The sequence below is a fragment of the Streptomyces longisporus genome (assembly GCF_039532765.1).
Taxonomy (GTDB): Bacteria; Actinomycetota; Actinomycetes; order Streptomycetales; family Streptomycetaceae; genus Streptomyces; species Streptomyces longisporus.
The window spans coordinates 1-57,671 of the sequence record NZ_BAAASG010000025.1 but is presented as its reverse complement, the minus strand read 5'-3'; the positions used below and the strand labels follow the sequence as shown (position 1 = coordinate 57,671).

Annotated in this window: 44 protein-coding genes, 2 tRNA genes and 1 pseudogene; 29 read left to right on the top strand and 18 right to left on the bottom strand. The window is 70.5% G+C overall.

Features of this window, described 5'->3' with window-relative positions; genetic code table 11:
• Positions 1 to 3 precede the first annotated feature (3 nt).
• The 3 genes from ABD355_RS39440 to ABD355_RS39430 form a co-directional block, all read right to left on the bottom strand.
• A tRNA-Pro gene (locus tag ABD355_RS39440) sits at positions 4 to 77 on the bottom strand.
• A gap of 42 nt (positions 78 to 119) precedes the next feature.
• Complete coding sequence (locus ABD355_RS39435) at positions 120 to 905, bottom strand: Pr6Pr family membrane protein (RefSeq protein ID WP_344405958.1); 786 nt, start codon at positions 903 to 905, stop codon at positions 120 to 122.
• Positions 906 to 959: 54 nt separating this feature from the next.
• Positions 960 to 1,886: a metallophosphoesterase gene (locus ABD355_RS39430; protein WP_344405957.1), complete on the bottom strand. Its 927-nt coding sequence runs from the start codon at positions 1,884 to 1,886 to the stop codon at positions 960 to 962.
• Positions 1,887 to 2,005: 119 nt separating this feature from the next.
• Between ABD355_RS39430 and ABD355_RS39425 the strand changes: the two genes are divergently transcribed.
• On the top strand, positions 2,006 to 2,473 hold the full coding sequence (locus ABD355_RS39425; RefSeq protein ID WP_344405956.1) for a GatB/YqeY domain-containing protein: 468 nt from the start codon (positions 2,006 to 2,008) through the stop codon (positions 2,471 to 2,473).
• Positions 2,474 to 2,752: 279 nt separating this feature from the next.
• Here the strand turns inward: ABD355_RS39425 and ABD355_RS39420 are convergent, their stop codons facing one another.
• Positions 2,753 to 5,029, bottom strand: a complete 2,277-nt coding sequence (locus ABD355_RS39420) for a transglycosylase domain-containing protein (protein ID WP_344405955.1) — start codon at positions 5,027 to 5,029, stop codon at positions 2,753 to 2,755.
• A 408-nt stretch (positions 5,030 to 5,437) separates the two neighbouring features.
• Between ABD355_RS39420 and wblA the strand changes: the two genes are divergently transcribed.
• A complete protein-coding gene (gene wblA / locus ABD355_RS39415; protein ID WP_185124443.1) occupies positions 5,438 to 5,776 on the top strand; it encodes a transcriptional regulator WblA in 339 nt (112 codons plus the stop codon).
• Positions 5,777 to 5,790: 14 nt separating this feature from the next.
• Here the strand turns inward: wblA and bagB are convergent, their stop codons facing one another.
• Positions 5,791 to 7,158: an ATPase BagB gene (bagB, locus tag ABD355_RS39410; protein ID WP_344405953.1), complete on the bottom strand. Its 1,368-nt coding sequence runs from the start codon at positions 7,156 to 7,158 to the stop codon at positions 5,791 to 5,793.
• A gap of 55 nt (positions 7,159 to 7,213) precedes the next feature.
• Entirely contained in the window at positions 7,214 to 8,191 is a 978-nt protein-coding gene (bagA, locus tag ABD355_RS39405; protein ID WP_344405952.1) for an ATPase BagA, read from the bottom strand.
• Between the two features lie 95 nt (positions 8,192 to 8,286).
• On the opposite strand from bagA, the gene sp36 reads away from it, so the two are divergent.
• From sp36 to ABD355_RS39385, 4 genes are all read left to right on the top strand, one after another.
• A complete protein-coding gene (gene sp36, locus ABD355_RS39400) occupies positions 8,287 to 8,445 on the top strand; it encodes a Sp36 family protein (protein WP_003967454.1) in 159 nt (52 codons plus the stop codon).
• The gene (locus ABD355_RS39395; protein ID WP_115906770.1) at positions 8,442 to 8,906 is read left to right on the top strand and encodes an Atu1372/SO_1960 family protein; all 465 of its coding nucleotides are present in this window, start codon (positions 8,442 to 8,444) and stop codon (positions 8,904 to 8,906) included. The genes sp36 and ABD355_RS39395 overlap by 4 nt, the downstream gene beginning before the upstream one ends.
• A gap of 59 nt (positions 8,907 to 8,965) precedes the next feature.
• Positions 8,966 to 9,859 carry an NUDIX hydrolase gene (locus tag ABD355_RS39390; RefSeq protein WP_344405950.1) on the top strand — a complete coding sequence of 298 codons (894 nt, stop codon included), beginning with the start codon at positions 8,966 to 8,968 and terminating at the stop codon, positions 9,857 to 9,859.
• Between the two features lie 100 nt (positions 9,860 to 9,959).
• The gene (locus ABD355_RS39385; protein ID WP_344405948.1) at positions 9,960 to 10,790 is read left to right on the top strand and encodes an MBL fold metallo-hydrolase; all 831 of its coding nucleotides are present in this window, start codon (positions 9,960 to 9,962) and stop codon (positions 10,788 to 10,790) included.
• Positions 10,791 to 10,904: 114 nt separating this feature from the next.
• On the opposite strand, the gene ABD355_RS39380 is transcribed toward ABD355_RS39385, so the two are convergent.
• On the bottom strand, positions 10,905 to 11,579 hold the full coding sequence (locus ABD355_RS39380; protein WP_115906767.1) for a Crp/Fnr family transcriptional regulator: 675 nt from the start codon (positions 11,577 to 11,579) through the stop codon (positions 10,905 to 10,907).
• A gap of 318 nt (positions 11,580 to 11,897) precedes the next feature.
• Here ABD355_RS39380 and nth point away from each other — a divergent pair, with 318 nt between their 5' ends.
• The 3 genes from nth (at position 11,898) to ABD355_RS39365 (ending at position 15,026) form a co-directional block, all read left to right on the top strand.
• Positions 11,898 to 12,839 (top strand): endonuclease III, encoded by a 942-nt coding sequence (gene nth / locus ABD355_RS39375; protein ID WP_344405947.1) that lies wholly within the window; start codon positions 11,898 to 11,900, stop codon positions 12,837 to 12,839.
• Positions 12,840 to 13,044: 205 nt separating this feature from the next.
• Positions 13,045 to 13,707 carry an NUDIX hydrolase gene (locus tag ABD355_RS39370; RefSeq protein ID WP_344405946.1) on the top strand — a complete coding sequence of 221 codons (663 nt, stop codon included), beginning with the start codon at positions 13,045 to 13,047 and terminating at the stop codon, positions 13,705 to 13,707.
• 119 nt (positions 13,708 to 13,826) lie between these two features.
• A complete protein-coding gene (locus tag ABD355_RS39365) occupies positions 13,827 to 15,026 on the top strand; it encodes a MarP family serine protease (protein WP_344405944.1) in 1,200 nt (399 codons plus the stop codon).
• Between the two features lie 27 nt (positions 15,027 to 15,053).
• Here ABD355_RS39365 and ABD355_RS39360 read toward each other — a convergent pair whose 3' ends face one another.
• The 6 genes from ABD355_RS39360 to ABD355_RS39335 form a co-directional block, all read right to left on the bottom strand.
• On the bottom strand, positions 15,054 to 15,236 hold the full coding sequence (locus ABD355_RS39360; RefSeq protein WP_232649421.1) for a hypothetical protein: 183 nt from the start codon (positions 15,234 to 15,236) through the stop codon (positions 15,054 to 15,056).
• A gap of 127 nt (positions 15,237 to 15,363) precedes the next feature.
• Complete coding sequence (locus tag ABD355_RS39355) at positions 15,364 to 16,332, bottom strand: alpha/beta fold hydrolase (RefSeq protein ID WP_344405941.1); 969 nt, start codon at positions 16,330 to 16,332, stop codon at positions 15,364 to 15,366.
• Positions 16,329 to 16,832 carry a phage holin family protein gene (locus tag ABD355_RS39350; protein WP_344405939.1) on the bottom strand — a complete coding sequence of 168 codons (504 nt, stop codon included), beginning with the start codon at positions 16,830 to 16,832 and terminating at the stop codon, positions 16,329 to 16,331. The genes ABD355_RS39355 and ABD355_RS39350 overlap by 4 nt, the downstream gene beginning before the upstream one ends.
• 40 nt (positions 16,833 to 16,872) lie before the next feature.
• Positions 16,873 to 18,309: a Na+/H+ antiporter NhaA gene (gene nhaA / locus ABD355_RS39345; RefSeq protein WP_344405938.1), complete on the bottom strand. Its 1,437-nt coding sequence runs from the start codon at positions 18,307 to 18,309 to the stop codon at positions 16,873 to 16,875.
• Positions 18,310 to 18,458: 149 nt separating this feature from the next.
• Entirely contained in the window at positions 18,459 to 20,459 is a 2,001-nt protein-coding gene (acs, locus tag ABD355_RS39340) for an acetate--CoA ligase (RefSeq protein WP_344405936.1), read from the bottom strand.
• Positions 20,460 to 20,673: 214 nt separating this feature from the next.
• Complete coding sequence (locus ABD355_RS39335) at positions 20,674 to 23,073, bottom strand: bifunctional SulP family inorganic anion transporter/carbonic anhydrase (RefSeq protein ID WP_344405935.1); 2,400 nt, start codon at positions 23,071 to 23,073, stop codon at positions 20,674 to 20,676.
• 336 nt (positions 23,074 to 23,409) lie between these two features.
• Here ABD355_RS39335 and ABD355_RS39330 point away from each other — a divergent pair, with 336 nt between their 5' ends.
• Entirely contained in the window at positions 23,410 to 24,681 is a 1,272-nt protein-coding gene (locus tag ABD355_RS39330; protein ID WP_344405933.1) for a polysaccharide deacetylase family protein, read from the top strand.
• 3 nt (positions 24,682 to 24,684) lie between these two features.
• Here ABD355_RS39330 and ABD355_RS39325 read toward each other — a convergent pair whose 3' ends face one another.
• The gene (locus tag ABD355_RS39325; protein WP_344405932.1) at positions 24,685 to 25,665 is read right to left on the bottom strand and encodes an ATP-binding protein; all 981 of its coding nucleotides are present in this window, start codon (positions 25,663 to 25,665) and stop codon (positions 24,685 to 24,687) included.
• A 101-nt stretch (positions 25,666 to 25,766) separates the two neighbouring features.
• On the opposite strand from ABD355_RS39325, the gene ABD355_RS39320 reads away from it, so the two are divergent.
• On the top strand, positions 25,767 to 26,591 hold the full coding sequence (locus ABD355_RS39320) for a Fic family protein (RefSeq protein ID WP_344405931.1): 825 nt from the start codon (positions 25,767 to 25,769) through the stop codon (positions 26,589 to 26,591).
• Positions 26,592 to 26,971: 380 nt separating this feature from the next.
• Here ABD355_RS39320 and ABD355_RS39315 read toward each other — a convergent pair whose 3' ends face one another.
• On the bottom strand, positions 26,972 to 27,817 hold the full coding sequence (locus ABD355_RS39315) for an HAD family hydrolase (RefSeq protein ID WP_344405930.1): 846 nt from the start codon (positions 27,815 to 27,817) through the stop codon (positions 26,972 to 26,974).
• 582 nt (positions 27,818 to 28,399) lie between these two features.
• Between ABD355_RS39315 and ssd the strand changes: the two genes are divergently transcribed.
• The 7 genes and pseudogenes from ssd to ABD355_RS39280 form a co-directional block, all read left to right on the top strand.
• Complete coding sequence (gene ssd / locus ABD355_RS39310; protein WP_344405929.1) at positions 28,400 to 29,503, top strand: septum site-determining protein Ssd; 1,104 nt, start codon at positions 28,400 to 28,402, stop codon at positions 29,501 to 29,503.
• Positions 29,504 to 29,808: 305 nt separating this feature from the next.
• Positions 29,809 to 31,005 (top strand): TadA family conjugal transfer-associated ATPase, encoded by a 1,197-nt coding sequence (locus tag ABD355_RS39305; RefSeq protein ID WP_344405928.1) that lies wholly within the window; start codon positions 29,809 to 29,811, stop codon positions 31,003 to 31,005.
• On the top strand, positions 30,998 to 31,858 hold the full coding sequence (locus ABD355_RS39300; protein WP_344405927.1) for a type II secretion system F family protein: 861 nt from the start codon (positions 30,998 to 31,000) through the stop codon (positions 31,856 to 31,858). The genes ABD355_RS39305 and ABD355_RS39300 overlap by 8 nt, the downstream gene beginning before the upstream one ends.
• Positions 31,855 to 32,643: a type II secretion system F family protein gene (locus ABD355_RS39295; RefSeq protein WP_344405926.1), complete on the top strand. Its 789-nt coding sequence runs from the start codon at positions 31,855 to 31,857 to the stop codon at positions 32,641 to 32,643. Before ABD355_RS39300 ends, ABD355_RS39295 begins: the two co-directional genes overlap by 4 nt.
• Positions 32,644 to 32,720: 77 nt before the next feature.
• Positions 32,721 to 32,930, top strand: a complete 210-nt coding sequence (locus ABD355_RS39290; RefSeq protein ID WP_344405925.1) for a DUF4244 domain-containing protein — start codon at positions 32,721 to 32,723, stop codon at positions 32,928 to 32,930.
• Positions 32,917 to 33,282 carry a TadE family type IV pilus minor pilin gene (locus ABD355_RS39285; protein ID WP_344405923.1) on the top strand — a complete coding sequence of 122 codons (366 nt, stop codon included), beginning with the start codon at positions 32,917 to 32,919 and terminating at the stop codon, positions 33,280 to 33,282. The genes ABD355_RS39290 and ABD355_RS39285 overlap by 14 nt, the downstream gene beginning before the upstream one ends.
• Positions 33,279 to 33,578, top strand: a pseudogene (locus tag ABD355_RS39280) (Rv3654c family TadE-like protein); the annotation flags it as partial. The gene ABD355_RS39285 and the pseudogene ABD355_RS39280, both read left to right, overlap by 4 nt.
• Positions 33,579 to 33,618: 40 nt before the next feature.
• Here ABD355_RS39280 and ABD355_RS39275 read toward each other — a convergent pair.
• Complete coding sequence (locus ABD355_RS39275) at positions 33,619 to 36,159, bottom strand: DEAD/DEAH box helicase (RefSeq protein WP_344405922.1); 2,541 nt, start codon at positions 36,157 to 36,159, stop codon at positions 33,619 to 33,621.
• Between the two features lie 81 nt (positions 36,160 to 36,240).
• Between ABD355_RS39275 and bldG the strand changes: the two genes are divergently transcribed.
• The 11 genes from bldG to ABD355_RS39220 all read left to right on the top strand — a co-directional run bounded on the left by bldG (position 36,241) and on the right by ABD355_RS39220 (position 52,630).
• The gene (gene bldG, locus ABD355_RS39270; RefSeq protein ID WP_003975386.1) at positions 36,241 to 36,582 is read left to right on the top strand and encodes an anti-sigma factor antagonist BldG; all 342 of its coding nucleotides are present in this window, start codon (positions 36,241 to 36,243) and stop codon (positions 36,580 to 36,582) included.
• A gap of 118 nt (positions 36,583 to 36,700) precedes the next feature.
• Complete coding sequence (locus ABD355_RS39265) at positions 36,701 to 37,135, top strand: ATP-binding protein (protein ID WP_344405921.1); 435 nt, start codon at positions 36,701 to 36,703, stop codon at positions 37,133 to 37,135.
• A gap of 294 nt (positions 37,136 to 37,429) precedes the next feature.
• Complete coding sequence (locus ABD355_RS39260; protein WP_344405920.1) at positions 37,430 to 39,835, top strand: sodium-translocating pyrophosphatase; 2,406 nt, start codon at positions 37,430 to 37,432, stop codon at positions 39,833 to 39,835.
• A 192-nt stretch (positions 39,836 to 40,027) separates the two neighbouring features.
• Positions 40,028 to 40,624 carry a small secreted protein gene (locus ABD355_RS39255; RefSeq protein ID WP_344405919.1) on the top strand — a complete coding sequence of 199 codons (597 nt, stop codon included), beginning with the start codon at positions 40,028 to 40,030 and terminating at the stop codon, positions 40,622 to 40,624.
• Positions 40,625 to 40,669: 45 nt separating this feature from the next.
• Positions 40,670 to 42,196, top strand: a complete 1,527-nt coding sequence (locus ABD355_RS39250) for a DUF7059 domain-containing protein (protein WP_344405918.1) — start codon at positions 40,670 to 40,672, stop codon at positions 42,194 to 42,196.
• 376 nt (positions 42,197 to 42,572) lie between these two features.
• Positions 42,573 to 42,770 (top strand): hypothetical protein, encoded by a 198-nt coding sequence (locus ABD355_RS39245; RefSeq protein ID WP_344405917.1) that lies wholly within the window; start codon positions 42,573 to 42,575, stop codon positions 42,768 to 42,770.
• A 249-nt stretch (positions 42,771 to 43,019) separates the two neighbouring features.
• The gene (gene topA / locus ABD355_RS39240) at positions 43,020 to 45,854 is read left to right on the top strand and encodes a type I DNA topoisomerase (protein WP_344405916.1); all 2,835 of its coding nucleotides are present in this window, start codon (positions 43,020 to 43,022) and stop codon (positions 45,852 to 45,854) included.
• 151 nt (positions 45,855 to 46,005) lie between these two features.
• Complete coding sequence (gene tmk, locus ABD355_RS39235; protein WP_344405915.1) at positions 46,006 to 49,221, top strand: dTMP kinase; 3,216 nt, start codon at positions 46,006 to 46,008, stop codon at positions 49,219 to 49,221.
• A 332-nt stretch (positions 49,222 to 49,553) separates the two neighbouring features.
• Complete coding sequence (locus ABD355_RS39230) at positions 49,554 to 50,759, top strand: DNA polymerase III subunit delta' (protein ID WP_344405914.1); 1,206 nt, start codon at positions 49,554 to 49,556, stop codon at positions 50,757 to 50,759.
• A 106-nt stretch (positions 50,760 to 50,865) separates the two neighbouring features.
• Positions 50,866 to 52,449 carry an alpha/beta hydrolase gene (locus tag ABD355_RS39225; protein ID WP_344405913.1) on the top strand — a complete coding sequence of 528 codons (1,584 nt, stop codon included), beginning with the start codon at positions 50,866 to 50,868 and terminating at the stop codon, positions 52,447 to 52,449.
• Positions 52,450 to 52,556: 107 nt separating this feature from the next.
• Positions 52,557 to 52,630 (top strand) — tRNA-Thr (locus ABD355_RS39220).
• An 850-nt stretch (positions 52,631 to 53,480) separates the two neighbouring features.
• Here the strand turns inward: ABD355_RS39220 and ABD355_RS39215 are convergent.
• Positions 53,481 to 53,786, bottom strand: coding sequence for a hypothetical protein (locus ABD355_RS39215; protein ID WP_344405912.1), 306 nt, complete (start codon positions 53,784 to 53,786; stop codon positions 53,481 to 53,483).
• A gap of 1 nt (position 53,787) precedes the next feature.
• On the bottom strand, positions 53,788 to 57,671 hold a 3,884-nt coding region (locus ABD355_RS39210; RefSeq protein WP_344405910.1), incomplete at its 5' end, for an RHS repeat-associated core domain-containing protein.

Here is a 57,671-nt window from a genome sequence, read left to right as displayed (position 1 = left end):
CTGTCGGGGTGGCGGGATTTGAACCCACGACCTCTTCGTCCCGAACGAAGCGCGCTGCCAAGCTGCGCTACACCCCGATGTCGTCGCATGTCCTGCTTGTCGCGGCGACGTCGTTTACTTTAGCCCACTGGTGGCTGGAGACGAAATCCGGTTTTCGCGCGGCGGCGGACGGGGTTCGGGCGGATGTGGTCGAGGGCGACCATGAGGACGGCGAGGCCGTAGAAGGCGAGGCCGAGGAGGAGGGCGTTGCCGAGGACGCTCTTGTAGCCGTGCAGGCCGACGTCCAGGAACGGGTAGAGATAGCGGCCCGGCGTGCCGGGAATGATCAGTTCGCCCCGGCCGAGGGAGAACGCCAGGTAGGCCAGGGGGTAGAGCAGCCACGTCGGCGCCTGGCGGAGGTGGAGGCGGCCGCGGGCCGTCAGGAGCAGCCAGTCCAGCAGCGCGGCGGCGGGGACGGCCGTGTGCAGGATCTGGTTGCTGATCCACTGCAAGCCGCCCCGGGGTGCGGTGCCGCCCGTCATGGAGAACGGGGGCGAGGCCCCTTTGAGCAGCAGGTGGTACACCAGCCCCGTGATGGTGATGTACAGCAGCGTCGCACCCGTCAGGGCGGAGGGGAGCGGGCGGCGGGCCGTCCAGGCGCGGCGGGCTGCGAGCGTGAAGACCAGGGCCAGCAGGATGTTGCTCTGGATGGCGAAGTAGCTCAGGACGTGGACCGGGCTGCCGAGGAGCAGTTCGATCGTCACGGCCGCCGCTGCCGCCAGGGCGACCAGCAGGCGGTACACGGCGGCGAGAGGGCGGTGCACGGGCGCCAGCACCGCGGAGGCGGGGACGTAGGAGGGCGCGAACAGGGACCCACCGGGCAGCGCCGGGAGGTCCGGTATGTCCCTGGGTATGGGGGCGGTCATGCCCCCAAGCTAGGCAAAGGGGGCATACGCGGCGATGTGGGTGAGGCGACCGGGTTACGCCTTGGGCGCCAGCGTGAGCAGAGTGGCCTCCGGCGGGCATGCGAACCGTACCGGCGTGTAACGGTTGGTGCCGCAGCCCGCCGAGACGTGCAGATACGACGTACGGCCTTCCGCCGTGTGCCGGGACAGGCCCTTCACTCGCGCCGGGTCCAGGTCGCAGTTGGTGACCAGGGCGCCGTAGAAGGGGATGCAGAGCTGGCCGCCGTGGGTGTGGCCGGCCAGGATCAGGGGATAGTCGTCCGCCGTGAAGGCGTCCAGCACCCGCAGGTACGGGGCGTGCACGACGCCCATCGAGAAGTCCGCGCCGGCCGACGGGCCGCCGGAGACCTGCGGGTAGCGGTCGCGCTTGATGTGCGGGTCGTCCAGGCCCGTCAGCTCCAGGGTGACGCCCTCGATCTTCAGGGTGCCGCGGGTGTTCGTGAGATTCAGCCAGCCCGCCGCGTCGAAGCCGTCCCGCAGGTCCTCCCACGGGTTGTGGATCGCGCCGACCACCGGAGGGTTTCCGTTCAGGCCGTGCCGGCCCTGGACCTTCTCCAGCAGGTAGCGGGCGGGGTTGCGGGGCCTGGGGCCGTAGTAGTCGTTGGAGCCGAAGACGTACGCGCCCGGGAAGTCCATCAGGGGGCCGAGGGCGTCCAGGACCTCGGGTACGCCCTCCGGGTCGGAGAGATTGTCGCCCGTGTTGATCACGAGGTCGGGGCGCAGCCCGGCCAGCGACCGCAGCCAGCGCTGCTTCTTGCGCTGGCCGCCGACCATGTGGATGTCGGAGACCTGGAGGATTCTCAGGGGACGCATGCCGGCGGGCAGGACGGGAACGGTCACCCGTCGCAGCCGGAAGGAGCGGGCCTCGAATCCCGCCGCGTACACCACACCGGCGGCACCGGCCGCCGCGATCCCCAGAGGTACTCCGTATCGAGCGCGCATACATCCATCGTGTCAGACCCGCAGGACCTCCTGAGCCGCGCTGCCCCTTGCCGGCCCGGGTCTCACCGCCCTTTAAATGGACGGGCGTCGGACGTTCCGCACCTGCGACAATCAAATCCATGACCACCACGCTCAAGTCGAAGCTGCAGGAAGACCTCAACGCCGCGATCAAGGAGCGCAACGAGCTCCGCTCCTCGACGCTCCGGCTGACGCTCGCCGCGATCACCAAGGAGGAGGTCGCGGGCAAGGAGAAGCGCGAGCTCTCCGACGACGAGGTGCTGAAGGTGATCACCAAGGAGGCGAAGAAGCGCCGGGAGGCGGCCGATGCCTTCGCGCAGGGTGGTCGCGCCGAGAGCGCCGAGCGGGAGAAGGCGGAGGGTGAGGTGCTCGCCGAGTACCTGCCCAAGCAGCTCAGCGACGAGGAGCTGGACGAGATCGTCGCCCAGGCCGTGGGCGAGGCCAAGGCCGCCGGTGCCGAGGGTCCGCGTGCCATGGGTGCCGTCATGAAGATCGTGAACCCGAAGGTCGCGGGCCTGGCCGAGGGCGGCCGGGTCGCGGCGGCGGTGAAGAAGCTGCTGGCCGGCTGAGACTCCCTGGCGCGTGAGCAGAGCCGCACCGAGGGCCGCCGCCCACGGTGCGGGTCCCTGCCTGTTGCCCAACTCCGTTGCCGGTGTGGCGGGCGGCCGTGATCGGCGCGACGCTGACCTTCTCGGAAGGGTCGATCATCTGCAACGACCGGACCTATCTACAACGACCGGACCGTCGCCTACGACTCCAGCAGCTGGGACCGCTGCGGCTGAACCGGACGGCCCCCGTCCCGGTGAGTCGGTGGGACAGGGGCCGTCGGCCGTTTCCGGAGCGTGGCGTCAGCCGCGCCGCCCCCCGTTCCCGTTGCCGTTGCTCGTGCCCTGGAACAGGTTGTCCGGGAAGGAGAAGGTGGGCGTCGGGAAGGTGGTGCCCCCGTTCGTGCCCCCGTCCGTGCCGCCGGTGGTCAGGCCGCCGATGAGGCCGCCGGCTGCGTTGCCGCGGTTGTCACCGTTGTGGCCGTCGTCGTTGCCCTTGCCCTTGTTGCCGTCGGGGATGTCGACGAGGTTGAAGTTCTCGACGGGCTTGCCGTCCAGGGCGCCCGTCATGGCGTCCTTCCAGATCGGGCCCGGCGTGTCGGCGCCGTAGACGAGGTCGTGGTAGACGCCGCCGATGGTGATCTGCTTCATCTGGCGCTTGTGGGTCGGGTCGCCGACCCACACCGCGCCGGCCATGTTCGGCGTGAAGCCCACGAACCAGGCCGCGTAGCGGTTGTCCGTGGTACCCGTCTTACCGGCGCTCGGGCGGTCGCTGAGACCCGCCTGCTGACCCGTGCCGTCCTCGACCACGCCCTTGAGCAGCGTCGTCACGGTGTCGGCGGTCTTCTGCGACATCGCGCGCGTGCAGGTCGTCTTGGGCACCTGGAGCGACTTCGTCCTGTCGCCGATCCGCTGGCTGATGGATTCGATGGCGACCGGCGTGCAGTACATGCCGCGCGAGGCGAAGGTGGCGTACGCGTTCGCCATCGTCAGCGGCGACATCTCCTGGGTGCCGAGCGCGATCGAGGGGGCCTGCTGCAGCTTGCCGCCGTCCGCGCGCTCCACGCCCATCTTCTTGGCCATCTCGGTGACCGGGCAGATGCCGATGTCGCTGATCAGCTGCACGTAGTAGGTGTTGACCGACTTCGCGGTCGCCTGCTTCATGCTGTACGGGCCGTGCTCCGACTTGTTCTCGTTCGCCACCTTGCTCGGATTGTTCGGATCGTCACGCCACTGCCGGCCGTTGCAGATCGACACCGGGCTCGGATAGTCCATCTCGTAGGGCGAGGGGTACGACTGTGTCGCCGGCGTGCCGCCCTCTATGGCGGCCGCGGCCACGATCGGCTTGAACGTCGAACCGGGCTGGTAGCCGGCGCCGCCGCCCATGTCCTGGTTCACCGACAGGTCGATCTGCGTCTCGTGCTTGCCGAAGCCGTACGGACGGGACTGGCCCATGGCGAGGATCTTGCCGGTGCCGGGCTCCACGAGGGTGGCCGCGGTGGCCACGTCGTCGGTCTTGTAGACGTGGTCCTTGATGGACGACTGCACCGAGGTCTGGGCCTGCGGGTCGAGCGTCGTACGGATCGTCAGACCGCCCTGGTTCCAGACCTTCGCCCGGGCTTCCTTGGTCTTGCCGAACATCGGGTTGGTGAGGAACACCTCGCGCACGTAGTCGCAGAAGAAGCCGGCGCCCTTGACCGCGGTGATGCAGCCGTTCTTCGGCTGGCTCGGGTTGAGGCCCAGCGGCGTCTTCTTGGCCCTGTCGGCCTCCGCCTGCGAGATGTCACCCATGTCGGCCATGCGCTGTAGGACGACGTTGCGGCGCCTGGTGGCCTCCGTCGAGTCGTTGACCGGGTCGTACCGGCTGGGCGACTGGACGATGCCGGCCAGCAGGGCGGCCTCCTGCACGTTCAGGTCCTTGGCGTGCTTGGAGAAGTAGCGCTGGGACGCGGCCTCGACGCCGTAGGCCTGCTCGCCGAAGAACGTGATGTTCAGGTAGTTCTCGAGGATCTTCTTCTTGCCGAGCTCCTCCTCGAGCTGGATCGCGTACTTCAGCTCCCTTATCTTGCGGCCGAGTGTCTGCTGGGTGGCCTGCGCGACCTTCGTCGGGTCGTCGCCTGCCTCCTCGATGGCGACGTTCTTCACGAGCTGCTGGGTGAGCGTGGAGGCGCCCTGGGCCACCCCGCTGCTCTGCACGTTCTTGTTCAGCGCGCGCAGGATGCCCTTCAGGTCGACCGCGCCGTGCTGGTAGAAGCGCGAGTCCTCGATCGCGACGATCGCCTTCTGCATGTACGGGGACATGTCCTTGAGGGGGACCACCGTGCGGTCGCGCGAGTAGACCGTGGCGATCTGGCCGCCGTCGGCGTCGAGGATCGTGGTGCGCTGGCTCAGGGGCGGGGTCTTGAGGGTGGCGGGCAGCTCGTCGAAACTCTCCACCGAACCCTTGGCGGCAAGTCCCAGCGCGCCGAAGGCGGGCAGCGCGATACCGGCCATGACGGCCCCCGCGAGCACACTGACACCGAGGAACTTGGCGGCCTGCTGCGTTGGGGACAGGCCACCGCCCGAGCGCTTCTTTGGCATGAGGGCAGCCTACGTTCTCATTCGCCGGACACGCGTATATGCCTTGGCCTAAGCTGCTCTCAACTGTCACAGCAGTAGGGCCACGTATCAATACGTCCGGCGACCCCGAATCGTTCCGGAGGTTCCCCAACTTTTTTGATGGGGGCGTGTCCGAATCCGCCTTGTGTGTCACCTGGCGTCCGTTGTGACTCAACTGAACTGTCCCGTTTTGTCGGGAAGGTCACGTATGTCACCAGCTCACTCCCCCGGGTGATCTGCCGCTTACGCATAGTCCGTTCGGGCCATTCAAGATTGGGCCCGAAGGGGGTGTTGCGCTGTGCCCACCTTCCGTAACGTCCTCAACTGGCGGCGGTGAATATGCCGCTGCCGCCGTGGGGGAGCCTCGATTCGGGAGAGGACGGCGCCGGTATGGGCTGGGTAACCGACTGGAGTGCGCAGGCCGCCTGCCGCACTACCGATCCGGATGAACTGTTCGTTCAGGGAGCAGCGCAGAACAGGGCCAAGGCAGTGTGCACCGGATGTCCGGTACGCACGGAATGCCTGGCCGACGCGCTCGACAACCGTGTCGAGTTCGGCGTGTGGGGAGGCATGACGGAGCGGGAGCGCCGCGCACTGCTGCGCAGGCGACCCACCGTCACCTCCTGGCGTCGGCTCCTTGAGACGGCGCGTCTGGAGTACGAACGCGGCGTGGGGATCCTGCCGCTCGACGACGACGAGGTGTACGAGAACTACGCGGCGGTGAGCTGAGGGCACCCCTCGGCTCAGTCGACGGCAGCCTCGGGCAGCTCCGGCCGGTTGGCCGCGAGCCGGTCCCCGATGTCCCTGAGCCCTGCGAGGTCGTGCACATCGCCGGGCAGCGCGGCCACTTCGGCCACCGCCACCTCGGGGTGGAGCGCGGTGAAGCGGTCACGCGTGCGCTGCTCGCGGGAGAGCAGCTGCATACGTTCGGCGTGCAGCCGGAGCAGGCCTGCGGTGAGCCGCTCGACGCCCTGGGCGCCCTCGTCCTCCTGATCCGGACCGGGGGAGTGGTTCTCGGACGCGGGAGGCTCGGCGGCCCCGCCAGCAGGGGATTCGGAAGCGGGGGAGCCTGAACTGTCGTACGTGTCGGGAGAGTTACGAAGTCCAGCTTTCCCGCCGTCCTGATCGACAATGCGGGGCTCCACAAGATTTTCCGCGGCGGCGAGCGCACGCTCGGCCGACAGCCGGGCGGCGCCGCTGCCATGCACCCGGTTGAGTACCAGACCGGCCAGCGGCATGTCCTCGGCGGCCAGCCGCTCCACGAAGTACGCGGCCTCCCGCAGCGCATCCCGCTCCGGCGCCGCCACCACGAGGAACGCCGTCCCGGGCGCCTGCAGCAGCCGGTACGTCGCGTCCGCACGTGTGCGGAACCCGCCGAAGGTCGTGTCCATCGCGGCGACGAACGTCTGGACGTCCTTGAGGAGTTGCCCGCCGAGGAGCTTGCCGAGGGTGCCGGTCATCATCGACATGCCGACGTTCAGGAACTTCATGCCGGCCCGCCCGCCGAGCTTGGCCGGGGCGGTGAGCAGCCGGATCAGCCGGCCGTCGAGGAACGAGCCGAGCCGCTTGGGCGCGTCCAGGAAGTCGAGCGCCGAGCGGGACGGCGGGGTGTCGACGACGATCAGGTCCCACTCGTCCCGCGCGCGCAGCTGCCCGAGCTTCTCCATCGCCATGTACTCCTGCGTGCCCGCGAAGCCCGCGGAGAGCGACTGGTAGAACGGGTTGTTCAGGATGGCAGCGGCCCGCTCGCCGTCCGCGTGCGCCTCGACGATCTCGTCGAAGGTGCGCTTCATGTCGAGCATCATGGCGTGCAGCTCACCGTCGCCGTCGACGCCCTTCACCCGGCGCGGGGTGTTGTCCAGCGAGTCGATGCCCATGGACTGGGCGAGCCGGCGCGCCGGATCGATGGTCAGGACGACCACCTTGCGCCCGCGCTCGGCGGCCCTGAGGCCGAGAGCGGCCGCGGTCGTGGTCTTTCCCACCCCGCCCGAGCCGCAGCACACCACGATCCGTGTCTCGGGATCGTCGAGCAGCGGGTCGACGTCGAGCACACGCGCGGGGGTCAGATGGTGGCGGGCGGTGTCCTGTGTGTGGGCCGGCTCCGGACTCATGACATCCCCTGCTTCTGCTTCAGCTGCTGACGGCTCGTGCTCCGTGTGCCCCGGCTCATGACAGGCCCTGCTCCCGCAGCCCGCGGGCCAGCTCGTACAGCCCCGCCAGGTCCATGCCCTCGGCGAGCAGCGGCAGTTCGTGCAGCGGCAGGCCCTGCTCGGCCAGCACCGCCCGCTGTTCGTGCTCCAGCGCATACCGCTCGGCGTACTCGTCGGCCTGCTGCAGCAGTGGGTCCACCAGCTTCTCCGCGTTCCCACCGCGGCGCGCGCCGCCGAGTCCTGCCGCCGACAGCGACCTGGCAACAGAAGAACGCGGCACGCTGCGTACGAGTTCCAGATCCTCCGCGTCCAACACCTCGGGCCGCACCATGTTCACGATGATCCGGCCCACCGGCAGCTTCGCGGCGCGCAGTTCGGCGATCCCGTCCGCGGTCTCCTGGACGGGCATCTCCTCCAGCAGCGTCACCAGGTGCACGGCGGTCTCCGGCGACTTCAGCACCCGCATCACTGCCTGCGCCTGATTGTGTATCGGGCCGATCTTGGCGAGGCCCGCCACCTCGTCGTTCACGTTCAGGAAGCGGGTGATGCGGCCGGTGGGCGGCGCGTCCATGACGACGTAGTCGTACGCGAACCGCCCGGCCTTGTCCTTGCGCCGCACCGCCTCGCACGCCTTGCCGGTCAGGAGCACATCCCTGAGGCCCGGCGCGATGGTGGTGGCGAAGTCGATCGCGCCGAGCTTCTTCAGGGCTCTGCCGGCGCCCCCCAGCTTGTAGAACATCTGGAGGTAGTCCAAAAGGGCCAGTTCGGGGTCGATGGCGAGGGCGTACACCTCCCCGCCCCCTGGAGCGACGGCGATCTTCCGCTCCTCGTAGGGCAGCGCTTCCGTCTCGAAGAGCTGCGCGATGCCCTGGCGCCCCTCGACCTCGACGAGAAGCGTCCGCTTCCCCTCGGTCGCGAGGGCCAGCGCGAGAGCGGCGGCGACCGTGGTCTTTCCGGTCCCGCCCTTGCCGCTGACGACCTGGAGCCTGCTCACGTCTTCGAGCCTAACCAGTCTGTGTGCCGAGCACGCGACAGCCTGTGGACAACGCGGCAGCGGGCGGCGGGCGGGCAGCGGCTAAAGTCGGCCACATGACCAAGTGGGAATACGCGACTGTGCCACTGCTCGTCCACGCAACGAAGCAGATTCTGGACACCTGGGGCGAGGACGGCTGGGAGCTCGTCCAGGTCGTGCCCGGGCCGAACAACCCCGAGCAGCTGGTGGCCTACCTGAAGCGGGAGAAGGCATGAGCGCCGTAGAGGCGAAGCTGGCCGAGCTCGGCCTGACCCTGCCCGAGGTCGTACCGCCGCTGGCCGCCTACCAGCCGGCCGTGCAGTCCGGCTCCTACGTGTACACGTCCGGACAGCTCCCGATGGTGGAGGGCAAGCTGCCCGTCACCGGCAAGGTCGGCGCGGAGGTCACGCCGGAGGAGGCCAAGGAGCTCGCCCGCATCTGCGGGCTGAACGCCCTGGCGGCCGTGAAGTCCGTCACCGGTGACCTGGACCGCATCGCGCGCGTGGTGAAGGTCGTGGGCTTCGTCGCCTCGGCCTCGGACTTCACGGGTCAGCCCGGTGTGGTCAACGGCGCGAGCGAACTGCTCGGCGAGGTGCTCGGCGACAAGGGCGTGCACGCGCGCAGTGCGGTCGGTGTGGCGGTGCTGCCGCTGGACGCACCGGTGGAGGTCGAGATCCAGGTCGAGCTCGTCCCGTAGCGGCGCTCTGACCTCGGGGACCTCTCGAACATTCGCGCACCACGGGATAGCCTCCGCCCATGGCGAATGGGCAGTGGTTTCCGCAGGACTGGCCGGAACGCATCCGCGGGCTCGCGGACGGCACGCTCACCCCGGTCGTCCCGAAGCGCGCGGCCACCGTCATGCTCCTGAAGGACACCGACCGCGGTCCCGTGGTGCACATGCTGCGCAGACGCGCCTCCATGGCCTTCGCCGGAGGCGCGTACGCATATCCGGGCGGTGGCGTCGACCCCCGCGACGACGAGCAGCACGTCCGCTGGGCGGGCCCCACGCGCGCGTGGTGGGCCGAGCGGCTCGGCGTCGACGAACGGGCGGCCCAGGCGATCGTCTGCGCGGCCGTGCGCGAGACGTACGAGGAGGCGGGCGTCCTGCTCGCCGGGCCGTCCGCGGACTCCGTGGTCGGTGACACCACGGGTGAGGACTGGGAGGCCGACCGTGCGGCCGTGGCCGCCCGCGCGTACTCCTTCGCCGAGTTCCTCGACCGCCGCGGCCTGGTCCTGCGCTCGGATCTGCTCGGCGCCTGGACCCGCTGGATCACCCCGAAGTTCGAATCCCGGCGCTACGACACCTGGTTCTTCGTGGCCGCCCTCCCGCACGGCCAGCGCACCCGCAACGCCTCCACGGAGGCCGACCGCACGGTGTGGATCCGCCCCGGGGAGGCGGCAGCCTCGTACGACAAGGGCGAGCTGACGATGATGCCGCCCACCATCGCGACCCTGCGCCAGCTGGCCTCCTGTGCCACGGCCGCCGACGCGCTCGCCGCGGCCCCCGCCCGCGACCTCACGCCGGTGCTCGCCGAGGCCCGGCTGAAGGACGGCGAGATCGTGCTGTCCTGGCCGGGCCACGACGAGTTCACCAAGCACATCCCGACCGACCGTCCTACCGACCAACCTGCCGGTGGAGCCTCCGCATGAAGTACGCAGCAGCCCTTCAGGGCCGGGTACTGCCCAGCGCTGCGCCGGCCTCCGACCGACCAATCGACGGACCGACGACGCCGACGGAAGAGAACACCGCATGACCGACGCAGCAGCCCTTCCCGGCCAGCCGCGGGGCGGGGTGCTCACCGGCCCCGCCACCGCCCGGGCCGTCAACGTCCTGGCGCCCAATCCCTCGGCGATGACCCTCGACGGCACGAACACCTGGATCGTCTCCGAGCCCGACTCCGACCTGGCCGTCGTCGTCGACCCCGGTCCCCTGGACGAGGGTCACCTGCGCAACGTCGTGGACACCGCCGAGAAGGCCGGCAAGCGCATCGCGCTGACCCTGCTGACCCACGGCCACCCGGACCACGCGGAGGGCGCCGTCCGCTTCGCCGGGCTGACCGGCACGAAGGTGCGGGCCCTGGATCCGGCGCTGCGGCTGGGCGACGAGGGGCTCGGCGCCGGGGACGTCGTCACGGTCGGCGGTCTGGAGCTGAGGGTCGTGCCGACCCCCGGTCACACCTCGGACTCCCTCTGCTTCCATCTTCCGGCCGACCGGGCCGTCCTGACGGGCGACACCGTCCTGGGCCGCGGCACCACCGTCGTGGCGCACCCCGACGGCCGCCTGGGCGACTATCTGGACTCGCTGCGGCGGCTGCGGTCGCTGACGGTCGACGACGGCGTCCACACGGTCCTGCCGGGCCACGGCCCCGTCCTGGAGGACGCCCAGGGAGCCGTCGAGTTCTATCTCGCCCACCGCGCCCACCGCCTCGCGCAGGTCGAGACGGCGGTCGAGGACGGCTACCGCACACCGCCCGAGGTCGTCGCGCACGTGTACGCGGACGTGGACCGCTCCCTGTGGCCGGCGGCGGAACTGTCGGTGCGGGCGCAGCTGGACTATCTGGAGGAGCACGGCCTCATCTAGTGCACTTTTGCGCCATGGGGCCACCGAATCAGCCTGTCTGGCGATTGAGGACGAGGCCGTTCAGGCCGATCGGGGGTCCGGGGGCGGAGCCCCCAACACCGCCGGGACCAAGCGTCAGCGGGACCGCTTCGCCAGCCGCTCGACGTCGAGCAGGATCACGGCCCGTGCCTCCAGGCGCAGCCACCCACGCTGCGCGAAGTCGGCCAGCGCCTTGTTGACCGTCTCGCGCGAGGCACCGACCAGCTGGGCCAGCTCCTCCTGCGTCAGGTCGTGAACGACGTGGATGCCCTCCTCGGACTGCACGCCGAAGCGGCGCGAGAGGTCCAGCAGGGCGCGGGCGACACGGCCGGGGACGTCGGAGAAAACCAGGTCGGACATCGCGTCGTTGGTCTTGCGCAGCCGGCGGGCGACGGCGCGCAGCAGGGCGCCGGCCACCTCGGGGCGGGCGCTCAGCCAGGGCTGCAGATCGCCGTGGCCGAGACCGAGGAGCTTGACCTCGGTCAGGGCGGTGGCCGTGGCGGTGCGCGGACCCGGGTCGAAGAGCGACAGCTCGCCGATCAGCTCGCTGGGGCCGACGACGGCGAGCATGTTCTCGCGGCCGTCGGGGGAGGTGCGGTGGAGCTTCACCTTGCCCTCGGTGACGACGTAAAGCCGGTCACCGGGGTCGCCCTCGTGGAAGAGCGAGTCACCGCGCGCGAGGGTGACCTCACTCATGGAGGCGCGGAGCTCCGCGGCCTGCTCGTCGTCGAGCGCCGCGAAGAGCGGGTTCCGCCGCAGAACGTCGTCCACGAGTTCTCTCCTTGTCGACCTGCTCAGGGGATCTTGCTCCCCCTTGGTACCAGGGGACCGTGTTCCCCATTTTGCCGGACGGTCCAAACAGTGTGATCTGTCACAAGGATGCCGCACACCTGTCCCGAGGTAAGCGGCAGGGGTCCAATTGGGGGCCGATCTCCCGGGTCCGGGGCGGATGTCGGTGCCGGGCTTTAGGCTGGCCGGGTGTCCAAATCGCCGGTGAGAGCACAGGCCAAGGGGGCTGGGCGGGTGGTTGTACGTCGTGATTCCGCTGTGGGCGAACAGAACTCCGGTGGCGGAAAGAAACCGGCAAAGGTGACGAAAAGCGCTCCGGTGAAGAAGGCCGCCGCGAAGAAGGCCGTGGCGAAAAAAGCGGCCGTGAAAAAGACGGCGGCCGTCAAGAAAGTTGCCGTGGCGCCCAAGAAGGCGTCTGCCGCAGTCGAGGGCGCTCCTCCCGCGAAGGCCGCCGCCAGGCCGCCGAAGAACGAGTCGCGCACGGCCCTGGTCCGCCGTGCCCGCCGTATCGACCGCGAACTCGCCGAGGTGTATCCGTACGCCCACCCGGAGCTGGACTTCGAGAACCCCTTCCAGCTCCTGGTCGCCACCGTCCTGTCCGCCCAGACCACCGACCTCCGGGTCAACCAGACGACGCCCGCGCTGTTCGCCAAGTACCCGACGCCGGAGGACCTGGCCGCCGCGAACCCCGAGGAGGTCGAGGAGATCCTTCGCCCGACCGGCTTCTTCCGGGCCAAGACCAAGTCGGTCATGGGGCTGTCGAAGGCGCTGGCGGAGCAGTTCGGCGGTGAGGTTCCCGGCCGTCTGGAAGACCTGGTCAAGCTGCCCGGGGTCGGCCGCAAGACCGCCTTCGTCGTACTCGGGAACGCCTTCGGGCGGCCCGGCATCACCGTGGACACGCACTTCCAGCGGCTGGTGCGGCGCTGGCAGTGGACGGACGAGACCGACCCCGACAAGATCGAGGCCGCCGTCGGCGGGCTCTTCCCCAAGAGCGACTGGACGATGCTCTCGCACCACGTGATCTTCCACGGCCGGCGCATCTGCCACGCCCGCAAGCCCGCCTGCGGCGCCTGCCCCATCGCTCCGCTCTGCCCGGCGTACGGCGAGGGGGAGACGGACCCGGAGAAGGCGAAGAAGCTGCTCAAGTACGAGAAGGGCGGCTTCCCCGGCCAGCGCCTCAAGCCCCCGCAGTCGTACCTGGACGCGGGCGGCAAGCCGGCGCCGCCGCTGGGGGCCGGATGACGGGCGGCACGGCAAAGCCCCGGGTCCAGGAACGATCTCGGGCCTTCGGGGCGTTGGACTCGGCAGGACGGGGGTGGCGATGACGCGCGCGAGTGCTGCATTTTCCCGGGGGGCGGCCCCCGGGCCCCCAGCAGAAAAGCAGGCCGGCCAGCGTGACCGGCGGGGACATTGCGAGGCAAATCTGAGTAACGCGCAGGGTGCTCCGGTGGTGCTCAGCAAGGAGGGGCTGCCCGAGTGGCTGGACCCGGTGGTGCGGGCCGTGGAGACGCTGCAGCCGCAGCAGCTGAGCCGCTTCCTGCCGCCGGAGAACGGGGCGGGGCGGCAGTCCGCCGTACTGATCCTGTTCGGCGAGGGCGAGCGCGGCCCTGAGCTGCTGCTGATGGAGCGGGCGAGTTCGCTCCGGTCGCACGCCGGGCAGCCGTCCTTCCCCGGCGGCGCACTCGACCCCGAGGACGGCGACCCGAAGGCCGACGGGCCGCTGCGGGCCGCTCTCCGCGAGGCCGAGGAGGAGACCGGGCTCGACCCCTCCGGTGTGCAGCTCTTCGGTGTGCTGCCCAGGCTGTACATCCCGGTCAGCGGCTTCGTGGTGACCCCCGTGATGGGCTGGTGGCGCGAGCCGAGCCCGGTCGGGGTCGTCGATCCGAACGAGACGGCCCGGGTGTTCACCGTCCCCGTGGCGGATCTCACGGACCCGGCCAACCGGGCCACCACCGTCCACCCCAGCGGCCACCGAGGTCCGGCATTTCTGGTCGAATCGGCCCTGGTCTGGGGCTTCACGGCCGGAATCATCGACCGTCTGTTCCACTACGCGGGCTGGGAGCGGCCCTGGGACCGGGACAAGCAGGTCCCGCTCGACTGGCGGTCATGACAGGGTGTCTGCCGTGCTGTGTCTTCCCGGGGGACACTGTGATCGGTCGCCGCTGCGCGGCGGGCCGGCCCCCGGCCGACCTGAGGTGACCGCAGAGTGATGAGGCGAGGCTCGAACCGGTGAACGTGCTGGACATCCTGTTGCTGGTCGCCGCCGTGTGGTTCGCGATCGTGGGTTACCGCCAGGGGTTCGTCGTCGGAATCCTGTCGGTGATCGGCTTTCTGGGCGGCGGGCTCGTCGCCGTCTACGTCCTGCCCGTCATCTGGGACGCACTGACCGACAACGCCGAGGTGAGCACGACGGCCGCCGTCGTCGCGGTGGTCGTCGTCATCGTCTGCGCCTCCGTCGGCCAGGCCCTGACCACCCATCTCGGCAACAAGCTGCGCCGCCACATCACCTGGTCCCCGGCCCGCGCCCTGGATGCGACCGGCGGCGCCCTGGTCAACGTCGTGGCGATGCTCCTGGTGGCCTGGCTGATCGGCTCGGCCCTGGCCGGCACGACGCTGCCGACCCTCGGCAAGGAGGTCCGCGGCTCCAAGGTGCTCCTCGGTGTCGCCCGTGCCCTGCCCGACCAGGCCGACACCTGGTTCGCGGACTTCTCCTCGGTCCTCGCGCAGAACGGCTTCCCGCAGGTCTTCAGCCCGTTCTCGAACGAGCCGATCAACGATGTCCGTCCCCCCGACCCGGCCCTCGCGAACAGCCCCGTCGTCACGCGCGCGAAGCGCTCCGTCGTCAAGGTCATGGGCACCGCGCAGAGCTGCGGCAAGGTCCTGGAGGGCAGCGGCTTCGTCTTCGCCGACCGCCGCGTCATGACCAACGCGCACGTGGTCGGGGGCGTCGACGAGCCCACCGTCCAGATAGGCGGCGAGGGCAGGAAGTACGACGCGACGGTCGTCCTCTACGACTGGCACCGCGACATCGCCGTACTGGACGTACCCGATCTCAGGGCGCCCGCCCTGAAGTTCACGACCACGGACGCCCGCAGCGGCGACGGCGCGATCATCGCGGGCTTCCCGGAGAACGGGTCGTACGACGTCCGGGCCGCACGCGTGCGTGGGCGCCTCCCGGCCAACGGCCCGGACATCTACCACCGCGGCACCGTCCGCCGGGACGTCTACTCGCTGTACACGACCGTCCGCCAGGGAAACTCCGGCGGCCCGCTGCTCACGCCCAAGGGCAATGTGTACGGCGTGGTGTTCGCGAAGTCCCTCGACGACGCCGAGACGGGGTACGCCCTCACCGCGGACGAGATCCAGGAGGACATCACCAAGGGGCGTACCGCGAACCAGCAGGTGGACAGCGACAGCTGCGCGCTGTGAGCCGCCGGTGTGGGGAGGTGGGGCGGGTCAGCCCCGGGGATGGCGCAGGCGTACCGAGACCCAGCGGGCCCGGCGGCGCAGAATGCGCGGAATGCCCACCCTGAGGTCCGTGCCCGCCATCTGCGGTGCACCGCCTCGCTGGTGGGGGCTCAGGCCACTGGCCGAGCGGCGATTGCGTGCTGCGTCACTGTAGTCGTGCGTCCAGCCCATACCCCGACGTCTGCCCCCGCCCCAAGGTCGATAACCGCCCCCTGCGCCCCCAATTGGCCTATGCGCCGGGCAATTGGCTGTTCGTAGGACACATGTTCAGGTCCGGATACCGGGCGCATCGGCTCGGTCACCGATCGGGCTCGGGGTCTTTCAGCCAATTGACCAGTTCTGTTGAGAAAGCGACCGGATCCTCCTCGTGCGGGAAGTGCCCGAGGCCGTCGAACAGCCGCCAGCGGTACGGCGCTTCGACGTACTCGCCGGATCCGGCCGCGCTGCGGGTGCGCATCACCGGGTCGAGTGAGCCGTGCAGATGGAGGGTCGGCACCCGCAGGGGGCGCTTCATACGGCGGTTGAACTGGATGCCGTCCGGGCGGGCCATGGAGCGGACCATCCAGCGGTACGGTTCGACCGAGCAGTGCGCCGTCGACGGGATGCACATCGCGCGGCGGTACGTGTCCACCGCTTCCTCGTCCGGCAGGTTCGGCCCGGACCACTCCCGGACCAGCTCGGCGACGAGCGCGCCGTCGTCCGCGGTGAGCTGCCGCTCGGGGATCCAGGGGCGCTGGAACCCCCAGATGTAGGAGCCGGCGCGGGTCTGCTTGACGTCCGAGAGCATCGCGGAGCGCCAGCGCCTCGGGTGCGGCATCGAAGCGACCGCGAGCCGGCGGACCAGCTTCGGGCGCATCACGGCCGCCGTCCACGCCAGATATCCGCCCAGGTCGTGGCCGACCAGCGCGGCGTCCGGTTCGCCCAGGGAGCGGATCACGCCGGTGATGTCGAGGGCGAGGTTCGCGGGGTCGTAGCCGCGCGGGGTGCGGTCGCTGCCGCCGACACCGCGCAGATCCATGGCGACGGCCCTGAAGCCCGCGTCGGCCAGCGCGGTCAGCTGGTGCCGCCAGGTCCACCAGAACTGCGGGAAGCCGTGCAGCAGCAACACCAGCGGCCCGTCGCCGGTTTCGGCGATGTGGAAGCGGGCGCCGTTGGCGGCCACGTCCCGATGGGTCACCTTTGTCCCGTCGGGCAGGACGTCCGGCCGTACGACCGAGGTGGGTTGCGCCGAAGGTGATTGCCCCGCAGCGGGGGAGGAGCCCGTCATGAGGACGAGCGTGCCACAGCCTCGATGGCCGCGGGGGCCCGGTCCTCGAGCGCCGGGGTCTCGGGCTGCTCCGGCCGCGGGTGCGGCTTGGCCTTCTGCAGGACCCCCGCCGTCTCCTTCATCGACGCCGCGACCTTCTGCGGGCCCTTGCCCTTCTTCGCCTTCTTCGCGAAGACCACGCCGAGCAGCGCGAGGAAGACGGCGACCAGCACGTTCGCCGCGAAGGACAGCAGGAAGCAGACGGCGAGGTTCCAGCCGCTCCAGGTCCGGATGCCGTACGCCAGCGCGAAGTTGAGCATCGGCAGGGAGAACACGAGTACCAGGGCCGCCACCGTGAACGCGCCGCCGCTCGTCGCGCCGCGCTTGACGTCCTGCTTGAGCTGCGCCTTGGCCAGGGCGATCTCGTCATGCACCAGCGCCGACATCTCGGTCGTCGCCGAGGCGAACAGCTGGCCGATGCTGCGTTCGGCGCCGACCGGGCTGCCGTCGGGTGCGCTCATCGCGTTCTCCCTCACTCTCTTTTTGTACCGTCTCGTCAGATCATGCCGGACGGTCGTCATCGTCGCCTGCCCTGCCCGGCACTTCGGCAAGCGCGCGTCGTTCGGCGGCCTTCCGTTCGGCGGTGCGGCGGTGCTCGGCGGCCTTGTTCTCGTAGATCGCAGCCATCCGCAGGTGGTACGCCGGGTCGTCCTCCTCGTAGATGTCCGGGATGCCGTCGAGGTCCTCGTCGCGCTCCTCGGCCTCGCAGAGCTTGCGGTACTTGGCGTTCCGTATCTTCAGCAGCACTGTCGCCAGGCCTGCCGCGATGAGGGAGCCCGTCAGTACGGCGGCCTTGACCTCGTCCGTCAGTACGGCGTTCCCGTCGAAGGCGAGTTCGCCGATCAGCAGCGACACGGTGAAGCCGATACCGGCCAGCGTCGCCACCGCGAACACGTCGGCCCAGGCGAGGTCCTCGCTGAGCGAGGCCCGGGTGAAACGGGCCGTCAGCCAGGTACCGCCGAAGATCCCGAGCGCCTTGCCGACGACCAGCCCGAGGACGACACCCAGCGTCTCCGGCTTGGTGAACACGTCGCCGAGCGCGCCGCCCGAGATGGCGACACCGGCGCTGAACAGGGCGAAGAGGGGGACGGCGAGGCCCGCCGACAGGGGCCGTACGAGATGCTCGATGTGCTCGCCCGGCGAGCGGGCCTCGCCCTCGTGGCGGTGGCAGCGCAGCATCAGGCCCATCGCCACGCCCGCGATCGTCGCATGGACGCCGCTGTTGTACATCAGCGCCCAGATGACGAGCGCCAGCGGGACGTACACGTACCACCCGCGCACGCCCTTCCTCAGCAGCAGCCAGAAGACGACGAGGCCCACGACGGCGCCGCCCAGCGCGGCGAAGTCGATGGTGCTCGTGAAGAAGACCGCGATGATCAGGATGGCGAAGAGGTCGTCCACGACCGCGAGGGTGAGCAGGAAGGCCCGCAGGGCGCTCGGCAGCGACGTACCGATGACGGCGAGCACGGCCAGCGCGAACGCGATGTCGGTGGCGGTGGGGACGGCCCAGCCCTGGAGCGAGCCGCCGCTGCTCAGATTGGTGAGCGTGTAGACGAGCGCCGGTACGGCCATCCCGCACAGGGCCGCGACGACCGGCAGCGCGGCCGCCCTGGGGTCGCGGAGATCACCGGCGACCAGTTCACGCTTGAGCTCGATGCCGGCGACGAAGAAGAACACCGCGAGGAGCCCGTCGGCGGCCCAGTGCTCGACCGACAGATGCAATCCGAGGGTTCCGGGGCCGAAGTGGAAGTGGCTGACGCTCTCGTAGCTGTGGTGCAGCGCGGGTATGTTCGCCCAGATCAGAGCAGTGATCGCGGCTATGAGCAGCAGTACACCGCCGACGGTCTCGGTGCGCAGCGCGTTCGCGACGAAGGTGCGCTCGGGCAGGGACAGACGTCCGAGGACCTTGCGGGGGGCGGTGGTGCGGGGCGCGGTCACGGGAAGACCTCCGGTCGGTGGGCAGGGGAGTGCTGCTTGCCGACCAGACTTCCCGGCACACCTTGAGGGTCACGCAGTTTTGCTTAGTTTACCTAAAAGGGGCGCCCGGCGCGTTCTCGCGCCGGGCGCCCCTGGGAGCTGGGGAAACGTCAGTCCTCGCTGGGCGCTGCCGGGAGCTTCGCCTGGATGAGGTCCATGACCGTCGAGTCCGTCAGCGTCGTCACATCGCCGAGCTGGCGGTTCTCCGCGACGTCCCGCAGCAGGCGCCGCATGATCTTGCCGGAGCGGGTCTTCGGCAGCTCCGCCACCGGCAGGATCCGCTTCGGCTTGGCGATCGGGCCGAGGGTGGCGCCGACGTGGTTGCGCAGATCGGCGACGAGGCTCTCGTCCTCGGCGTTCGCCGTGCCGCGCAGGATCACGAAGGCGACGATCGCCTGGCCCGTCGTCTCGTCCGCGGCGCCGACGACGGCCGCCTCTGCGACCGACGGGTGCGAGACGAGCGCGGACTCGACCTCGGTGGTGGAGATGTTGTGCCCGGAGACGAGCATGACGTCGTCCACGCGGCCCAGCAGCCAGATGTCGCCGTCGTCGTCCTTCTTCGCGCCGTCGCCGGCGAAGTACTTGCCCTCGAAGCGGGACCAGTACGTGTCGAGGAAGCGCTGGTCGTCACCCCAGATCGTGCGCAGCATGGACGGCCACGGCTCGGTCAGCACGAGGTAACCGCCGCCGCCGTCCGGGACCTCGTTCGCCTCGTCGTCCACGACGGTCGCGGAGATACCGGGCAGCGGTGTCTGGGCGGACCCCGGCTTGGTGGCGGTGACACCCGGCAGCGGCGAGATCATCATCGCGCCGGTCTCGGTCTGCCACCAGGTGTCCACGATCGGCGTCCGGTCGGCGCCGATGTTCTTGCGGTACCAGATCCAGGCCTCGGGGTTGATCGGCTCACCCACCGAGCCCAGCACGCGCAGGCTGGACAGGTCGAACTTCGCGGGGATGTCGTCGCCCCACTTCATGAACGTACGGATCGCCGTGGGCGCCGTGTACAGGATCGTCACCCCGTACTTCTGGATGATCTCCCAGAAGCGGCCCTGGTGCGGGGTGTCCGGCGTGCCCTCGTACATGACCTGCGTGGCGCCATTGGCCAGCGGACCGTAGACGATGTACGAGTGCCCGGTCACCCAGCCGACGTCGGCCGTGCACCAGTAGACGTCGGTCTCCGGCTTGAGGTCGAAGACGGCGTGGTGGGTGTACGCGGTCTGGGTGAGGTAGCCGCCGGAGGTGTGCAGGATGCCCTTCGGCTTGCCCGTCGTACCGGACGTGTACAGGATGAACAGCGGGTGCTCGGCGCCGAACGGCTCCGGCGTGTGCTCGGCCGACTGCCGCTCGACGATCTCGTGCCACCACACGTCGCGGCCCTCGGTCCAGGCGACCTCCTGGCCGGTACGGCGCACCACGAGCACATGGTCGACGTTGTCCACCTTGCCGATCGCCTCGTCGACGGCCGGCTTGAGCGCGGACGGCTTCCCGCGCCGGTAGCCGCCGTCGGAGGTGATGACGACCTTGGCGTCGGCGTCCTGGATACGGGTGGCGAGGGCGTCGGCCGAGAAGCCGCCGAAGACGACGGAGTGCGCGGCACCGATCCGCGCGCACGCCAGCATCGCGATCGCCGTCTCCGGGATCATCGGCATGTAGACGGCGACCCGGTCACCCGCCTGAACGCCCAACTCCAGCAGCGCGTTGGCGGCCTTGCTCACCTCGTCCTTGAGCTCGGCATAGGTGAGGGCACGGCTGTCACCGGGCTCGCCCTCGAAGTGGATGGCGACGCGGTCGCCGTTCCCCGCCTCGACATGCCGGTCCACGCAGTTGTACGCGACGTTGAGCTCGCCGTCCTTGAACCACTTGGCGAACGGCGGGTTCGACCAGTCCAGCGTCTCGGTCGGTTCCTTGGCCCAGGTCAGCCGCCGGGCCTGCTCGGCCCAGAAGCCGAGCCTGTCAGCCTTGGCCTGTTCGTACGCCTCTGCCGTGACGTTGGCGGCCGCGGCCAGGTCAGCCGGCGGCGCGAAGCGTCGCTCCTCCTTCAAGAGGTTGGCCAGGCTTTCGTTGCTCACGACATCTCCCTTTCCCAGGGTGTCCGTTGTGTCCCAGGCCACAGCTCATCAGACCCGGGGTGCCGATGACAAGGGCCGACGTGGAATTGGTTTAGACCTGTGGCCGGGTCTGCTGAGGCGACCGGAGTCATCCGTACCCACGGACGTGGGCGGGGCGGAGTTCAGCACGTGTCACGCCTCTCACGTCCCAGTCCACCCGCACCGCACGGAGACGGTCACGTCTTTCCTGGCCCGGGCGTGTCGGGACAGCCGTCGGTCAGGCGGACCGGTCTGCCGCCTCCACATGATCGAACACCCTGCCGCCGTCCCCTTCGGTGAGCAGATACGCCTGTGCCTCGGCCACGTGGAAGTACATCCCGTGCAGTTCCAACGCGCCGTCCCGCAGGGCCCGGGACACCGACTCGTGGGCGCGCAGGTGCTCCAACTGCTGGACCACATTGGTCAGACAGAGCTGCTCGACCGCGTCCTCCGGTGCCCGGCCCGCGAGCCGGGCCCACGGCCGGCTCTCGTCGGCCATGCGCTCCAGGCTCGGCAGCCCGTGGCGCAGCCACCGCTTCAGCGGTGTCCGGGCGCCGCCGGGCTCCGCGTCGAGCAGCGCCTGCATGGCCCCGCACCCGGAGTGCCCGCACACCGTGATGGACCGCACCTGCAGCACGTCCACCGCGTACTCGATCGCGGCCGCCACCGAGTCGTCAGCACTCTCCTTGCCGGGGAGGGGAACGAGATTGCCCACGTTGCGCACCACGAACAGATCGCCCGGACCACTGGAGGTGATCATCGACGTGACGAGCCGCGAGTCGGCGCAGGTGAGGAAGAGCTGGGACGGCCGCTGCCCCTCCCGGGCAAGCCGGGCCAGCTCACTGCGCACGAGCGGTGCGGTGTTGCGCTGGAACGCGCTGATGCCACACGCCAGTTGATGCCCGCTCCGGCCGCCGGAGCCGTGGGGACCACCCGGTCCGGTCGGCCCGCCGGGCGCGCCGGGGTGATCGGCGTCCGGCGCGGACTGCGGGCGCTGGCACTGGTGGTTGCGCCACGGCGTCCAGGGACGGCAGCGGCAGCCGACGGAGGACTCGCCGTGTTCCTCGTGGGGCGGGGTGGGTTCGGTGAGGGTTCGGGTTCCGGTCCGGCGGCCGGTCACCTCGGCGGAGCCGCCCTGTGCGGTGTGCGTGTTCTGCCAGTCCTGCAGTGACTCGTACGCCGCGTGGTCCATGAACGACCCGTCCAACTCCACCACGGCGTGGGCGCCTTGGGGTACGAGATGCAGGGCACGGCTGAGCCGTGGCACGGCGAGGAACGTCAACTGACCCCGGACATGTACGTGATGGACTCCTTCCCTTTCCTCGTGCGTGATGCGGGTGCGGGCGAGGCGGTGCATGGCGACGGCGACGGCCACGGCGATCCCGAGCATCACACCCGCCAGGACGCCGAGGAACACCACGCCGAGTGTGGTGACGGCGTACACCAGCACCTCTCGGTGGCGGGTCACCGTGCGGATGTGGTGCAGGGACACCATCTGGATGCCGACGGCCATCACCAGGGCGGCGAGCGAGGCGAGCGGGATGAGCTCCAGGAGCGGGACCATCAGCAGCGCGGCGATCACTACGAGAACGCCGTGCAGCATTGTGGAGTTCCGGCTCACCGCGCCCGCGTTCACATTCGCCGAACTTCTCACGGCGACGCCGGCGACCGGCAGTCCGCCGAGCGAGCCGGAGACGATGTTGGCGGCTCCCTGTCCGAGCAGTTCGCGGTCGAGGTCGGCGCGTTTGACGCGGGCGGTCAGGCCGGGTCTTGCGGCCACCAGCTTGTCCACGGCGACCGCGCCGAGCAGGGACTGCACGCTGCACACCAGTGTGGTGGTCAGCACGGCCGCGGTCAGGCCGAGCGCGGGGCCCTCGGGCAGACCGGCCAGGGCGTGGCTGCTCCAGGACGGCAGGTCGACCTTGGGCACGCCGATCCCCGCGAGCGAGGCGGCCGCGGTGGCGCCGGCCACGGCGACGAGCGCGGCCGGGATCCTGCGCAGCAGGCGTCCCGCCCGGCCGGGGATGCGCGGCCAGAGCAGCAGCAGCGTCAGGGTCAGCACGCTGACGGTCACGGAGGCGGGATGCAGGTTCGCCAACTGGGCGGGCAGCGCCCGGAGGTTGGCGAGGACGGAGCTCTGGGGGGTGCCGCCGAGGACGATGTGCAGCTGGGCGACGGCGATGGTGACGCCGATTCCGGCGAGCATGCCGTGCACGATGGCGGGGCTGACGGCGAGCGCGGTGCGGGCCACGCGCAGGCAGCCGAGGCCCAGTTGGGCGAGGCCGGCGAGAACCGTGACGGCGCAGGTGGTACGCCAGCCGTAGCGGTGGATGAGGTCGGCGGTGACCACCGTGAGTCCCGCGGCGGGGCCGCTGACCTGCAGGGGACAGCCGCCGATCCGGCCGGCGACGAGCCCGCCGACCCCGGCGGCCACCAGCCCGGCCTGGAGCGGGGCGCCGGTGGCGAGGGCGATGCCCAGCGACAGCGGGAGGGCGATCAGGAACACCGCGACCGCGGCCGACACGTCGGCGCCCGCGATGCGGAAGCGGCGGCGCGGGCCCGGCGGTGGGCTGTGGGGTCGGTGGTCGGACTGGGGCCGACTCGGGTCGGTGGCGCGGATGGGGGCGCAGGCTGACATGTTTCCCGTCTCCTCCGGGCGGCGCGGTCGCGGATCAGGTCGTCCCCGCCGATGGGCGGGGGTCGGGACGCGGCCGTGGGTCACGGCGTGCAGCGGCGGGATGAATCAACGCTCGGTAAATGGATCGTAATTCAGAGTAAAGGCCAGGCATAGACTTTCCTGGCAAATGGGGTAATGACTCACTCCAATGAGTGAAGCGGTCATTTCATCGGCTTGTCGTACTAATTCCTTCTCGTCCCCGTGCGACCTTGGCGGCGCTGTCGGGTTGCCCCGGCAAACCACCAGAAAACGCCCTCATCGGCGTTGGCCTGAGAGAAGGAAGAAGGTGAGCGGAACATGACCGCCACCCAGAGGATCGCCGTGGGCGTCGTGATCACCGCGTCCTGTGCCGCGTGGGTCGCCGGCTGCGCTATCGGCTCCAACGGTTCCAAGACAGGCGCTCTCGGTCCGCAGAAGGTCCGTCCGGTCCATGCGCACGGGAGCGCGGTCCGCCTGATCGGCGACGGCTCCACCGCGTACACCGGGGCCCAGCCGCATCTGCCCAGACCCGAGCGTCTGCGGCCCGGTCAGAAGCCCCCGCAGTTCGTCGTCTTCTCCTGGGACGGCGCCGGCGAGGACAGCCAGAAGCTGTTCTCCCACTTCCGCAAGCTCTCCAAGGCCAACCACGCGACCATGACGTACTTCCTCAGCGGCGTGTACATGCTGCCGGAGGAGAAACGCGACCTCTACAAGCCCCCGGAGCACTCGGTGGGCAGCTCGGACATCGGCTTCAACGACGAGCAGGGCATCGCCGACACCGTGAAGCAGCTGCGTCTGGCGTGGCTGGAGGGCAACGAGATCGGCACCCACTTCAACGGCCACTTCTGCGGGAAGAACGGCGGGGTCGGCGAGTGGTCGGTCGCGCAGTGGATGAGCGAGATCGCACAGGCCAAGAAGTTCGTGAAGAGCTGGAAGACCAACTCCGGCATGGAGAAGGCGGCCCCACTGCCCTTCGACTACGACAAGGAGCTCATCGGGGCGCGCACGCCCTGTCTGGAGGGTCAGAAGAACTTCGTGAAGGCCGCGAGCAAGCTGGGCTTCCGCTACGACACCAGCGGGGTCAACGAGCAGGTGTGGCCGAAGAAGAGGGAAGGGCTGTGGGATCTGTCGATGCAGCTCGTGCCCTTCCCGGGGCACTCCTACGAACAGCTCACCATGGACTACAACTTCATGGTCAACCAGTCCGGTACGCAGACCCAGGGCGATCCCGACATGTTCGACCACTGGGGCGACCAGATGCGCGACGGCCTGCTCAAGGGCTTCCGCCGCGCCTACGAGGGCAACCGCGCGCCCCTGATCATCGGCAACCACTTCGAGTCCTGGAACGGCGGCACCTACATGCGGGCCGTCGACGAGGTCGTCGAGACGGTCTGCAACAAGCCCGATGTGCGCTGTGTGTCCTTCCACCAGCTGGCCGACTGGCTGGACGCCCAGGACCCGCAGACCCTGGCCAAACTGCGCACCCTCAAGGTCGGCCAGGCGCCCAAGCAGGGCTGGGCGGCCTTCCTGTCGGGCCACCCCGCCCCGGCCCCGAAGGGCGCACCCGGGGCACCGGCCGCGGGGCGGTAGCCGTCAGGCGGAGGCGGCGACACCCTCACCGAGCACGAACCCGGGGTCGATCTGTGCGGCCAGGTCGGCCCCGGTGCGTGCATCGCCCCACGAGGCCGCGTTCTTCAGGTGGAAGTGCACCATCTGCCGCGTGTAACGCTCCCAGTCGCGCAACTCGTACGTCGCGTCCGCGGCGATCTGGAGGGCGCGCAGGGCACGGCGGTTGGCGTCCTCCAGGAACTCGAACCTGAGCGGCCGGCCCTTCTCCATGGCGCGCACCCAGTCCGAGTGCCCGACCGTCATCAGCAGGTCGTCCCCGACCTCGGCGCGGAGGAAGTCGAGGTCGTCCGGCCCCTGCACCTTGTTGCCGACGACCTTCAGGACGACGCCGTAGTCACGGGCGTACTCCTTGTACTGGCGATAGACGGAGACCCCCTTCCGGGTGGGCTCGGCGACGAGGAACGTGATGTCGAAGCGGGTGAACATCCCGGAGGCGAAGGAGTCCGAGCCCGCCGTCATGTCCACCACGACGTACTCGCCCTGCCCGTCCACCAGGTGGTTCAGGCACAGCTCCACCGCTCCCGTCTTGGAGTGGTAGCAGGCGACCCCCAGGTCGGCGTCGGTGAAGGGGCCGGTGACCATCAAACGGACGGCGTTCCCGTCGAGTTCCACCTGCCGGGCGCAGGCCTCGTAGACCGGGTTGTCCTCGCACACCCGCAGCAGCCGCGAGCCCTCACCGGGCGGGGTGGTCTTGATCATCGTCTCGGTGGAGGTGATGCTGGGGTTGCAGCCGCGCAGATGGTCCTTGATCAGCGGCAGTCTCTCGCCCATCGCCGGCAGCGCGGCGGCCTCCGCCTCGTCGAGGCCCAGTGCGGCGCCGAGGTGCTGGTTGATGTCCGCGTCCACGGCGAGGACGGGCGCTCCGGTGGCCGCGAGATGACGGATGAACAGGGAGGACAGGGTGGTCTTGCCGCTGCCGCCCTTCCCGACGAAAGCAATTTTCATGTTCACGAAGGGTAGTGCGGTGATAGCTGTGTGTGGCAGACGGGCGTGAGGAAGACCACTCAATCGTGGGGTGCGCCCCCGGGGTGGCTAGTGTCGTACTCATGAGTACGACAGGCGCGAACGCCGATCCGCTCGCGGCCCTGGGCTCGCTGCCCGGGGTGGCCGAGTCCGTGGAATCCGTGCGCAAGGCCGTGGACCGGGTCTACGGGCACCGGGTCATGCGGCGCCGCAGCAACGAGATCACCTCCGAGGCGGCGCTGCGCGGTGCCCGCGGTTCCGCCGCGCTGTCCGGCGCCGACTGGGCCCTGGAGGAGGTGCGCCGGCGCACCGACTTCAGCGGCGACGACGACGCGCGCGTGATGGGCGCGGCTCTCAGGCTCACCGCGGAGGCGGGCCAACTGCTGTCCGTCTGGCGGCAGTCCCCCCTGAGGGTGCTCGCCCGGCTGCACCTGGTGGCCGCCGCCACCAACGGGGACGAGGTCGGGCGGCCGCGGCTGGCGGGCGAGTCGGTCGACGAACCGCTGATCGAGCTGCCGCTGCCGGGCGCCGACGAGGTGCACGGCCGGCTGGAGGGCCTCGCGGAGCTGATCATCACCGGCAGCTCCGCGCCCGCCCTGGTGACGGCCGCCGTCGTCCATGGCGAACTTCTCGCACTGCGCCCCTTCGCGTCCCACAACGGCCTGGTCGCACGCACCGCCGAGCGCATCGTGCTGGTGGGCAGCGGCCTCGACCCGAAGTCGGTCTGTCCGGCCGAGGTCGGCCACGCCGAGCTGGGGCGCGCCGCTTACCTGGCGGCGCTCGAGGGGTACGTCTCCGGTACGCCGGACGGCATGGCCGCCTGGATCGCCCACTGCGGCAGGGCGGTCGAGCTGGGTGCGCGCGAGTCGACGGCAGTGTGCGAGGCGCTGCAGCGCGGAGCGGCGTAGGAAGCTGCACGGGGTCCGGAAAAGGGTTGCGGCGGTACGAGGATTCGTACCGCCGCTGGCATGCTCACCGGGTTACCAAGCGTCCTCGATATGTCGCCCATCAGGCCGGGAACTTTGCCCGTCACCTGGTGTGGCTGGCCCGTAATCGACGGGTCGACGTCGCGTGGGTGCCCGATGTTCATGCTTCGGTCCGTGGGGCCAAATGCGTTATTAAGGTGATCCTTTCGGATGTCCTTGGTCTCGCGGGCCGTTAACCCCTTTGTACTCCAGGTCCGAAGCAAGTGGAACCCCCGGCTGTACTTCTTTACTTTTGGTATCAAATAGGCTGTAAACGGGCAGCGAGATCTCGAACGGGGACGTGCTGCCGGTGAACCGCCAGGTCAGACGGCCGCCGCCCGCCGCCGACTGGTGTACCAGACAAGACCCGCGGTGGCCGCCGCAGCGCCTATTGCCGCGGCCGCGACGAGGGCCGGACGGGGTGGTACGGAGAATGCGGGGATCCGCTGCTTGAGTCTCACCGGCCGGTGGAAATCGAGAATCGGCCACCCGCGCGCGAGTGCCTCGCGGCGCAGCGCGCGATCCGGGTTCACGGCGTGCGGAAGGCCGACCTCCCGCAGCATCGGCAGGTCGGTCGCCGAGTCGCTGTAGGCGTAGCAGCGGTCGAGGTCGTACCCCTCGGACCGGGCCAGTTCCTTGATCGCCTCCGCCTTCGTCGGGCCGTACGCGTAGTACTCCACCTCGCCCGTGTAGCAGCCGTCCTCGCCCACGACCATGCGCGTCGCCACCACCCGGTCCGCGCCGAGCAGCTCGCCGATCGGCTCCACCACCTCCGCGCCCGAGGTCGACACGATGACGACGTCGCGGCCGGCGGTGTGGTGCTCCTCGATGAGGGAGGCGGCCTCGTCGTAGATGATCGGGTCGATCAGATCGTGCAGGGTCTCGGCGACGATCTCCTTGACCTGCTGGACGTTCCAGCCGCGGACGAGCGAGGACAGGTACTCGCGCGTCCGCTCCATCTGGTCGTGGTCCATGCCGCCGACGAGGAAGACGAACTGGGCATATGCGGTGCGCAAGGCGGCCCTGCGGTTGATCAGCCCGCCTTGGTAGAAGGACTTGCTGAAGGTGAGCGTGCTCGACTTCGCAATGACCGTCTTGTCCAGGTCAAAGAAGGCCGCTGTGCGGGGCAAGGAGTGGTTTTCCACGCCCCGAGCATAGGCGCAGCCCATTCGGCGTAAGGTGGGGCGCGTGGGTTTGCCTGAGAAGGGTCTCGGGTACACCATGGAAGTCACGGATCGTTCGCGACCGTGCTAACCCGGTCCGGCTCCTCCCCCCCCGAGTCGGCCGTGGAGACGACCCCCACTCTCCCCCCCGGTGGGGGTCGTCGCATGTCCGGGCGGGTTTTTCCACTCTCTGTCCCTTCCTGGCGCGGCTGTACGGCCGTCATGAGGCGGCCGCGGCCGCCTCTTCCGCATGCTCATGATCCGTCACCGTGTGTAGTCGTCAGGCTGCGCTGCGGAAGTCGCGCACGCGTGGGCACAGGGGTCACCTGTATGGGTGATGGCGTTATTCACAACCATCGACTTGTCCACAGTTATCGACCATGATCCGCAAGATTTCCGGGATCGCTGCACCGTGATTCAAACGCGTCCCGCTCGCGCCGAGTTCAAGACCGGTTCCGGTTTGTCGGGCGGGTTTGGCCGGTTCGTATCGGCCGCTCATATGGAGACCGGTTGCCGGTTCTTCACACGTTTGGGAATCGCGGGGCCGCAGGGGCTGCGCGAGAGATGCAGCGAAGGGGGACTGAGATCGTGGCCGGAGCCGTCACACATGAACCGCCGCCCGCCGCCTCGGGGCGGCAGGCGGGACCACTGATCGTCACGGAGGACGTGGAACTCCTCGACGACCTGCTGCGCCTGTGCGCCGCGGCAGGAGCGACACCCGAGGTCCACCACTCGGTGCCGGAACGCGCGGGCGGTTGGGAGGCCGCACCGCTCGTCCTGGTCGGCGACGACGCCGCGCGGCGGGTGCGCGGGGCCGCCCGCAGACGAGGAGTGGTGCTGGTCGGCCGTGACCAGGACGACTCCGGCGTCTGGCGCCGGGCCGTCGAGATCGGCGCCGACCACGTGCTGGTGCTGCCGGACGGCGAACAGTGGCTGGTCGACCGCATCGCCGATGTGGCCGAGGGCGTGGGCCGGCCCGCCCTCACGGTCGGCGTCATCGGGGGCCGCGGCGGGGCAGGGGCGTCCACGCTCGCGTGCGCCCTCGCCGTCACCTCCGCACGCGAGGGGCTGCGCACCCTGCTCGTGGACGCCGATCCGCTGGGCGGCGGGCTCGACGTACTGCTCGGCGGCGAGAGCGCCGAGGGACTGCGCTGGCCCGCCTTCGCAGCCTCCCGCGGCCGGGTCGGCGGCGGCGCCCTGGAGGAGTCGCTGCCGCAGCTCCACTCGCTTCGGGTGCTCAGCTGGGACCGCGGCGACCGCATCGCCGTTCCGGCCCAGGCCGTACGGGCGGTGCTGGCCGCGGCCAGGCGACGGGGCGGCACCGTCGTCGTCGATCTGCCGCGCCGCATCGACGACGGGGTCGCCGAGGCGCTCGCCCAACTCGATCTCGGCCTCCTGGTCGCCCCCGGCGAACTGCGCGCCGTCGCTGCGGCCGGACGGGTGGCGTCCGCCGTCGGCATGGTCCTGCGCGATCTGCGGGTCGCGGTACGAGGGCCGTACGCGCCCGGCCTGGACGACCGCGAGGTGGCCCGGCTACTCGGACTGCCTCTGGCGGGCGAGCTGCCCGTGGAATCGGGGCTGCTGCGCCCGGGGGAGGGAAGGACACCGCCCGCCGCCGACGGCCGCGGACCCCTGGCGCGCTTCTGCAAGCAGTTCTGGGAGCGGGCACTGACGGAGGCGGGGAGCGCATGAGCACGTCTGCGGGAGGCGAAGGGAGGGGCGGCTCGGGGGCTGCTCCGGCGCGAGGAACTGCGGAAGCGGTGTGGCGGCCGGGCGACAGGGCGCGAGTGCCGTCGTGGGCTGGGCGGCGTGTGTCGCCGGGGGTGGTTGGGCGGCTGGGTGATGTGCCGGGGCCGGCCGTGGCGGAGCAATGGCAGCCGGGCGACAGGTCGCGGGTGCCGTCGTGGGCTGGGCGGCTGGGTGATGTGCCGCGCGCGGGCTCGGTGGGGCAATGGCGGCCGGGCGGTGATTCGGCATCCAGGGCCGGGGCTCCGGAGATGCCCTCCGGTCTCCTGGACGGCGTACGGCAGTGGTTGGTCGAGAGCGGGGCCGAGCCGACACCCGCGCGCGTGGCGCAGGCGCTGCGGGAGCAGGGGAGGGTCCTGGGGGACGCCGAAGTCCTCGGCGCGGCCGAGCGGTTGAGGTCAGAGCTCGTCGGCAGCGGGCCGCTCGAACCGCTGCTCGCCGATCCGTCGGTCACCGATGTGCTGGTGTCCGCCCCGGACCGGGTCTGGGTCGACCGGGGCGGCGGACTGGAGCTGACGTCGGTCTCGTTCCCGGACGCGGCCGCCGTACGACGTCTTGCGCAGCGGCTGGCCGCGGTGGCCGGGCGGCGGCTCGACGACGCACGGCCATGGGCCGATGCCCGGCTGCCCGACGGGACGCGGCTGCATGCGGTGCTGCCACCGGTGGCCGTCGGCTGCACCTGTCTGTCGCTGCGCGTCGTAAGGCCCCGGGCGTTCACGCTCGACGAGCTGGTCGCGGCGGGCACGGTGCCGCCGGGCGGCGACCGCGTGCTGCGGGCACTGCTCGAGGCACGGCTGTCCTTCCTCGTCAGCGGCGGGACGGGCAGTGGCAAGACGACCCTGCTGAGCGCGCTGCTGGGACTGGTCGGGCGCGGTGAGCGGATCGTGCTCGCCGAGGACTCCGCTGAGTTGCGGCCGGACCATCCGCACGTCGTACGGCTGGAGACCAGACCCGCCAACCAGGAGGGCGCGGGCCTCGTCACGCTCCAGGACCTGGTGCGGCAGGCACTGCGGATGCGGCCTGACCGGCTGGTGGTGGGCGAGGTGCGCGGGCCCGAAGTGGTGCATCTGCTGGCCGCGTTGAACACCGGCCACGAGGGCGGCTGCGGCACCGTCCACGCGAATGCCGCCGCCGGCGTACCGGCCCGGCTGGAGGCACTCGGTACGGCGGCCGGGCTCGACCGGGCCGCACTGCACAGCCAGTTGGCGGCGGCGCTGTCGGTGGTCCTGCATCTGGTGCGGGACCGGACCGGACGGCGGCGGATCGCCGAGGTGCACGTACTGGAGCGGGATCCGTCGGGGCTGGTGAGGACGGTGCCGGCGCTGCGGTGGGACGAGAAGGCGTTCGTGCACGAGCGGGGCTGGGAGCGGCTGCGGGTGCTGCTCCACGGCGAGTTCGGCGAGGCCGGCAAGTCTGGCGAGTTCTTGGAAGGGGGACGTCATGGGTGATGCGGCGATGGGGGCGGCCGTGCTGTGCGTCGGTGCAGCGGCCCTGCTGATGGGCGGGGGGCACTCCGGGGCGCGGCGGGCGCAGCTGTTGCTCGCGAGCGGCGGGGCGGTGAGCACCGGGCCGCCGTCCTGGCGGGAGGTCGCCGGAGGGCTGCGGCGGATCCGCGGGCGGCTGCGGCCCGAGTGGTGGGCGGCGGCCGTCGGGGTGGTGCTGGCGGTGCTGGGCGCGTCGGTGCTGCCGGTCGTCGCGGGGGCGGCCGGGGTGCCGTTGCTGCGGCGCATGCGGCTGGCCGCAAAGGCCCGGCGGGCCCGGGAGCGCCGCGGGGACGCGGTGATCGCGCTGTGCGGGGCGCTCGCCGGGGAGGTGCGGGCCGGGCGGCAGCCGGGGGATGCGCTGCCGCGTGCCGCGCGGGACTCCGGCGGGCTCGGGAGCGCGCAGGCGGCGGTGCTGGCGGCGGCGCGGTTCGGCGGCGACGTCCCGGACGCGCTCGCGGCGGCGGCCCGGCAACCGGGCGCCGAGGGACTGCTGGGCCTCGCCGCCTGCTGGCGGGTGGCCGTGGACCAGGGCGCGGGCCTCGCCGCCGGGCTCGACCGGCTCGAAGGGGCGCTGCGCGCCGAGCGGGACCAACGCGCGGATCTGCGCGCCCAGTTGGCGGGGGCGAAGTCGACGGCGGTGATGCTCGCGGGGCTGCCGGCTCTGGGCCTCGCTTTGGGGGCCGCCCTCGGGGCCGACCCTCTGCATGTGCTGCTGCACACCGGGGCCGGGCTGGGTTGCCTGCTGGTCGGCGGTCTGCTGGAGGGGCTCGGCATGTGGTGGGCGATGCGGATCGTGCGACGGGCGGAGGCGGCGTGAGCACGGAAGTTGTCCACAGGCTGGGGGCGGCCGTGGGGATGCTGCTCGTCCTCGGGTGGCTGCTGCGCCGGCTGGAGACCGTACGGCGTGAGCGCAGAGTGCGCAGGCGGCTGGCCGGGCTGGTGGCCGACGCCGAGACGGTGCAGAGCCGGCCGCGTTTCGAGGCGCGGGATGTGGCGCGGCGGTGGCTGCCCGCGGTGGGCGTGGTGGGCGCCGGATGGGTCCTGGTCGGCGGACCCACCGGAGTCGCGGTGGGTCTGGCCGTCGCGGGCGGGCTGTGGTGGTGGCGTGGCCGGCAGGCGGCCGGGAGCGACCCGGAGGAGTACGACCCGGCGGAGGCGGCCCGTCAACTCCCGCTCTCGGCCGATCTGGTGGCCGCCTGCATCGCCGCCGGTGCCGGGCCAGTGGTAGCCGCGCAGGCCGTCGGCGAGGCCCTGGGCGGTCCCGTCGGGGACGCGTTGGCGCGGGGTGCGGCCGAGGTGCGGCTCGGCGGCGAACCGGCCGAGGCCTGGCGGCGGCTGGCCGCGCTGCCGGGCGCCGGAGCCCTCGCCCGGCTGCTGGAACGGGCCGACGTGTCCGGACTCCCCGCCGCCACACCGGTTGCACGGCTCGCGGCGGACGTCCGCGCCGACCGGTCCCGCACCGCGACGGCTCGCGCCCGGCGGGCGGCCGTCATGGTCACCGCCCCGGTGGGGCTGTGCTTCCTGCCCGCGTTCATCACGGTCGGCGTTTTGCCCGTGGTGATCGGGCTCGCGGGTGGGGTGCTGGGAGGGGGTGGCGGGTGACGGAACGGGGCTGACGGCGCACGACGCCGGTATCGAGCAGTCAATGGTCGACGGAACTGAACCTCACGGGGGTTGAGATGTACAAGGCGGTACGGGCGCGGCTGGGCGCCCTGGTGTGCAGGGCGCGCGCGGCCCGCAGGGACGCGGGGATGGTCACCTCGGAGTACGCGATGGGGATCGTGGCGGCGGTGGCGTTCGCGGTGGTCCTCTACAAGGTGGTGACCAGCGGACAGGTCAGCGCGGAGCTGCAGGACATCGTGAAGCGGGCGCTCGATGCGCAGATGTGAGAGGGGCGGGGACGGGGGGTTCGTGACGGCGGAGTCGGCCATGGTGCTGCCCGTGCTGGTGATGTTCGCGATGGCCCTGGTGGGGGCGTTGCTGGTCGTGGCCGCACAGATCCAGTGCGTGGACGCGGCCCGGACCGGAGCGCGTGCGGCGGCCCGCCAGGACCCGGGCGACAAGGTCGTCCAGGTGGCCCGTGAGGCGGCCCCGCGCGGCGCGAGGGTCACGGTCGAGCGGGAGGGGGACCAGGTCCACGTGGTCGTGGTGGCCAGGCCGCCGCTGCTGCGCGGTCTGCCCTTCGACGTCCGGGAGGAGGCCGTGGCCGCGGCGGAGGAGACCGTGGGGGTGGGGCCGTGACCGGCGGCTTCCTCACCCGCCGGTCGGCCGCCCTCCGGGGCGGGGACCGAGGTTCTGCCACCGTCTGGAGCCTCGGTGCGATCACCGTGCTGTGTGTGGTGTTCGGGGCCGTGCTCGCCCTGGGGCAGGCCGTCGTGGTCCGCCACCGTGCAGCCGGCGGTGCGGACCTCGCGGCGCTCGCGGCGGCGGACCACTGGGCCGACGGCACCGCGGCGGCCTGCGCACGGGCCGACCGGGTGGCGCGGGCACAGGGCGTCCGGCTGGTGCGGTGCGTGATCGTCGGGGAGGTCTCGGACGTGACGGCGGGGTCGGGACGGGGGCCGTTCGCGGCGGAGGTCAGGGCACGGGCGGGACCTGCGGGGCCCCCGGACCAGGCTCTGCCTCGGCCTTCTCCTGCGGCGCCCCCGCCGGGCCTTCCCCGGTCTTCTCCTGCGGCGCCCCCCGCAACAGCACCGTGAGCAGCCGCACCGCCCCCCTCTTGTGCAGCGGATCGTTGCCGTTGCCGCACTTGGGGGACTGGATGCAGGACGGGCAGCCGGCCTCGCACTCACAGGACGCGATGGCCTGGCGGGTGGCGGTGAGCCAGGCACGGGCGGTGTGGAAGGCGCGCTCGGCGAAGCCCGCGCCGCCCGGATGGCCGTCGTAGACGAAGACCGTGGGAAGGAGGGTGTCGGGGTGCAGCGGGACGGAGACACCGCCGATGTCCCAGCGGTCGCAGGTCGCGAAGAGGGGCAGCATGCCGATCGACGCGTGCTCGGCGGCGTGCAGGGCGCCGCCGAGGATCTCCGGGTCGATCCGGGCCTCATCGAGCTGGTCCTCGGTGACCGTCCACCACACCGCGCGGGTGCGCAGCGTACGAGGAGGGAGGTCGAGTTTCGTCTCGCCGAGCACTTCACCGGTGATCAGCCGACGACGCAGGAAGGAGACCACTTGGTTGATGACCTCGACGGAGCCGTAGCACAGGCGTCCGTCGCCCCAGGGGATCTCGGTGTCCGTCTCCAGGACGGTGATGGACGTCGTGTCGCGGGCCACCGTCGAGTACGACGGGCTCGCCTCCGTGACCAGGGCCACCGAGTCCTCCAGATCCAGGGAGCGCACGAGATACGTACGGCCCTGGTGGAGGTGGACGGCGCCCTCGTGGACGGTCGTGTGGGCGGCTCCCGCGTCGACCGTGCCGAGCAGGCGGCCCGTGCCGGACTCGACGATCTGGACCGGCCGGCCGCCCTCGCCGCGGATGTCGGTGAGGTCGGCGGCCCGTTCCCGGCGCGTCCAGTGCCAGGCCTTCGTACGGCGACGGAGCAGCTGCGCGGCCTCCAGCTGCGGCAACAGCTCCTCGCAGGCGGGGCCGAAGAGTTGGAAGTCCTCGTCGGTCAACGGCAGTTCCGCGGCAGCTGCGCACAGGTGCGGGGCCAGGACGTACGGGTTGTCGGGGTCGAGGACCGTGGACTCCACGGGCTGGTCGAACAGGGCCTCGGGGTGGTGGACGAGGAAGGTGTCCAGCGGGTCGTCGCGGGCGACCAGGACGGCCAGCGCGCCCTGCCCGGAGCGTCCGGCGCGGCCCGCCTGCTGCCACAGGGACGCGCGGGTGCCGGGATATCCGGCGATCACCACGGCGTCCAGCCCCGAGACGTCGATGCCGAGTTCGAGTGCGGTGGTCGCGGCCAGTCCGAGGAGTTCGCCGGAGTGCAGGGCCTGTTCCAGGGCGCGGCGCTCCTCGGGGAGGTAGCCGCCGCGGTACGCCGCGACACGCCGGGCGAGGGAGCGGTCGACCTCGGCGAGACGTTCCTGGGCGATCACCGAGATCAGCTCGGCGCCGCGCCGGGACCGCACGAAGGCGACCGAGCGGACCCCCTGCACCGTGAGGTCGGTCAGCAGGTCGGCCGTCTCGGCGGTGGCGGTACGGCGGACGGGTGCGCCCTTCTCGCCCTGCATCTCGGTGAGTGGGGGTTCCCAGAGGGCGAACACCAGTTCACCGCGTGGTGAGGCGTCGTCGGCCACCTCGACCACCGGGAGGCCCGTCAGGCGGCGGGCGGCGACCGAGGGCTCCGCGGCGGTCGCGGAGGCCAGCAGGAAGACCGGGGAGGCGCCGTAGCGGGCGCACAGGCGGCGCAGACGGCGCAGCACCTGGGCGACGTGCGAGCCGAAGACACCCCGGTAGGTGTGGACCTCGTCGATGACCACGTACTTGAGCGACTTCAGGAAGGAGGACCAGCGGGGGTGGGACGGCAGGATGCCGCGGTGCAGCATGTCCGGGTTGGTCAGGACGTAGTTGGCGTACTGGCGGACCCATTCCCGTTCCTCGAACGGAGTGTCCCCGTCGTACACCGCAGGACGTACGGCATTTCCCAGAGGTTGTGAAAGTTCCTTCACGGATCGGCACTGGTCCGCCGCAAGAGCCTTCGTGGGAGCCAGGTACAGGGCGGTGCTCCCGCGGCCGTTCGGGGCCTCGGAGCCGTCCAGGAGCGTCGAGAGCACCGGGACGAGGTACGCCAGGGACTTGCCGGACGCCGTGCCCGTGGCGACGACCACCGAGTCGCCGTCCAGCGCGTGCTCGGCGGCGCGTGCCTGGTGGGCCCAGGGGTGCTCGATGCCGCAGGCCTGCACCGCGGCGATGACCTCCGGGCGAATCCGGTCAGGCCAGACGGCATGCCTGCCCTCGCGCGGGGGCAAGTGCTCCGTATGAGTGATGCGCGAAGCCCGGCTCGGCCCGGAGGCGAGCCGGCCCAGGACCGTGCCCGGTGCGAGCCGGGAGACGGGTTCCGTCGGGGATCGATCGGATCGGTGATTCTTGGCCATCGGCACCGAGTGTGTCACCGGCGTGACGGACAATGGGACCAAGGCGTCGTGCACGCCTGCCGGTAAGTGATTGAATGCCATCGCGGCTGGCGAACCGTCCCGGGGGCTCCTGCCGAGGTGTCCCGAGGGGCGACCGCTCGATAGCAAGGTGCTGGAGGATCCGTGGACCTGTCCCTGTCGACCCGTACCGTCGGCGATCGTACGGTCGTCGAGGTCGGTGGAGAAATCGACGTATATACCGCGCCCAAGCTGCGCGAGCAGCTGGTCGAGCTGGTGAACGACGGGAGTTTCCACCTCGTCGTAGACATGGAGGGCGTGGACTTCCTCGACTCCACCGGACTCGGCGTGCTGGTCGGCGGCCTGAAGCGGGTGCGTGCCCATGAGGGCTCGCTGCGCCTGGTCTGCAACCAGGAGCGCATTCTGAAGATCTTCCGCATCACCGGCCTCACCAAGGTGTTCCCGATCCACACCTCGGTCGAGGAAGCGGTGGCGGCCACCGACTGACCACCGCCCCACGGAGCGGGAAAGGACCGCTCCGAAGGCGGAAGAAGTTCAATGAGGGGGTCCGGGCTTTCGGCAGCCCGGCCCCCCGACAGCACGCCCGTAGTTCTGAGGGGGATGCATGGCCACCGTTGAACTCCGCTTCAGCGCGCTGCCCGAGCACGTCAGGACCGCCCGACTGGTGGCGGCAGCGGTGGCGCGCAGGGCCGGAGTGGACGAGGCCGTCCTCGACGAGGTCAGACTCGCCGTGGGCGAGGCCTGCAGCCGTGCCGTCGGACTGCACCAGAGCGCCGGGATCACAGCGCCGGTGAAGGTGCAGCTGGTCGAGGAGGAGAAACAGTTCTCCATCGAGGTCGGCGACGAGGCGCCACGCTCGTCCCCCGGAGACGGGGCGCCGGGCTCGGCGGGTGAGGACGTGGAGACCGAGGAGGACGAAATGGGCCTCGCGGTCATCAGCGGCCTCGTCGACGACGTGGAGGTGTCCGCCGGCGCGCACGGCGGGCTGATCCGCATGACCTGGCCGACCACACCGCCGCCCACCGCGGTGCTCGCCTGACCCCTTCGCAAGACGTCCAAGGGCCCTGCTGAGCAGGGCCCTTGGTGTTTTTCCGGCCGTTCCCGGGAATTCGTGAAGCAATTCACGATCAATCACCCGATAATTTGATCAAGCGTCAATGCAGGCGTCAATGCCTTTGAGGCATTACCTCTTTCGGGTTCTATGGCTTGACGTCGATCATTTGCTGAAGAGCATGTGAAGGCCAATTGCGTTTACCGCGGACTGTTTTGATCAGGTCTCGGTACCTACAATCCGTCCACATCTTGAGCTCAGCCCAAGCGTCAAGGAGGACGAATGGCGGGGCTTTCTACCCCTCATCAGTTTGACCACCCCACGACCCTCGCAGCCGCAGTACTGACGGACGACAACCGGATCATCGTGACGGTCATCGGGGCCGTCGCGCTGGCCGCGCTCGTGGTCGCAGGCATCCTGGTACGCCAGGTGCTCGCGGCGGGCGAGGGCACCGACAGCATGAAGGAGATCGCAGGAGCGGTCCAGGAAGGTGCGAACGCCTATCTGGCCCGGCAGTTGCGCACGCTCGGCGTATTCGCCGTCGTCGTGTTCTTCCTGCTCATGCTGCTGCCCGCGGACGACTGGAATCAGCGCGCCGGACGATCGATCTTCTTTCTGATCGGCGCGGCGTTCTCGGCAGCCACCGGCTATATCGGTATGTGGCTCGCCGTGCGCAGCAATGTCCGTGTCGCAGCGGCGGCCCGGGAAGCGACCCCGGCGGAGGGTGAGCCGGAAAAGGATCTCACCGCCGTCTCGCACAAAGCCATGAAGATCGCTTTCCGTACGGGCGGCGTCGTCGGCATGTTCACGGTGGGGCTCGGTCTGCTGGGCGCCTCCTGCGTGGTGCTGGTGTACGCGGCCGACGCGCCGAAAGTGCTCGAAGGCTTCGGCCTCGGGGCCGCCCTGATCGCCATGTTCATGCGTGTCGGCGGCGGCATCTTCACCAAGGCCGCCGACGTCGGCGCCGACCTGGTCGGCAAGGTCGAGCAGGGCATTCCGGAGGACGACCCGCGCAATGCCGCGACCATCGCCGACAACGTGGGCGACAACGTCGGCGACTGTGCGGGCATGGCGGCCGACCTGTTCGAGTCGTACGCCGTGACCCTGGTCGCCGCGCTGATCCTCGGCAAGGCGGCCTTCGGCGACGCCGGACTCGCCTTCCCCCTGCTCGTGCCCGCGATCGGCGTGATCACGGCGATGATCGGCATCTTCGCCGTGGCCCCGCGCCGTGCGGACCGCAGCGGCATGTCCGCGATCAACCGCGGTTTCTTCATCTCCGCGGTGATCTCGCTCGCGCTGGTCGCGGCGGCCGTCTTCGTCTACCTCCCGTCCAGCTACGCGGACCTCGACGGCGTCACCGATGCCGCCATCAAGGCCAAGGACGGCGACCCGCGGATCCTCGCGGTGGTCGCGGTGGCGATCGGCATCCTGCTCGCCGCTGTCATCCAGCAGCTGACCGGCTACTTCACCGAGACCAACCGCCGGCCGGTCATGGACATCGGCAAGACCTCGCTGACCGGCCCGGCCACCGTCGTCCTCGCCGGTATCTCGGTCGGTCTGGAGTCGGCCGTCTACACCGCCCTGCTGATCGGCCTCGGCGTGTACGGGGCGTTCCTGCTCGGTGGTACGTCGATCATGCTCGCGCTGTTCGCGGTGGCGCTGGCCGGCACCGGCCTGCTCACCACGGTCGGCGTGATCGTGGCGATGGACACCTTCGGGCCCGTCTCCGACAACGCGCAGGGCATCGCCGAGATGTCCGGCGACGTCGAGGGCGCGGGCGCGCAGGTGCTCACCAACCTGGACGCCGTCGGCAACACCACCAAGGCCATCACCAAGGGCATCGCCATCGCCACCGCGGTCCTCGCGGCGTCGGCGCTCTTCGGGTCGTACCGTGACGCGATCACGACCGGCGCGCAGGACGTCGGCGAGAAGCTCTCCGGAGCGGGTGCCCCGATGAGCCTGATGATGGACATCTCGCAGCCCAACAACCTCGTCGGCCTGATCGCGGGCGCGGCGGTCGTCTTCCTCTTCTCGGGGCTGGCGATCAACGCGGTCTCGCGGTCGGCGGGTTCCGTGGTCTACGAGGTGCGCCGGCAGTTCCGTGAGAAGCCCGGGATCATGGACTTCACGGAGAAGCCGGAGTACGGCAAGGTCGTCGACATCTGCACCAAGGACGCCCTGCGGGAGCTGACGACGCCGGGTCTGCTGGCGGTCATGGCGCCCATCGCCATCGGGTTCACGCTCGGTGTCGGCGCGCTCGGCTCGTACCTGGCCGGCGCGATCGGCACGGGCACGCTGATGGCGGTGTTCCTCGCCAACTCCGGTGGCGCCTGGGACAACGCCAAGAAGCTCGTGGAGGACGGCCACCACGGCGGCAAGGGCAGCGAGGCCCATGCCGCCACGGTGATCGGCGACACGGTCGGCGACCCCTTCAAGGACACCGCGGGGCCCGCGATCAACCCGCTGCTGAAGGTGATGAACCTGGTGTCGCTGCTCATCGCGCCCGCGGTGATCAAGTTCAGTTACGGCGACGACAAGAACCTCGGGGTACGGATCGCCATCGCGATCCTCGCCCTGCTCGTCATCGTCGGGGCGGTCTACGTCTCCAAGCGGCGCGGGATCGCCGTGGGCGACGAGGGCGGCGCCGAGCGGGTGTCCAACTCGGCCGATCCTGCGGTGGTTTCGTAGGCGGCCGCACGAGGTCCGGCTCAAGTGGCGGGCGGGCGGCGCGTGTTGACGCGTCGCCCGCCCGCCTCGTGTTTTCACACCCTCACCGTGAGCCTTCTCTCGCCTCGTGTAATTAGTCACAAAAGGTGTCATAGTCGTCGTTCGGCATGCGGCTGTCACCCGCCTGGCGTGTATGTTCCGGGGCCGAGAGCCATGGAAGGGACCAATCCGGTGAACAAGAAGCTCGCGGCCGCACTGTCCGGCGGTGCGGTACTGGTACTGGCGCTGTCGGGATGCACCAGCAGCAGCAGCAAAGGCAACGACAAGCTGGATGCCTGGGCCAAGCAGGTCTGTGACGCGGTGCAGCCGCAGGCCAAGAAGATCGAGGCCGCCAATGCCGCGATCCAGAAGCAGACCTCGGACAACAGCACGCCGGACGACGTCCGCAAGACCGACGCCCAGGCCTTCCAGGACATGTCGGACGCCTACAAGGCGATCGGCGACGCGGTCCAGAAGGCCGGGGCCCCGGATGTCGACAACGGAGCCAAGAAGCAGACGGACGCGGTCAAGGAACTCAACGACATCGCCGCGTCGTACGCCGCTCTGAAGAAGCAGGTGGACGGGCTCGACGTCAAGGACCAGGCCAAGTTCGCCGACGGCCTCAAGGGCATCGCCACCTCGCTGGACAAGCTGAGCACGAGCGGCAACGACGCCCTGAAGACCCTCGAGGCGGGCGACGTCGGCAAGTCGATGGCCAAGCAGTCCAGCTGCAAGAGCGCTTCCGCCGCCCCCTCGCCGGCCGGGAGCTGAGAGCCGGAGCTGCAGCCGACCCCTCCGCCCCGCCACAATGGGGGCGTGAGTACCTCAGGCCTGCCCGCCCTGCCCGCTGCCCCTGCTCCCGGCCGCCATGACGTCGCCGCCCGGCTGCGGGACGCCCTGCTCGGGGCGTCCTTCACCGCCGACGGGCTCCTCGAACTGCTCGGCGCCCCCGCGTACGCGGCGCTGGCGCGCAGCGAGACCGTGCCCGCGCTCCGGGCGACCCGTGGGGACACGCCGCTGGAGGTGCTCGTACGGCTGTTCCTGCTGCAGCAGCCCGTGCCGCACGCGCGCGTGGCGGACGTCCTGCCGGTCGAGGAGTGCCTGGAGAGCGGCTGGCTGGTGCGCGTCGGCGGGGACGAAGTGGCCGCGACCGTGGATGTACGGCCGTACGGCGGGCCCGGCGGCGAGGACTGGTTCATCGTGTCGGACCTCGGGTGCGCGGTCGGTGGAGCGGGCGGGATCGGCAGCCGTGAGGAGGGCGTCGTCCTCGGCGTCGGCGGCGCGTCCACGACCCTTGCGGGCATCACCGTCCGTACGCCCGTCTCCGCCGCCCTGGACCTCGGCACCGGATCCGGCATCCAGGCGCTGCACGCCGCGCAGCACGCCACGCGCGTGACGGCGACCGATCTCAACCCGCGCGCGCTGCACATCACCGCGCTCACGCTGGCGCTCTCCGGCGCCCCGGCGGCCGAGCTGCGCGAGGGTTCGCTGTTCGAGCCGGTGCGCGAGGACGAGACGTACGACTTGATCGTGTCGAACCCTCCCTTCGTGATCTCCCCGGGCGCACGGCTGACGTACCGGGACGGCGGGATGGGCGGGGACGATCTGTGCCGCACACTCGTTCAGCAGGCGGGGGAGCGGCTGAACGAGGGCGGGTTCGCACAGTTCCTCGCCAACTGGCAGCACGTGGAGGGGGAGGACTGGCAGGACAGGATCAGGTCGTGGGTCCCGCGCGGCTGCGACGCGTGGATCGTGCAGCGCGAGGTCCAGGACGTCACACAGTACGTCGAGCTGTGGCTCAGGGACGCCGGTGACCACCGGGGCGACCCGGCCGAGTACCAGGCGCGCTACGACGCCTGGCTGGACGAGTTCGAGGCGCGCAAGGTGAAGGCCGTCGGGTTCGGCTGGATCACCCTGCGCAGGACGACGGCCGCCGTGCCCTCGATCACCGCCGAGGAGTGGCCACACCCGGTCGAGCAGCCGCTCGGCGACACGGTACGGGCGCACTTCGACCGCCTCGACTATCTGCGCGCACACGACGACGCGGCGCTGCTCGAAGAGCACTTCAAGCTCGTCTCCGAGGTCGTCCAGGAGCAGGTCGGGCTGCCCGGCGCCGAGGACCCGGAGCACGTCGTGCTGCGCCAGCACCGGGGCATGCGCCGGGCCACCAAGGTGGACACGGTCGGCGCGGGCTTCGCGGGCGTCTGCGACGGTTCGCTGAGCGCGGGCCGCATCCTGGACGCGATCGCCCAACTGGTCGGCGAGGATCCGGTGTTGCTGCGCGACCGTACGCCGGCGCAGATCAGACTGCTGGTGGAGCAGGGATTCCTCGAGCCGGCGTAGGGGCCGGGCGGCGAAGTGGGCCGTTTTCGGGACGCGGGCACGGATTTGCGGGTCTGCCGCGGCGGCTGTTCGCACGCCCCGGCAAATTGCGCGGCAAGAAGGTCATCGACAAAGCGAACGAGTTGCGCAGGGACAAGCTGTGCAGCAACTAATTCGAGTCGACCTGGGCGCCGGGGCCCGAGTGCATCGGGTACGGCTGCGTGGCGGGCCGGAACGGCTGGGGCCGCGGGTGCGGGCCGGACGGGGTCCCGGCCCCGGGTGGGTCCACGCGTGCGTCGGCTCCGCGTTCACCCCGGGTTCGCCTGTGCGCCGCCCACGCGTGTCAGTCTCGCCGGGCGGGGCACTCGCGAACGGGAGAAAAGGGGCACGGCAAGCCATGGAGAGCGGACCGGCGATCTTCGCGGGAGTGGTGTTCGCCCTGTTCGGAGGGGCGCTGCTGACATGGACCGTGACCCGGGTACGGCACCGCGAGCCGGTCGCCCACGGTGTGAACCCCGTCGCATCGGCGACCCTCGCGAGCCTTGTCTCGGTGATCATGCTGGGCCTCGGAACATGGTGCCTGACCCGGGGCTGAAAGGAGCCCCGGAGCTGCGGCTCGGTTAATTGAGAGATGATCCTCCGGACTGGCTCGAAAAGGCCGGTGGGTACTCCGGGCGGCAGGAATGGCGGTAGTCGGGTTACCGTTCGAGTGGCCGTTGCGGGCTTTTCCCGTTTGACACGGGGGCGGGATGTACCGTCACACTCCGCAGCGTCACCATGACCCGCCCTCGGGACCGAGAAACCCCCGGGGAGGCCCCAGCGTCGACCGGAGAGAAGAGCGAAGTTGTCCCCGACCAGCGAGACCGCACACGGCGGCCGCCGACTCGTCATCGTCGAGTCACCTGCCAAGGCGAAGACGATCAAGGGCTACCTCGGCCCCGGCTACATCGTCGAGGCGAGCGTCGGGCACATCCGCGACCTTCCCAACGGCGCCGCGGAGGTGCCGGAGAAGTACACCGGCGAGGTCCGCCGCCTCGGTGTGGACGTCGAACACGACTTCCAGCCCGTCTATGTGGTCAACGCTGACAAGAGGGCCCAGGTCAAGAAGCTCAAGGACCTGCTCGCCGACTCCGACGAGCTCTTCCTCGCCACCGATGAGGACCGCGAGGGCGAGGCCATCGCCTGGCACCTCCTGGAGGTGCTCAAGCCCAAGGTCCCGGTCAAGCGCATGGTGTTCCACGAGATCACCAAGGACGCGATCCGCGAGGCCGTCGCCAACCCGCGCGACCTCAACAAGCGCATGGTCGACGCCCAGGAGACCCGCCGCATCCTCGACCGTCTCTACGGCTACGAGGTCTCGCCGGTCCTGTGGAAGAAGGTCATGCCGCGTCTGTCGGCCGGGCGCGTCCAGTCCGTCGCGACACGCCTCGTGGTGGAGCGGGAACGCGAGCGCATCGCGTTTCGTTCTGCTGAGTACTGGGACCTGACGGGCACCTTCGCGACCGGCCGCGCGGGGGATCCGTCGGACCCGTCGTCGCTGGTCGCCCGCCTGCAGACCGTCGACGGCAGGCGGGTCGCGCAGGGCCGCGACTTCGACTCCCTGGGACAACTCAAGAGCCCGAACACCCTCCACCTCGACGAGGCGAACGCCCGCGCCCTCGCCGCCGCCCTGGAGAACACGCAGTTCTCGGTGCGCTCGGTCGAGTCCAAGCCGTACCGCCGCTCGCCGTACGCCCCGTTCCGTACGACGACGCTGCAGCAGGAGGCGAGCCGCAAGCTCGGCTTCGGCGCGAAGGCCACCATGCAGGTCGCGCAGAAGCTGTACGAGAACGGCTACATCACCTACATGCGTACGGACTCCACGACGCTGAGCGACACCGCCGTGGCCGCCGCCCGCGCCCAGGTCACGCAGCTGTACGGCGCCGACTACCTGCCGTCGGCCCCGCGGACGTACGCCGGCAAGGTCAAGAACGCGCAGGAGGCGCACGAGGCGATCCGGCCCTCGGGTGATCGTTTCCGCACGCCTGCCGAAACGGGCCTGACCGGCGACCAGTTCAAGCTCTACGAGCTGATCTGGAAGCGGACCGTCGCCTCCCAGATGAAGGACGCGACCGGCAACTCCGTCACGGTCAAGATCGGTGGCACGGCCGCCGACGGCCGGGACGTCGAGTTCAGCGCGTCCGGCAAGACGATCACCTTCCACGGCTTCCTGAAGGCCTACGTCGAGGGTGCCGACGACCCGAACGCCGAGCTGGACGACCGCGAGCGCCGGCTGCCGCAGGTCGCCGAGGGCGACCGGCTCAGCGCCGAGGAGATCACGGTCGACGGGCACGCCACCAAGCCCCCGGCCCGCTACACCGAGGCCAGCCTGGTCAAGGAGCTCGAAGAGCGCGAGATCGGCCGTCCGTCGACGTACGCGTCGATCATCGGCACGATCCTCGACCGCGGCTATGTGTTCAAGAAGGGCACGGCACTCGTCCCGTCCTTCCTGTCCTTCGCCGTGGTCAACCTCCTGGAGAAGCACTTCGGGCGGCTCGTCGACTACGACTTCACCGCCAAGATGGAGGACGACCTCGACCGCATCGCCCGCGGCGAGGCGCAGTCCGTGCCGTGGCTGAAGCGCTTCTACTTCGGCGAGGGCGTCACCAACGGCAGCGCCGCCGACGCCGGCAACGGCGACGGGGACCACCTCGGCGGCCTCAAGGAACTCGTGACCGACCTGGGTGCGATCGACGCGCGCGAGGTGTCGTCGTTCCCGGTGGGCAACGGCATCGTGCTGCGCGTCGGGCGCTACGGCCCGTACATCGAGCGCGGCGAGAAGGACGCCGAGGGCCACCAGCGGGCGGACGTGCCCGAGGACCTCGCGCCGGACGAGCTGAGCGTCGAGCTCGCGGAGGAACTGCTCGCCAAGCCGAGCGGCGACTTCGAACTCGGTGCGGACCCGCAGACGGGCCACCAGATCATCGCCCGGGACGGCCGCTACGGCCCGTACGTCACCGAGGTGCTCCCCGAGGGCACCCCGAAGACCGGCAAGAACGCCGTGAAGCCGCGTACGGCCTCGCTGTTCAAGTCGATGTCGCTGGACACGGTGACGCTCGAGGACGCGCTCAAGCTGATGTCGCTGCCGCGGGTCGTCGGTACCGACGCCGAGGGCCAGGAGATCACCGCGCAGAACGGGCGCTACGGGCCGTACCTGAAGAAGGGCACGGACTCGCGTTCGCTGCAGTCCGAGGAGCAGCTCTTCACGATCACACTCGAAGAGGCGCTGCAGATCTACGCGCAGCCCAAGCAGCGTGGCCGTGCGGCCGCCAAGCCGCCGCTGAAGGAGCTGGGCACCGACCCGGTCAGCGAGAAGCCGGTGGTCGTCAAGGACGGCCGCTTCGGGCCGTACGTCACCGACGGGGAGACCAACGCGACCCTGCGCTCCGGCGACAGCGTCGAGGAGATCACGCCCGAGCGCGGCTTCGAACTGCTCGCCGAGAAGCGCGCCAAGGGGCCCGCCAAGAAGACGGCGAAGAAGGCGCCCGCCAAGAAGGCCCCGGCCAAGAAGGCGACGGCGGCCAAGAAGACGGCTGCGAAGAAGACGACGGCTGCGAAGAAGACGGCTGCCAAGACGACCGCCGCCAAGAAGACCACCGCGAAGAAGGCGACGGCTTCGAAGACGGCGACGGACGACTGAGTCAGGCCGACTGGTCAGGACGACTGAGCCGAGGCGCCTTCGTCCACGGACGCTTCGCAAAACGAACGCCCCGATATCGCTTTGGTGTCGGGGCGTGCGCACGTCCGCACGCGCGCCCCGGGCTGTCAGTCGGTCCCGATAGGCTGAATGCATGACGCGAGCCGAGCAGCCAACGGCCCACCACCCGGCCCCCGACGACGCCCTTGTCGCGGACTCCCGCGAGCGTGCCGTCCGCGCCCTGCTGCGCCGACCGCAGCTGCGACAGCTGTGGAGCGCACAGCTCGTGGGCGGAGTCGGGGACATCCTCGCCCTCCTCGTGCTGGTGTTCCTCGCCCTTCAGGCGGCGATCGGCGAGGGCTCGTTCGGCGGTGGGTACCGGGGCGTGGCGTTCGCAGTGGCGACCGTTTTCGCAGTGCGGGTCCTGGCGACGCTGCTCTTCGGAGCCGTCCTGCTGGGGCCGCTGACCTCGCTCACCTCCCAGGAGGGCCCGCTCGACCGCCGCTGGACCATGGTCGGCGCCGACGGCGTCCGGGTCGCCGCGCTGATCGTCGCGCCCCTGTGGATCGACTGGACGCCGGACAACGCGCTCGCCGCGCTGCTGGTCACGGCCTTCGTCACCGGGGTCGCCGAGCGCTTTTGGACGGTGTGCCGCGAGAGCGCGGCGCCGGCCCTGCTGCCGGCCCCGCCCCCGGAGGGCGCGACGGTACGACCGCTGCCCGACCACATGGACGCTCTGCGCCGCCTGTCGCTGCGTACGAGTTTCGTGGCGATCCCGCTGGCGGCTGCCGCGCTCGTCGTCGCGGGGCTGCTCAACAACCTGCTCGGCACCGGGCTCGACTGGTTCGACCAGCACCAGGCGGCCCTCGCCTCGTACGTGGCGGCCGGACTGTTCGCCGCGTCGCTGTCCGTGGTGGCCTTCCTGGAGCTGCCCGACACGCGCACCCCGCGCGCGCGTTCGCCGCTCGAGGGGCTCCGCCGCCCCAAGACGGGCACGGGCGTGGACAAGGGACGCACGGGCGCCATCCCGCTGCTGGTGCTCTCGGCCGCCGCCGTCGCGGGAGCGGTTTCCGCGGCCGTCGCCGTCTGCGTGCTGCACGCCAAGGACCTGAGCGGCGGCCCGGTGACGTACGGGCTGCTGGTGCTCGCCCTGACGGGCGGTGTCGTCGTCGGCATCCGTACGGCGCCTTCCGTGCTGCCGACCCTGTCCCGGCGGCGACTGCTCGCGCTGGCGATCGCCTTCACCGGGGTCGCGCTGCTGGCCGCCGGGCTCGTCCCGGACGTCACCACGGTCATGCTGATCGTCGCGCTGGCCGGCATCGGCGCGGGCGTGGCCGCCAACACCGGGCACACGCTGCTCGACCAGGAGGCCGAGGACTATCGGCGGGCGCGTACGACGGAGCACCTGCACGCGGTGGTACGCGTGTGCGTGGCGCTCGCCGCCGTGATCGCGCCCGTGGTCGCGGCGGGGATCGGCCCGCACCGGCTGGAGAACGGCAAGTTCGTGTTCGCACACGGCGGCGCCGCGTTCACCCTGATGCTGGTGGGGGCGCTGCTGCTGCCGGTGGCCGCCCTGGTGCTGGCCAAGGTCGACGACCGCTCGGGCGTGCCGCTGCGGCACGACCTGCGGGACGCGCTGCTGGGCGGCGACGACCCGGTGACCGTACCGGCCTCGAACGGTTTCTTCATCGCCCTGGAGGGCGGCGACGGAGCCGGAAAGTCCACGCAGGCCGAGGCCCTCGCCGAATGGATCCGCGGCAAGGGCCACGAGGTCGTGCTGACCCGCGAGCCGGGGGCGACACCGGTGGGCAAGCGGCTGCGGTCGATCCTGCTGGACGTGTCGAGCGCGGGACTGTCCCACCGGGCGGAGGCACTGCTGTACGCGGCGGACCGCGCGGAACACGTGGACACCGTGGTCAGGCCCGCGCTGGAGCGGGGCGCGGTGGTCATCTCCGACCGCTACATCGACTCCTCGGTGGCCTACCAGGGGGCGGGCCGTGACCTGTCGCCGACCGAGATCGCCCGCATCAACCGCTGGGCGACGAACGGACTCGTACCGCATCTGACCGTGCTCCTCGACGTCTCGCCGGACATCGCGCGCGAGCGGTTCACGGAGGCGCCGGACCGGCTGGAGTCGGAGCCCGCCGAGTTCCACGCGCGCGTGCGGTCCGGTTTCCTCACGCTGGCCGCGGCCGACCCCGGGCGGTACCTGGTGGTGGACGCGGGCCAGGAGCCCGAGGCCGTCACCACCGTCGTACGGCACCGGCTCGACCAGCTGCTGCCGCTGTCCGAGGCCGAGGTCAAGGCTCAGGAAGAGGCGCGGAAGAAGGCCGAGGAGGAGGCCCGCCGCAAGGCCGAGGAGGAGGCCGCGCGCAAGGCCGAGGAGGAGCGGCTGGAGCGCGAGCGCCAGGAACAGCTCGAGCGGCTGCGCGCCGAGGAGGAGGAGCGCAAGCGGCGCGAGCTGGAGGAGGCGCAGCGCCGCGAGGCCGAGCGGCAGGCGGAGGAGGCCCGGCAGCGCGCCGAGGAAGCGCGCCGCCGTGCCGAGGAGGAGCAGGCCCGCCTCCTCGCGGAGGAGAAGGCCCGCGCCGAGGAGGAGGCCCGCCGCAAGGCCGAGGAGGAGCGGCGGCGCAAGCAGGCGGAGGAAGAGGCCCGGCTGCACGCCGAGGCCGAGGCACGCCGGTTGGAGAAGCAGCGCAAGGCCGAGGAGGCCCTGCTGCGGGCGGAGGAGGCCAGGCGGCTCGCCGAGCAGGCCGCGGCCGCCGCGCAGGCGGGTCCCCGGCGGCCTGCTGTGCCCGCGGTGCCGCCGGAGGCGTCGACGGTGCCGACACCGGTGGTGACGCCGACGAACGCATCCGGCGGGCCGGTGGAGGAGACCGCGGTGCTGCGGCCGGTGCGGGAGGAGAAGCCGGACGCTGCGCGGACCGGCGAGTCCGAGTCCGAGGTGACGGCACAGCTGCCGCAGCCGCCGGCTCCCACGGGAGCGACGGACGAGACTGCTGTGCTGCCGCCGGTCGTGCCCGGAGCGGCCGACGAGACGGCTGTGCTGCCGCCGGTCGTGCCGGGAGCGGCGGACGAGACGGCCGTGCTGCCTCCCGTGCGGGGCGAGGACCCCGCGCATCGGGTGCCGCCGGGGCTCTTCCGGGACGAGCGCACGGGCGCGCGGCCGGACGGCGCCGAGGACCGTACGCGGGAGATGCCCCAGATCGACCCGGAGGGCGAGCCGCGGCGCCGGGCGCGCTCCGACTGGGCCGAGGAGACACCCCTGGACGACCTGCCGACGCTGGCGGACGAACTGCTCGGCCCGCGCGATGACGAGCACGACGACGATGGTGCGGGCCGCGGGCGGCGAGGCCGGGGGCGTCGGGGCTGAGGCCGGCGGGCCCGTGGCCGGAGAGGCTGCGGGTGCTTGGGATCGGCCTCGCTCGGCGTCGGCCTCGGGGGCGGGGCGGTCGGGGCCGGCCGGTGGTTGGCAGTGCGGGATTGCAGGGCTGCGAGGGTGCCGGTCTGGTCCGGGGCGTTGAGGCCTGGGCGGTGCCGTGCCGGGTTGCGGGCGTTCGAAGCCCTGCGCTGGGGCTCGGACGGGGAGCCGGCTCGTCCGGACTTGCCACCCAGGTGGAATCAGGCGCTCGGCCGTCGTTGTCAGTGGCGGGTCGCACAATGGATCCCGCAATGTGAAACGTGACGAAAGGGCGGGGTGAGCGCATGACCGTCTGGGACGACCTCGTCGGCCAGGAGAAGGTGGCCGAGCAGCTCGGCGCCGCTGCCCGGGACGCCGACGCGCTGGTCACCGCGGCCGCCTCCGACGCATCGCCTCCCGAGGCGTCGAAGATGACGCACGCCTGGCTGTTCACGGGGCCGCCGGGCGCCGGGCGGACGCAGGTGGCGCGGGCGTTCGCCGCCGCCCTGCAGTGCATCAGCCCCGACCGCGCGCTCGGCGGAGCCCCGGGCTGCGGCTTCTGCGACGGATGCCACACGGCCCTGATCGGCACGCACGCGGACGTCACCACCGTTGCCGCCGTCGGCACGCAGATCCTCGCCGACGACATGCGCGACACCGTCCGCAAGTCGTTCACCTCGCCTGCCAACGGCCGCTGGCAGGTCATCCTCGTCGAGGATGCCGAGCGGCTGAACGAGAAGTCCGCCAACGCCGTCCTGAAAGCCGTGGAGGAGCCCGCCCCGCGTACGGTCTGGCTGCTGTGCGCCCCCTCCATCGAGGACGTCCTGCCCACGATCCGTTCCCGCTGCCGGCATCTGAACCTGCTCACGCCCTCGGTGGACGCCGTCGCCGACATGCTCGTACGGCGGGAAGGCATCGAACCGCCCGTGGCCGCCGCGGTGGCCCGCGCCACGCAGGGGCACGTCGACCGGGCCCGCCGCCTGGCCACCGACCCGGCCGCCCGCGAGCGCCGCGCCGCCGTCCTGAAGCTCCCGCTGCGCGTCGAGGACGTCGGCGGCTGCCTCAAGGCCGCCCAGGAACTCGTCGACGCGGCCGCCGAGGACGCCAAACAGCTCGCCGAGGAGCGGGACGGCAAGGAGACCGAGGAGCTGAAGGCAGCGCTGGGCGCGGGCCAGGGCGGCCGGATGCCGCGCGGCACGGCGGGCGTGATGAAGGACCTGGAGGACAAGCAGAAGCGGCGCAGAACGCGTACGCAGCGCGACAGCCTCGACCTCGCCCTGACCGACCTCACCGGCTTCTACCGTGACGTCCTGGCACTCCAGCTCGGCACCCGCGTCGCCCTCGCCAACGCGGACGCCGAGGACACCCTGGAGCGCCTCGCCCGCGCCGGCTCCCCCGAGTCCACCCTGCGCCGCATCGAGGCGATCGCCGCCTGCCGCGAGGCGCTCGACCGCAATGTGGCTCCGCTGCTGGCGGTGGAGGCGATGACGATGGCACTCAGAGCGGGCTGACGGCGCGCGAAGGCCGGGTATCAACGGGAAGTTGACGACGTAATTCGTACGAGCCACGGCGCGCACGGAGAGCATCTGAATGGCTGCACAGAGTTACCCTCTCCTGATGTACATCAGGCGCAGCTTTAGTCCCTGCCGTCCCAGAACCGCAGCCACCCTCCTCGCCGCGGCCGCCTTGCTCGTCTCCGCCTGTTCCACCGGAGGCACCGCGAGCACCGGCGGCAATGCGGCGGATGCGGTGCTGGCCGCGCTGCCGCGGTCGACACCGTCAGCCCTCTCGCCGTACTACGGGCAGAAGCTGAGCTGGCGCACCTGCGGTACCGCGGGCTTCGAGTGCGCCACGATGAAGGCACCGCTCGACTACGCCAGGCCGGACGCCGGGGACGTACAGCTCGCCGTCGCCCGCAAGAAGGCCACCGGCAAGGGCAAGCCGCTCGGTTCCCTTCTGGTGAACCCGGGCGGGCCGGGCGGCTCGGCGATCGGGTACCTGCAGCAGTACGCCGGTGTCGGCTACCCGGCCCAGGTCCGCGCCCGCTACGACATGGTCGCCGTCGATCCGCGCGGCGTCGCCCGCAGCGAGCCCGTCGAATGCCTCGACGGCCGGCAGATGGACGCGTACACACAGACGGACACCACCCCCGACTCCGTCCATGAGACGAACGAACTCGTCCGCGCGTACCGGAAGTTCGCGGAGAGCTGCGGGCAGCACTCGGCCCAACTGCTGCGGCACGTCTCCACCGTCGAGGCGGCCCGCGACATGGACATCCTGCGGGCGGCGCTGGGGGACTCCCGGCTGACCTATGTGGGGGCCTCGTACGGGACCTTCCTCGGGGCGACGTACGCCGGGCTCTTCCCGGAACGGGTGGGCCGGATGGTGCTGGACGGTGCGATGGACCCCTCGCTGAGCAGCCGTGAACTGAATCTGGACCAGACCGCGGGATTCGAGACGGCGTTCCAGTCCTTCGCGAAGGACTGCGTGCAGCAGCCCGACTGCCCGCTCGGCGGCAAGGGCACGACACCCGCCCAGGTCGGCGACAACCTCAGCGCCTTCTTCAAGGAACTGGACGCGCGCCCCATCCCCACCGGTGACGCCGACGGCCGCAAGCTCGGCGAGGCCCTCGCCACCACCGGCGTGATCGCGGCTATGTACGACCAGGGCACGTGGGCGCAGCTGCGCGAGGCGCTGACCTCGGCAATCAAGGAGAAGGACGGCGCGGGCCTGCTCGTCCTCTCCGACAGCTACTACGAGCGCAACGCCGACGGCCACTACACGAACCTGATGTCCGCCAACGCCGCCGTGAACTGCCTGGACCTCCCGGGCGCCTTCGCCGGCCCCGAACAGGTGGAGAAGGCCCTCCCGTCCTTCGAGAAGGCCTCCCCGGTCTTCGGCAGGGGCCTCGCCTGGGCCTCTCTGAACTGCGCGTACTGGCCGGTGCAGCCGACGGGTGCCCCGCACCGCATCAAGGCGAAGGGCGCCGCCCCGATCGTCGTGGTCGGCACCACCCGCGACCCGGCGACCCCCTACCGCTGGGCCCAGTCCCTGTCCCGCCAGCTCACCTCGGCCCGCCTCCTCACCTACGAGGGCGACGGCCACACCGCCTTCGGCCGCGGCAGCACCTGCATCGACTCCGCGATCGATGCCTACCTGCTCCGCGGAACCCCTCCGGCCAGCGGAAAGCGCTGCTCATAGCCCTGCGACCAGCCCCGCGGAGCCACCACCCGGGGCTGGTACGGAGCACCCCTCGAAACTGTGTAGACTTACCGACGTTGCTGATCGCACCGTAGTGCGGACGGCGCGCCGCCTTAGCTCAGATGGCCAGAGCAACGCACTCGTAATGCGTAGGTCTCGGGTTCGAATCCCGAAGGCGGCTCTCTTCGAACCCCAGGTCAGGGCTCTGACCTGGGGTTTCTTGTTGTTCGTGCTGTCTGGTCCGGGCGTGAGCGAGGTTGTTGACCTGTGCAGCGCAAATGCGTAGGTCAAGGGTTTGATGACGAGGGCAACACGTGGGATGGGTGCTGTGAGCGTTTCTGACCTGCAGTTTGGTGGGTCTGTCGAAACTCTCTCGGTTTCGGCTGGCGCTGGGGTGCGTGAGGGGAGCGCATCGGTGCACGAGCAGTGCGGTGGGCGCAGTCGAGGGCGGGCAGCCGAGAGGGTGTATCGGTTGGTGGGTGCCACGGCGATCAAGCTCTGATTGTCCATGGACGACAAAATCCAACGACGAAGCTGCACTCGGAGGTGCTGCACTCGGAGGTGCTGCGCGTGTTTCCGATGGGGCCTCTGAGGGTGTCTGACGGCAGTAGTTGACGGCAACGTCAGCGGACGGGTGCTGCACAAGTCGGCGGATCGTCGCCGTCGTCGGACTCGGCGGCGGTCCCGGCGAGGGGTGTGGGTTCGCGTGTCATCCACCCCATGTGTGCCTCCCCGAACCGTAGTGATCAAGTAACAGGAACTTCAGGACAGGCCACGGGGAGCGACTTCCGGCTCCCGACGAAGGCAGCCCGGTCAGGGCACCCTTCAGATCCGGCCACAGTGGTGGCTAAACACTTTCTTGGTGGGGCTGAAAAATGCCACACCGGCAAGACCGACCCGACGCTGTCCGTCGAGACCAATGACGCCGACCAGTGCGACGAGAACACCGAGACGACCCCACCGCGCCATCGGCTCCGACCCACGGCGACGTTGCCACAGCCATGGCGCCCCGACGGGCGCAGGTGCGGGAATCAGAGGGTCCAGGCGGACGACCCAGCGGGTGGGGGCGGTGTCGGCTGCCACATCGACCGGTCGGCCTCAGGATCCCAGTACGGCACCCCGTCTCCGTAGTAGAGGAGATCCGCCCAGAATTCGGGCATCTCATGGAAGATCAGGTCGTCCTCGGAGTCGAAGGTCTTCCCGTCCCAGTGCTGGTTGACACGGGCGACTGCCTCGGCCAGCGGGATGCCGAACCTGTTCACCATGTCGTCGGCGATCTCGTCGAAGTACTCCTCGGCCTCTGGCACCGCCCGCATGAGATATCTGGACGCCGTCATGTCAGAGGACCCCCTGTAGTCCGCGGTTGAAGATGGCTGCCGCCTCCGGAGTGTAGATGGCGATCTGGTGACCGGTGAGCCTGGCCGGCTTGCCTTGCTGAAGGAAGCCCTTGAGATTCCGCAGCATCGGGCCCTCCACGCTGTCGTAATTGTGCATCGGGCCGCCCGTGCGGCTGTTGCGGAGAAAGTCGTCGAGTTCCTTGCTCGGCCCGTCGAACTTCTTGTTGTTCAGCTTGTCCAGGTCGTCCTGCGAGACACGGAAGTGCAGGACCGCCGGCTCGGCGCCAGGCGTGCGTCCGGCGATGTTGTGGGCCCATTCCTCTGCTTGGGTGCGGTTCTCCGTCGTGTAGAAGCCGCCCTTGCCGAAGTCCATGTTCCGTTTGCTGAAGTTCGGGTCGACGCCGTTCTTCATGATCGCTTCCGCGCCGGCCTTGGTGGTCCCGTGGTACAGGTCGCGGTAGGGGGACAGACCGAGCGGGTCGGTCAGGGAGGAGGGGTTGTCCACGTATGCGACCGGGTTGGGCGCAGGACTCAGGCCCAGCGGGTCCGGGCTCAGGTAGCGGCCGGTCCCGGGGTCGTAGTAGCGGTGGAAGTTGTAGTGAAGCCCTGTTTCCGAGTCGAAGTACTGGCCGGGGAACCGCAGTGGTGTGTAGGCGGTGGAGTCGCGAGGCCAGGCCGTGGCGCCCCAGAGCGCCGTGCGGGCCCGCCAGGCGATCTCACCGGATTCGTCGATGAGTTCTGTGGGGGTACCGACGAGATCGGTGACAATGGCGAAGAAGCGCCGGTCGATTTCTTCTTGTGGAGTGTCGGCGAGGGAGGCGGCGCGATTCGACCCTGGGTTCGCTTTGTATTCGGTCTGGGCAATGGGGGTCAGGCCGTCATAGTCCCAGGCGATAGAGACAGCCGGCGTGTCGGGACGGGTGGCCGTCTGCTCGGCGAGAGTGGCGCCGTCCCAGGTGAAGGTGATCTCCTCCGTCACCTGCCCGTTGGCGGCGAGTCGGCGTTTGGCGATGCGGCGGCCGAGTGGGTCATAGGCGTAGCGCCAGGTTCCTCCGTCTGGTGTGGTCGTCTCGATGAGACGGTCCTCGGCGTCCCAGGAGAATCGCCACGTTTCCGGGCCTCGGGAGAGCCGCTTGCGCTGTCGGAGAGTCATCCGGCCGAGCGCGTCGTGTTCGTACCGGAGGTTGCCCGCGGCGGTGATCCGGGTACCGGTGTACTGACGTTCTCCCCGGCCGTCGGACATGGGTAGAGGGTCGGGCCACTGGCCCTCCGACTGGTTTCCTGCGGCGTCGTAGGCGTATCGCTCGCTCCAGTCGCGGCCGGTCACGGCTGTGACGCGCCCTATCGCGTCGAGCGAGCGGTGGCGGCGCCCCTGCACCGGGTCGTCGATCCCGATGAGGTGGCCGTCGGGGCGGTAGGAGAATTGGCGGTGCTGCAGCACTCGGGCGCCCGGCCCGGTCAGTCGCTGGGCGGCGAGTCGACCGGTGCCATCCCAGGTCTGCGTGATCTCGCAGTCGTCGCCGAAGGAGCGCGTGATCTCATGGCCGGCCGCGTCACGGGTGAAGCGGAAGACACGGCCGGCAGTGGTCATGCGCGCGGTGTTTCCGGCCGCGTCGAACTCCCAGTTGGTCGTCGCGCCCGACGGGGTTGTGCGGCCTGTCCTGCGGCCCAGGATGTCGTGGGTGAAGCGCAGGATGCGGCCGTTGTGGCTCTCCGAGACCAGCCGTCCCGTTTCGTCGCGGGTGTACTCCAGAACCGCTTCGGCATTCGCGGCGCGGGCCAGCCTGCATGCCGGGTCGTAGGCGTAGGTGGTGATCTGGCCGTCTGCGTTCTTCTCGACGATGTTGCCGAGTACGTCGTAGGTGAGGCGGACAACCTGTCCCAGCGCGTTCGTACGGGTGACGAGCTGTCCGGCGGCGTCGTGAGTGTAGGCGATGGTGCGGCCGTCGAAGTCGCTTTCGCGGGTGAGGCGGCCGATGGGGTCGTACTCGTAGTCCCAGGTGAGGCCTGTCGGGTCGGTCACGCGGGTGAGGCGGAGTGCCGCGTCGTGGGTGAACTCGTGGCGGACGCCGTCGGGCGTGGTGCGGGCGCGCAGCACGTCGAAGTGACCGTACTCGAATGTGGTGACGCCGCCCATGGCGTCCGTGTAGGTGACGCAGTTGCCCTCGCCGTCGTAAGCCCAGGACTCCTGTGCGCCGTCGGGGCCGATGCGGGTGGTCGTCCTGCCCTCGGCGTCCCGGACGAATCGCGTGGCGTTGCCGAGCGGGTCGATGACACCGGTGACACGGCCGAAGGCGTCGCGTTCGTAGCGGGTGACGTTGCCCAGGGCATCGGTCAGGGAGACCGGAAGCCCCGCCTCGTCACAGTGGATCCGGGAGGTCTGGCCGAGGGCGTTGGTCACGGATACGGGACGGCCCCGGTCGTCGTGGGCGTACCGGGTGACCACCCCACCAGGTGCGGTCAGGACGGTGGCATTGCCGCGTGTGTCGTACTCCTGGTGCCAGACGCTGCCGTCCGGATCGGTCAGCGTGGCAGGAAGGCCCAACTCGTTGTACGTGCAGGTCGCACGCCGTCCGTCGGGGCGGGTGACAACGGTGATGCGACCGTGGTCGTCGTACTCGAACGACGTGGTACGGCCCAGGGGGTCGACGACGGCCGTGAGCCTGTCGAACTCGTCATGTGGAGTCCGGGTCGTGTTGCCGAGCGGGTCGGTCTCGGCCACCACCTGAAGGCGATCGTTGATCAGGTAGCGAGTGGTGTGCCCGGCGGCGGTGGTGGCCGTCGTGACCCGGTAGCCGGTATCGGGATCGATCTCGTCGTAGGTGAAGCGCAGGGCGATATGGCCGGCCTCGCCGCCCTCCGCGACGCACCGGTCCCGGTCGTCGTAGTGGTACTCGTAACGGCGGTTGTTGCTGTCGGTCCACGACGTGACTCGGTCACGTTCGTCGTAGGTCAGGTGCAGTGATCCGCCGGAGGCGCTGGTGACCGCGGTGAGATCGCCATCGGTGTAGGCATAGCGCCTGACAGCCGTCCCGGCCAGGTGAAGCGCGGTGATCCGGCCGTCCTGAGCGGTGAGCGTGAGGTGATGGCCCGCGTAGTGGCGGATGGAGGTCGGGGCGCCGGTGTGGGCATCGTAGTCGAAGGTGATCCAGTTGCCGTTGCGGTCGGTGATCTCGTCCAGCAGCGCCAGATCCGGATCGTGGGCGGCCGCGGTGAAGTGGCGGGTGTGACCGGAGTCGGGGTCGTGGACGGCCCAGTCGCCCTTGGCCGTACGGGTCAGCGACCAGCGCGGGCCGCTGGCGGGTAGGACCTCAGCACCGCCGGGCTCGGGGTGCGGGTACGACAGCAGCAGGCCACTCTCGGTGACGAAGACCACGCCGCGCTCGTCCACCTCCAGGCGCTGGTCGGCAGTCGAGGACCAGGAGGGCCCGAACCAGCGGCCCACGCGGTACCCGGACTCGACGCGGCGGTGGAAGGCAAGGGGCAGTGTCCCGGGGAGGAGGATATCCGTCTGTGGTAGGAACATCCGGCCGCTGGCCATGTCGACGGGGTCGCTGCCACCGGAGTTCACCGAGTTCGGCGGGCGGGTGTTGTTGTTCGGATGCAGGTCGTCCAACTGGTCACGAGCCCGCTCGGGCTGACCACCGTTCGAGGAGGAAGACGCCCCGCCCCGCCCGCCGCCCGACGCGTGGAGGTCACGGGGCAGGTCCTCCTTGCCGCCGCCCTTGAGGATCTTCTCCAGTTCGGCGGCGTGTTTCGCGTCGTTCTCGACGTGGTTCTCGGCGACCTTCTTCAGCCGGGTGCCGGTGTCGTGGTAGAGGTCCTTGACCGCCTTGCCGGCGTCCTCGCCGATGGTCTTTCCCAGCTTCTCGGCACCGTGTTCCA

Bases quoted from the DNA above. Each gene is read 5' to 3' on its own strand.
- wblA (WP_185124443.1), top strand. From the start codon at position 5,438: ATGGGCTGGGTAACCGACTGGAGTGCGCAGGCCGCCTGCCGCACTACC.
- ABD355_RS39430 (WP_344405957.1), bottom strand. From the start codon at position 1,886: ATGCGCGCTCGATACGGAGTACCTCTGGGGATCGCGGCGGCCGGTGCC.
- ABD355_RS39395 (WP_115906770.1), top strand. From the start codon at position 8,442: ATGAGCGCCGTAGAGGCGAAGCTGGCCGAGCTCGGCCTGACCCTGCCC.
- ABD355_RS39305 (WP_344405928.1), top strand. From the start codon at position 29,809: ATGCCCTCCGGTCTCCTGGACGGCGTACGGCAGTGGTTGGTCGAGAGC.
- ABD355_RS39335 (WP_344405935.1), bottom strand. From the start codon at position 23,073: ATGTCAGCCTGCGCCCCCATCCGCGCCACCGACCCGAGTCGGCCCCAG.
- ABD355_RS39330 (WP_344405933.1), top strand. From the start codon at position 23,410: ATGACCGCCACCCAGAGGATCGCCGTGGGCGTCGTGATCACCGCGTCC.
- ABD355_RS39425 (WP_344405956.1), top strand. From the start codon at position 2,006: ATGACCACCACGCTCAAGTCGAAGCTGCAGGAAGACCTCAACGCCGCG.
- tmk (WP_344405915.1), top strand. From the start codon at position 46,006: ATGACGCGAGCCGAGCAGCCAACGGCCCACCACCCGGCCCCCGACGAC.
- ABD355_RS39360 (WP_232649421.1), bottom strand. From the start codon at position 15,236: ATGGGCTGGACGCACGACTACAGTGACGCAGCACGCAATCGCCGCTCG.
- ABD355_RS39300 (WP_344405927.1), top strand. From the start codon at position 30,998: ATGGGTGATGCGGCGATGGGGGCGGCCGTGCTGTGCGTCGGTGCAGCG.
- ABD355_RS39315 (WP_344405930.1), bottom strand. From the start codon at position 27,817: ATGGGCTGCGCCTATGCTCGGGGCGTGGAAAACCACTCCTTGCCCCGC.
- ABD355_RS39245 (WP_344405917.1), top strand. From the start codon at position 42,573: ATGGAGAGCGGACCGGCGATCTTCGCGGGAGTGGTGTTCGCCCTGTTC.
- ABD355_RS39350 (WP_344405939.1), bottom strand. From the start codon at position 16,832: ATGAGCGCACCCGACGGCAGCCCGGTCGGCGCCGAACGCAGCATCGGC.
- ABD355_RS39285 (WP_344405923.1), top strand. From the start codon at position 32,917: ATGCGCAGATGTGAGAGGGGCGGGGACGGGGGGTTCGTGACGGCGGAG.
- ABD355_RS39225 (WP_344405913.1), top strand. From the start codon at position 50,866: ATGTACATCAGGCGCAGCTTTAGTCCCTGCCGTCCCAGAACCGCAGCC.
- bagB (WP_344405953.1), bottom strand. From the start codon at position 7,158: ATGAGTCCGGAGCCGGCCCACACACAGGACACCGCCCGCCACCATCTG.
- ABD355_RS39255 (WP_344405919.1), top strand. From the start codon at position 40,028: ATGGAAGGGACCAATCCGGTGAACAAGAAGCTCGCGGCCGCACTGTCC.
- sp36 (WP_003967454.1), top strand. From the start codon at position 8,287: ATGACCAAGTGGGAATACGCGACTGTGCCACTGCTCGTCCACGCAACG.
- ABD355_RS39435 (WP_344405958.1), bottom strand. From the start codon at position 905: ATGACCGCCCCCATACCCAGGGACATACCGGACCTCCCGGCGCTGCCC.
- ABD355_RS39385 (WP_344405948.1), top strand. From the start codon at position 9,960: ATGACCGACGCAGCAGCCCTTCCCGGCCAGCCGCGGGGCGGGGTGCTC.
- ABD355_RS39290 (WP_344405925.1), top strand. From the start codon at position 32,721: ATGTACAAGGCGGTACGGGCGCGGCTGGGCGCCCTGGTGTGCAGGGCG.
- ABD355_RS39215 (WP_344405912.1), bottom strand. From the start codon at position 53,786: ATGACGGCGTCCAGATATCTCATGCGGGCGGTGCCAGAGGCCGAGGAG.
- ABD355_RS39390 (WP_344405950.1), top strand. From the start codon at position 8,966: ATGGCGAATGGGCAGTGGTTTCCGCAGGACTGGCCGGAACGCATCCGC.
- ABD355_RS39265 (WP_344405921.1), top strand. From the start codon at position 36,701: ATGGCCACCGTTGAACTCCGCTTCAGCGCGCTGCCCGAGCACGTCAGG.
- ABD355_RS39325 (WP_344405932.1), bottom strand. From the start codon at position 25,665: ATGAAAATTGCTTTCGTCGGGAAGGGCGGCAGCGGCAAGACCACCCTG.
- ABD355_RS39320 (WP_344405931.1), top strand. From the start codon at position 25,767: ATGAGTACGACAGGCGCGAACGCCGATCCGCTCGCGGCCCTGGGCTCG.
- ABD355_RS39420 (WP_344405955.1), bottom strand. From the start codon at position 5,029: ATGCCAAAGAAGCGCTCGGGCGGTGGCCTGTCCCCAACGCAGCAGGCC.
- ABD355_RS39260 (WP_344405920.1), top strand. From the start codon at position 37,430: ATGGCGGGGCTTTCTACCCCTCATCAGTTTGACCACCCCACGACCCTC.
- ABD355_RS39230 (WP_344405914.1), top strand. From the start codon at position 49,554: ATGACCGTCTGGGACGACCTCGTCGGCCAGGAGAAGGTGGCCGAGCAG.
- ABD355_RS39275 (WP_344405922.1), bottom strand. From the start codon at position 36,159: ATGGCATTCAATCACTTACCGGCAGGCGTGCACGACGCCTTGGTCCCA.
- ABD355_RS39355 (WP_344405941.1), bottom strand. From the start codon at position 16,332: ATGACGGGCTCCTCCCCCGCTGCGGGGCAATCACCTTCGGCGCAACCC.